45 protein-coding genes and 1 pseudogene (1 of these 46 only partly in view) are annotated in these 41,833 nt (G+C 32.3%); 28 read left to right on the top strand and 18 right to left on the bottom strand.

Features of this window, described 5'->3' with window-relative positions:
• Positions 1-384 precede the first annotated feature (384 nt).
• The 4 genes from ACNQF6_RS13920 (at position 385) to ACNQF6_RS13905 (ending at position 3,257) form a co-directional block, all read left to right on the top strand.
• Positions 385-1,365: an aldo/keto reductase gene (locus ACNQF6_RS13920; protein ID WP_417966514.1), complete on the top strand. Its 981-nt coding sequence runs from the start codon at positions 385-387 to the stop codon at positions 1,363-1,365.
• Between the two features lie 22 nt (positions 1,366-1,387).
• Positions 1,388-1,831, top strand: coding sequence for a DUF4440 domain-containing protein (locus ACNQF6_RS13915; RefSeq protein WP_417966513.1), 444 nt, complete (start codon positions 1,388-1,390; stop codon positions 1,829-1,831).
• Positions 1,832-1,918: 87 nt separating this feature from the next.
• Positions 1,919-2,311 carry a nuclear transport factor 2 family protein gene (locus ACNQF6_RS13910; RefSeq protein WP_417966512.1) on the top strand — a complete coding sequence of 131 codons (393 nt, stop codon included), beginning with the start codon at positions 1,919-1,921 and terminating at the stop codon, positions 2,309-2,311.
• Between the two features lie 34 nt (positions 2,312-2,345).
• Positions 2,346-3,257 (top strand): helix-turn-helix domain-containing protein, encoded by a 912-nt coding sequence (locus ACNQF6_RS13905; RefSeq protein WP_417966511.1) that lies wholly within the window; start codon positions 2,346-2,348, stop codon positions 3,255-3,257.
• Between the two features lie 250 nt (positions 3,258-3,507).
• Here the strand turns inward: ACNQF6_RS13905 and ACNQF6_RS13900 are convergent.
• Positions 3,508-3,948 (bottom strand): annotated as a pseudogene (locus ACNQF6_RS13900) (IS91 family transposase); the annotation flags it as partial.
• A gap of 356 nt (positions 3,949-4,304) precedes the next feature.
• Between ACNQF6_RS13900 and ACNQF6_RS13895 the strand changes: the two are divergent.
• From ACNQF6_RS13895 to ACNQF6_RS13880, 4 genes are all read left to right on the top strand, one after another.
• A complete protein-coding gene (locus tag ACNQF6_RS13895; protein ID WP_417966510.1) occupies positions 4,305-4,565 on the top strand; it encodes a hypothetical protein in 261 nt (86 codons plus the stop codon).
• A 1-nt stretch (position 4,566) separates the two neighbouring features.
• Positions 4,567-5,301, top strand: a complete 735-nt coding sequence (locus ACNQF6_RS13890) for a DUF3667 domain-containing protein (RefSeq protein WP_417966509.1) — start codon at positions 4,567-4,569, stop codon at positions 5,299-5,301.
• A gap of 136 nt (positions 5,302-5,437) precedes the next feature.
• Positions 5,438-6,511, top strand: coding sequence for a serine hydrolase domain-containing protein (locus tag ACNQF6_RS13885; RefSeq protein WP_417966508.1), 1,074 nt, complete (start codon positions 5,438-5,440; stop codon positions 6,509-6,511).
• Positions 6,512-6,617: 106 nt separating this feature from the next.
• Positions 6,618-7,022: a putative quinol monooxygenase gene (locus ACNQF6_RS13880; protein WP_417966507.1), complete on the top strand. Its 405-nt coding sequence runs from the start codon at positions 6,618-6,620 to the stop codon at positions 7,020-7,022.
• Between the two features lie 74 nt (positions 7,023-7,096).
• On the opposite strand, the gene ACNQF6_RS13875 is transcribed toward ACNQF6_RS13880, so the two are convergent.
• Entirely contained in the window at positions 7,097-7,330 is a 234-nt protein-coding gene (locus ACNQF6_RS13875; RefSeq protein WP_417966506.1) for a hypothetical protein, read from the bottom strand.
• A 308-nt stretch (positions 7,331-7,638) separates the two neighbouring features.
• Here ACNQF6_RS13875 and ACNQF6_RS13870 point away from each other — a divergent pair, with 308 nt between their 5' ends.
• Positions 7,639-8,526, top strand: coding sequence for a carbon-nitrogen hydrolase (locus ACNQF6_RS13870; RefSeq protein WP_039110633.1), 888 nt, complete (start codon positions 7,639-7,641; stop codon positions 8,524-8,526).
• Between the two features lie 81 nt (positions 8,527-8,607).
• Here the strand turns inward: ACNQF6_RS13870 and ACNQF6_RS13865 are convergent, their stop codons facing one another.
• Positions 8,608-10,134, bottom strand: a complete 1,527-nt coding sequence (locus tag ACNQF6_RS13865) for a choice-of-anchor I family protein (protein WP_417966505.1) — start codon at positions 10,132-10,134, stop codon at positions 8,608-8,610.
• A gap of 185 nt (positions 10,135-10,319) precedes the next feature.
• On the opposite strand from ACNQF6_RS13865, the gene ACNQF6_RS13860 reads away from it, so the two are divergent.
• Positions 10,320-11,360 carry an agmatine deiminase family protein gene (locus tag ACNQF6_RS13860; RefSeq protein WP_417966504.1) on the top strand — a complete coding sequence of 347 codons (1,041 nt, stop codon included), beginning with the start codon at positions 10,320-10,322 and terminating at the stop codon, positions 11,358-11,360.
• An 86-nt stretch (positions 11,361-11,446) separates the two neighbouring features.
• Here the strand turns inward: ACNQF6_RS13860 and ACNQF6_RS13855 are convergent, their stop codons facing one another.
• The gene (locus ACNQF6_RS13855) at positions 11,447-13,714 is read right to left on the bottom strand and encodes a M1 family metallopeptidase (protein WP_417966503.1); all 2,268 of its coding nucleotides are present in this window, start codon (positions 13,712-13,714) and stop codon (positions 11,447-11,449) included.
• A 172-nt stretch (positions 13,715-13,886) separates the two neighbouring features.
• On the opposite strand from ACNQF6_RS13855, the gene ACNQF6_RS13850 reads away from it, so the two are divergent.
• From ACNQF6_RS13850 to ACNQF6_RS13840, 3 genes are all read left to right on the top strand, one after another.
• On the top strand, positions 13,887-14,738 hold the full coding sequence (locus ACNQF6_RS13850) for an aldose 1-epimerase family protein (protein ID WP_417966501.1): 852 nt from the start codon (positions 13,887-13,889) through the stop codon (positions 14,736-14,738).
• Between the two features lie 15 nt (positions 14,739-14,753).
• Complete coding sequence (locus tag ACNQF6_RS13845; protein WP_417966500.1) at positions 14,754-15,302, top strand: GNAT family N-acetyltransferase; 549 nt, start codon at positions 14,754-14,756, stop codon at positions 15,300-15,302.
• A 148-nt stretch (positions 15,303-15,450) separates the two neighbouring features.
• Entirely contained in the window at positions 15,451-16,002 is a 552-nt protein-coding gene (locus ACNQF6_RS13840) for a DUF3575 domain-containing protein (protein WP_417966499.1), read from the top strand.
• 2 nt (positions 16,003-16,004) lie between these two features.
• Here the strand turns inward: ACNQF6_RS13840 and ACNQF6_RS13835 are convergent, their stop codons facing one another.
• The gene (locus tag ACNQF6_RS13835) at positions 16,005-16,235 is read right to left on the bottom strand and encodes a VF530 family protein (protein WP_417966498.1); all 231 of its coding nucleotides are present in this window, start codon (positions 16,233-16,235) and stop codon (positions 16,005-16,007) included.
• A gap of 48 nt (positions 16,236-16,283) precedes the next feature.
• Between ACNQF6_RS13835 and ACNQF6_RS13830 the strand changes: the two genes are divergently transcribed.
• The 3 genes from ACNQF6_RS13830 (at position 16,284) to ACNQF6_RS13820 (ending at position 18,392) form a co-directional block, all read left to right on the top strand.
• Positions 16,284-16,769 (top strand): phosphoglycerate mutase family protein, encoded by a 486-nt coding sequence (locus ACNQF6_RS13830; protein WP_417966497.1) that lies wholly within the window; start codon positions 16,284-16,286, stop codon positions 16,767-16,769.
• Between the two features lie 38 nt (positions 16,770-16,807).
• Complete coding sequence (gene smpB / locus ACNQF6_RS13825; RefSeq protein ID WP_417966496.1) at positions 16,808-17,260, top strand: SsrA-binding protein SmpB; 453 nt, start codon at positions 16,808-16,810, stop codon at positions 17,258-17,260.
• An 82-nt stretch (positions 17,261-17,342) separates the two neighbouring features.
• On the top strand, positions 17,343-18,392 hold the full coding sequence (locus tag ACNQF6_RS13820; protein ID WP_417966494.1) for a Fic family protein: 1,050 nt from the start codon (positions 17,343-17,345) through the stop codon (positions 18,390-18,392).
• A gap of 48 nt (positions 18,393-18,440) precedes the next feature.
• Here the strand turns inward: ACNQF6_RS13820 and ACNQF6_RS13815 are convergent, their stop codons facing one another.
• Entirely contained in the window at positions 18,441-19,082 is a 642-nt protein-coding gene (locus ACNQF6_RS13815; protein WP_417966493.1) for a protein-L-isoaspartate(D-aspartate) O-methyltransferase, read from the bottom strand.
• A gap of 144 nt (positions 19,083-19,226) precedes the next feature.
• Between ACNQF6_RS13815 and ACNQF6_RS13810 the strand changes: the two genes are divergently transcribed.
• From ACNQF6_RS13810 to ACNQF6_RS13770, 9 genes are all read left to right on the top strand, one after another.
• Positions 19,227-20,192, top strand: coding sequence for a Gfo/Idh/MocA family protein (locus ACNQF6_RS13810; RefSeq protein ID WP_282717068.1), 966 nt, complete (start codon positions 19,227-19,229; stop codon positions 20,190-20,192).
• Between the two features lie 43 nt (positions 20,193-20,235).
• The gene (locus tag ACNQF6_RS13805; protein ID WP_417966492.1) at positions 20,236-21,123 is read left to right on the top strand and encodes a 3-hydroxyacyl-CoA dehydrogenase family protein; all 888 of its coding nucleotides are present in this window, start codon (positions 20,236-20,238) and stop codon (positions 21,121-21,123) included.
• A 79-nt stretch (positions 21,124-21,202) separates the two neighbouring features.
• Positions 21,203-22,423, top strand: a complete 1,221-nt coding sequence (locus ACNQF6_RS13800; RefSeq protein WP_417966491.1) for a DUF1015 domain-containing protein — start codon at positions 21,203-21,205, stop codon at positions 22,421-22,423.
• 33 nt (positions 22,424-22,456) lie between these two features.
• Entirely contained in the window at positions 22,457-23,116 is a 660-nt protein-coding gene (locus ACNQF6_RS13795; protein WP_417966490.1) for a YggS family pyridoxal phosphate-dependent enzyme, read from the top strand.
• A 31-nt stretch (positions 23,117-23,147) separates the two neighbouring features.
• A complete protein-coding gene (locus ACNQF6_RS13790; protein ID WP_417966489.1) occupies positions 23,148-23,516 on the top strand; it encodes a four helix bundle protein in 369 nt (122 codons plus the stop codon).
• Positions 23,517-23,692: 176 nt separating this feature from the next.
• Positions 23,693-25,054 carry an exonuclease domain-containing protein gene (locus tag ACNQF6_RS13785; protein WP_417966488.1) on the top strand — a complete coding sequence of 454 codons (1,362 nt, stop codon included), beginning with the start codon at positions 23,693-23,695 and terminating at the stop codon, positions 25,052-25,054.
• Between the two features lie 27 nt (positions 25,055-25,081).
• Positions 25,082-25,909, top strand: coding sequence for an ion transporter (locus ACNQF6_RS13780; RefSeq protein ID WP_417966487.1), 828 nt, complete (start codon positions 25,082-25,084; stop codon positions 25,907-25,909).
• A 158-nt stretch (positions 25,910-26,067) separates the two neighbouring features.
• A complete protein-coding gene (gene miaA, locus ACNQF6_RS13775) occupies positions 26,068-26,985 on the top strand; it encodes a tRNA (adenosine(37)-N6)-dimethylallyltransferase MiaA (protein WP_417966486.1) in 918 nt (305 codons plus the stop codon).
• 45 nt (positions 26,986-27,030) lie between these two features.
• Positions 27,031-27,771, top strand: a complete 741-nt coding sequence (locus tag ACNQF6_RS13770) for an acyl-[acyl-carrier-protein] thioesterase (protein ID WP_417966485.1) — start codon at positions 27,031-27,033, stop codon at positions 27,769-27,771.
• A 52-nt stretch (positions 27,772-27,823) separates the two neighbouring features.
• Here the strand turns inward: ACNQF6_RS13770 and ACNQF6_RS13765 are convergent, their stop codons facing one another.
• The 12 genes from ACNQF6_RS13765 to ACNQF6_RS13710 all read right to left on the bottom strand — a co-directional run bounded on the left by ACNQF6_RS13765 (position 27,824) and on the right by ACNQF6_RS13710 (position 39,748).
• Positions 27,824-28,540: a response regulator transcription factor gene (locus ACNQF6_RS13765; RefSeq protein WP_099715105.1), complete on the bottom strand. Its 717-nt coding sequence runs from the start codon at positions 28,538-28,540 to the stop codon at positions 27,824-27,826.
• A 3-nt stretch (positions 28,541-28,543) separates the two neighbouring features.
• Positions 28,544-30,127: a sensor histidine kinase gene (locus ACNQF6_RS13760; RefSeq protein ID WP_417966484.1), complete on the bottom strand. Its 1,584-nt coding sequence runs from the start codon at positions 30,125-30,127 to the stop codon at positions 28,544-28,546.
• Between the two features lie 59 nt (positions 30,128-30,186).
• Entirely contained in the window at positions 30,187-30,783 is a 597-nt protein-coding gene (coaE, locus tag ACNQF6_RS13755; protein WP_417966483.1) for a dephospho-CoA kinase, read from the bottom strand.
• A gap of 2 nt (positions 30,784-30,785) precedes the next feature.
• Entirely contained in the window at positions 30,786-31,787 is a 1,002-nt protein-coding gene (locus ACNQF6_RS13750; protein ID WP_417966482.1) for a glycosyltransferase family 2 protein, read from the bottom strand.
• Positions 31,788-31,915: 128 nt separating this feature from the next.
• The gene (gene fabV / locus ACNQF6_RS13745) at positions 31,916-33,106 is read right to left on the bottom strand and encodes an enoyl-ACP reductase FabV (protein WP_417966481.1); all 1,191 of its coding nucleotides are present in this window, start codon (positions 33,104-33,106) and stop codon (positions 31,916-31,918) included.
• A gap of 96 nt (positions 33,107-33,202) precedes the next feature.
• Positions 33,203-34,855 (bottom strand): DNA repair protein RecN, encoded by a 1,653-nt coding sequence (recN, locus tag ACNQF6_RS13740; RefSeq protein ID WP_417966480.1) that lies wholly within the window; start codon positions 34,853-34,855, stop codon positions 33,203-33,205.
• Positions 34,856-34,909: 54 nt separating this feature from the next.
• On the bottom strand, positions 34,910-35,794 hold the full coding sequence (porD, locus tag ACNQF6_RS13735; RefSeq protein WP_417966479.1) for a type IX secretion system protein PorD: 885 nt from the start codon (positions 35,792-35,794) through the stop codon (positions 34,910-34,912).
• Between the two features lie 75 nt (positions 35,795-35,869).
• Positions 35,870-37,081, bottom strand: coding sequence for a bifunctional phosphopantothenoylcysteine decarboxylase/phosphopantothenate--cysteine ligase CoaBC (gene coaBC / locus ACNQF6_RS13730; RefSeq protein ID WP_417966478.1), 1,212 nt, complete (start codon positions 37,079-37,081; stop codon positions 35,870-35,872).
• 8 nt (positions 37,082-37,089) lie between these two features.
• Entirely contained in the window at positions 37,090-37,407 is a 318-nt protein-coding gene (locus ACNQF6_RS13725) for a DNA-directed RNA polymerase subunit omega (RefSeq protein WP_026709525.1), read from the bottom strand.
• A gap of 4 nt (positions 37,408-37,411) precedes the next feature.
• Complete coding sequence (locus ACNQF6_RS13720; RefSeq protein ID WP_417966477.1) at positions 37,412-38,206, bottom strand: outer membrane protein assembly factor BamD; 795 nt, start codon at positions 38,204-38,206, stop codon at positions 37,412-37,414.
• Between the two features lie 128 nt (positions 38,207-38,334).
• Positions 38,335-39,222, bottom strand: a complete 888-nt coding sequence (gene dapA / locus ACNQF6_RS13715) for a 4-hydroxy-tetrahydrodipicolinate synthase (protein WP_417966476.1) — start codon at positions 39,220-39,222, stop codon at positions 38,335-38,337.
• 7 nt (positions 39,223-39,229) lie between these two features.
• Positions 39,230-39,748, bottom strand: a complete 519-nt coding sequence (locus ACNQF6_RS13710) for a DUF6913 domain-containing protein (protein WP_417966475.1) — start codon at positions 39,746-39,748, stop codon at positions 39,230-39,232.
• Between the two features lie 47 nt (positions 39,749-39,795).
• On the opposite strand from ACNQF6_RS13710, the gene ACNQF6_RS13705 reads away from it, so the two are divergent.
• From ACNQF6_RS13705 to ACNQF6_RS13695, 3 genes are all read left to right on the top strand, one after another.
• Positions 39,796-40,575: a 5'-nucleotidase C-terminal domain-containing protein gene (locus ACNQF6_RS13705; RefSeq protein WP_417966474.1), complete on the top strand. Its 780-nt coding sequence runs from the start codon at positions 39,796-39,798 to the stop codon at positions 40,573-40,575.
• A gap of 220 nt (positions 40,576-40,795) precedes the next feature.
• Positions 40,796-41,707, top strand: coding sequence for a bifunctional metallophosphatase/5'-nucleotidase (locus ACNQF6_RS13700; protein ID WP_417966473.1), 912 nt, complete (start codon positions 40,796-40,798; stop codon positions 41,705-41,707).
• Positions 41,708-41,778: 71 nt separating this feature from the next.
• Positions 41,779-41,833, top strand: partial view of a hypothetical protein gene (locus tag ACNQF6_RS13695; protein ID WP_417966472.1) — the start only. It continues 98 nt past the right edge of the window; the window shows 55 of its 153 coding nt (coding positions 1-55); its start codon is at positions 41,779-41,781; its stop codon lies beyond the right edge, outside the window.

The following is a 41,833-nucleotide window of genomic DNA, read 5'->3' as shown; positions in this document are numbered from 1 at the left end:
TTTTTATAGCAAAATCGAGCTTAGAGAGGTCTATAGACTCGACAAAGGCATCAATAAAACGTACTTGATTATCGGGACTTATAGTGTCTTCTAAACTTGAAAAACGCATTTGTTGACAGGAAATACCTGTGATGTGTTGCATTCTTAAAAATAAGAATAATCTTCTTTTTACACAAGTATTTTGTTATATTTGTTTGTAATAAAACGGAGGTTTTTTCTCAGACTGACGTTGGCGGTAATGCAACCAACGACATCACTAACTTCAACGAACTAGGAGCAAAATTCCTAAATAATTTTTGGATACAACTTCCCCTATTTTGGACACTTTCCCACAAATAAATTATTTGACCTTTGCAACATCACATAAAAATTAAAAAATTGACAATGCAAAAAAGAAAATTGGGTAGTTGCGGATTAGAAGTTTCTGAAATAGGAATGGGAGCAATGAATTTGAGTTTTGGTACAGGAAAAGCGGTTGAGTCAAGTGTAGGGATAAATGTAATTCGAAATGCCTTTGAAAAAGGTATAACATTTTTTGATACAGCCGAAGCTTATGGCCCGTTCACTAATGAAGAATTGGTTGGCGAAGCAATAAAACCATTTCGTAAAAACGCCATTATTGCTACAAAATTTGGAATGATTTCGGACACAGGTTTGAACAGCCAACCAGCTCATATTCGTAAAGTAGTTGAGGCTTCACTTAAAAGATTACAAACAGATTATATTGATTTATTGTATCAACATCGAGTTGACCCAAATGTCCCAATCGAAGACGTGGCAGGTACTGTAAAAGATTTGATTGCGGAAGGAAAAGTAAAATACTTTGGACTTTCAGAAGCTAACGCTGATACGATACGAAGAGCAAATGCAGTGCAGAATGTTTCTGCTGTTCAAAATCAATATTCTATTTGGACAAGAGAACCAGAAGCAAAAGTATTACCACTTTGTCAAGAATTAGGCATTGGCTTTGTCCCTTGGGGACCATTGGGAGCAGGATTTCTGACAGGAAAAATTAGTATTGACACTACATTTGATGCAACTACAGATTTGAGAGCAAATTTTCCACGATTTACAAAAGAAGCAATGACAGCAAATATGCCTTTGGTAGAAATGCTAAATGCTATAGCAAAAAGAAAAGGAACGACCACTGTACAAATCGCTTTGGCTTGGTTGTTGGCTCAAAAACCATTTATTGTGCCTATTCCAGGAATGGATAAAATAGAATATTTGGATGACAATATCAAAGCGGTTGATGTAATTATCACAGAAAGCGACTTGAATGAAATTGAACTCAATCTTTCAAAAATTGAAATTCAAGGCGACAGATTGAATAAAGAAATTTTAGATTGGTCAGAAATAGACTAATTCACCCATAAATTATTAAATAATGAAACATAAAATTAAAATCATTCTTCTAATTACCTTTTTGGTAAATATCAAAGCAATGGCACAATCAAAATCCGAAATCGAAATATTAACGCTATCCTCAACCATTTTTAAATGGGAGGTAGAAAACAAAATTGATTTACTTGAAAATATTTTTGATGAAAAATTTGTAGTTGTTGGTGGCGATGGGAGTAGCCAAAATAAGACCCAATACATTACATTATTAAGAAGTGGGAATTTTGAACACAATAGTATTGATATAACAGAACAAACAGCCACAGTGGTCAATAATACGGCAACGGTTGTAGGAAAAGGAAGATTTACAGTAACCATTTCAGGCAATAAAATAACATTGCTACTTTCATACATTGAAGTATTTACAAGACCAAACGCTAAGAAACCTTGGAAAATATTAGCAATGCACGCCACTGTCTTAGAAAAATAGAACCGTATGAAAATGAACTTTATATGTTTTATAATTTTGATATTCTCTAATTTAGAGATAGCCTGTTCACAATCAAAAAACACTAAAATGCAAGAAATGGAAGTAAGTGAAAATAAAGAAGAAGAAAGCCGAATTTTAGAAAAAAGCCGTCAACTCACTCAATTGATGATTGAAGCAAATACAGCCGAAATGAATAAAATTGTTGATATAGATTTTACGCTTACCCATATTACGGGCTATGTTCAGTCAAAAGCAGAGTGGTTTGCAGAAATTGATACTGAACGAATGAAATATTATTCCTATAAAGAAGTGAAGACTTTTGTCAAAATTGATGGAGATGATGCTACATTTGTAGGTCAAAACCTGTTAGATGCCCAAATTTGGGGTTCAAGAAATACTTGGCGTTTGCAACAAAAAATGGAATTAGAAAAACGAAATGGAGAATGGATTATACTAAAATCAGTAGCGACTACTTTCTAAATAAATGTAAATTAGCATTCTAAATATAATTTATATGAATCTACATAAAAACGAAATTGCGGAAATAAGATCTATTGCGGAATTTCATCGTTTATTTGGACTACCAAAACCATTACATCCATTAATTAGCGTAATAAATTTTGAAGAGGTCGATTTTATGTTGAGTAATGTTTGGAAGCATTTTGTAAACGATATGTATTCTGTTTCTATCAAAAAAGGAGAAACAGGTAAAATCAAATACGGTCAAACCGTTTATGATTTCGATGAAGGTATTATGACTTTAACAGCCCCAAAACAAGTTATTGCCATCGAAAAAGTGGAAGCTATAAAATTGACAGGTTTCAAATTACTTATTCATCCTGACTTCATTTATGGGTTTCCATTAGCAAAGACGATTAAAACGTATGGTTTTTTCTCATACACGAACAATAAAGCATTGTTTCTATCAGACAGAGAAGAAAAAATAATTTTAAATCTTTTCAAGTCTATTGAGCAGGAATATCAAAACAATATTGACCAATATAGTCAAGAAGTAATAATTGCCAATATTGAGTTGTTACTAAAACATATTGACCGATATTACAATCGACAATTTCTTACCCGAAAGAACATCAGCAACGACACTTTATCGCAAGTTGACAACCTATTGACAGATTCTTTTAATAACGAACTTACCGAATTACCCACGGTTCAGTATTTGGCAAATCAATTAAACATAACTACAACCTATTTAAGTGACTTGCTAAAAAATATTACAGGGCAAACAGCACAACAACACATTCACGAAAAACTAATAGAGAAAGCCAAAGAATTACTCTCAACCACAAATCTATCAGTTAGTGAAATTGCCTATCAATTAGGCTTTGAATTTCCACAGTCATTTAATAAACTGTTCAAAAACAAAACCAACGTTTCGCCTTTGGAATTTAGACAATCCTTTAACTGAACAACGGAAGAAAAATACACTACCGCTAAAACAGATAAGGTTTCGTTGCGTGCGCAGCACGAACAATGAAACCTATGTTGAACGGAACCGATTACATACCGTCAACACTTATGGAGTTATCGTAAAGTTTAGAGAGAGAATTTCAAGAGGCAAGTGAGCCTCTTTTTTTGTGCGGTAATATCAAGATGGTTTTTACGTGTTTTCCTTTGCCGAAGTTTCGGGATTAGGCACACGTGCCCTTACCCATAATTTAGCTTTTACAGAGAAAGGAGTTTTGGCTACCGCCAAGATACCATGCAGGCGGACCACGCTGGTCAAAAACTGCTATTCGATGCAGATTACCTGTTTTGCAACACGTACATTTAGGCAAAAAAGGCTTTTTCTCTGCTTTTTCCAAAACTTTTACCTTGAGTTTTTCCTGCAAAAGCTTTAGCTTTTGCCGTTTCCAGTTACTGCTCAAAAAACCATAATGTCGTATTTTTACAAAACGTTTGGGCAAAATATGCAACGAAAATCTCCTAATAAATTCCTGATGCGTCAGTGTCATCTTCTTTTTTGCACCTGCTACTCGGTAATCTTTGTAATCAAAAGTCACATTTTGAGCATCAATACTTTCAATTCTGTTGTTGCTAATGGCGATTTTATGAGTGTAACGTCCTAGATATTCCACCACCGACTTTGTACTTCCAAAAATGACTAAGAAAGCAATCAAACACGCTTCAGCTGATGTTGGTTTAATCTTCTCGGCCAATAATCTGCACCGGATTTTTAACTTGATTCACCAGAAACTACTAAAACAGTATCTAAAAGTATTGGCGTTGTATTTTGGGACTCTAAGAACGTTTTTTGAAGCTTTTTATGGACTGTTTTTTTTTACTAATCGTAAAGCGACTTTTAAACGAAAGAATTTTAATTGTAGTTTAAATCACATATATTTACTCACTGATTAAACAAATGAAGTTCGCGTAAAGGTTTTTAGACGAACTGACGTTGGCAGAAATTTTTCTCAGAACCCCTCAAAATAAACGATGATAAGAAATTTAACAAATGGAACAAATAAAATTAAGAGAGTTAAATAACCTAGAATTACTTCAAGAACTGAAGAAATTGAAAACAAATAAAATAATTAATGCTACGCTTATAGGTTTACTTTTAGGAGTTTTTGCTTATGGTGCTGTGAAAAATGGATTTTCATTTTTTACTTTTTTCCCTTTGTTTTTTGTGCCTATTTTAGTGAATAGTGGAAAGAAAAAAAGCGAATTCGAAAAAGAACTAAAAAATGAAATAAACTATAGAAAAATAAGGTAAAATGACTAAAGCTTGTTTAAACTGCGGAAATCCAGTGATAGAAAAATTTTGTGAAAATTGTGGACATAATCAAGAATTAAAAAGAATTGACAAAAGTTATGCATTTCAGGAACTTTTAAACTTAATAGGTATTGAGAAAGGTTTTTTATTTTCTTGTAAAGAATTGCTAATTAAATCTGGAATAACAATTCAAGAATACATAAATAAAAACAGGCAAAAAGTAACTAAACCTGTAACTTTTCTTATTATTTCATCAATAATTTACACCTTGATTTCTCATTATTTCAAAACAGAAAACCCCTATTCTGAATTGTCTAAAAAAATATATGGAGACTCAAGTATAAATAACATAATGAATTGGATACAAGAAAATTATGGCTATGCCAATCTAATAATGATTCTACCTATTACTTTATGGTCTATGTTGTTATTCAGAAAGTACAAATACAATTTTTATGAAACATTTGTCTTGATCTGCTTCGTAATGGGTATGGGAATGCTTATTTTTTCATTAGAACCTATATTGAATTGGTTTTCAATAAAAACCTTTATTATCAACGAAAGTATTGTGCTAATAATAGCATTTTTATATATGGGTTGGGCAATTGGTCAATCTTACGAAAAGAAAATAAAAAATTATATCAAAGGAATTTTTACTTATTCTTTCGGTTTTATTACTTTCCAAATTGTAACTTTTGGAATTGGATTAGCCTATGATATAATTACAAATAAGTAAAGAAACTTCTACTAACCGCATATTTATGAAAGACGTTAACTCTCCAAATTTTACCGACTTAGGAGTGTTCATGAGAAAATTCAAATAACAAATATCTGCAGACTATTTAAAACCAACCAAAAAAACAGAATAATATATGAAAAAAATAATGCTACTCCTTGCCTATTTTACTGTTTGTAATTCTACCTATTCTCAAGCTGACAAAGTGGATAATGCAATTAAAGACTTGATGCAAAAAAATAGAATTGTTGGTTTGCAATTAGCCATAATTAAAGATAATGCAATTGTTAAAACAAGTCATTACGGATTATCATCTATTGAAGATTCAATTGCGGTTGATAGCCAGACTGTTTTTAGCATTAATTCCATTACTAAGGCATTTACAGGTGTTGCGATTATGCAATTAGTCGAAAATGGTACATTAAATCTTGACGAACCTATTTCAAAATATTTGGATAAGCTGCCTAAAAATTGGCAAAATATTACCGTAAAACAAATAGTAACTCATCAATCAGGGCTTCCTGAAATTTGGGATTCACAGGGAAATATGTTGTCTGAAAATAGTGAAACTTTATTCCAAAAAATAAAAGAATTGCCGCTTATTTTTAAACCTGGTAAAGAATTCAGAGACAGTCAAGCGAATTACCTGCTGCTTGGAATGCTAATTGAAAAAATAAGTGGACAGACATTTGAAAAATTCATTACAGAAAACCAGTATAAAAAAGCGGGAATGAAGAATTCTATCAAAGCTGGGATAGGCGATTTTTACAACATAATTAAGCACTCCGCAAAGCCGTATTCTTATTTTAGAAATAATGTTCTAACCAATGTGTATCAACCAATACCTTCAAATTTGTTTCCAGCCGGTGGAATCTATTCAACGGCAACTGAAATGGCGCAATGGATAATCGCATTACAAAGTAATCAATTAATTAATGCTGAAAATCTAAATACGCTTTGGACTCCAATTCGATTAGAAAATGGAGAAATATATCAAGAAGACGGTTTTCTGAATCAAAGTTCGATTGGTTTTTATTCCTCTTCAAGAGTCAAAAACCCTGTAATTGCTTCGCTCGGTGGTAATAGAAATGCTTTATACATTTATCCAAAAGATAATGTTTCAGTAGTGATTTTGACAAATTTAGTAGGTTCTCGTCCAGAAAATTTCATCGAAGAAATAGCAAATTTATACCTAACAGAAAATAAATAACACTAATGTCAAAAGTGCGCTCATGAACGAACATAAGCAAGCAACTTATTGACAAATATCAAAAAGGATTCTAGACTATTATAATGTAAACTTCAACACAATAGATATGAAAATATTTAAACCAACCCATAAATTACTGACTGTTATAGTCACTTTATTTATACTTTCCTTTAGCACAAATACTCTGGCTCAGGAAAAAATTCAAATGGTTAGATTGGCAAAAATTAAAGTTGATCCGTTGCAATTGGACAAGTATAATATTGCGTTAAAAGAACAAATGACTACTGCAGTTCGTCTTGAACCGGGAGTGTTAACGTATTACGCCGTTGCTGACAAAACCGAACCATCACACATCACAATACTTGAAATATATGCTGATACAACGGCATACAAATCTCATATAGAAACAACTCATTTTAAGAAATATAAGGAGACTGTTAAAGATATGGTTAAATCTTTGGAACTTGTAGATGTAACTCTAATTGGCTCGGCTAATAAGATGAAAAAATGACCTTCCCAAATAATTAAAGAATATACACTAAAACAACTTGTATATTCTTTGAATTGGAATCATCACTCCTTGTTTTAACATCGCATTTTGTCTGTAACACCCCAAACGGTAGTATCTACTATTTTTTTGGATTCATCATCTTCAAAGAAAATTTTAATTTTTGAATGTTCTAAATTTCCCAATAATAAAGCCCTATTGATATCACTTATTCTGGTTTTTATTTCGTCAACATCGTTAAGAACATCTGTTGTCGGAATTTTAAGAAGAGCGATATCTTCTTTATCGATGATTGTGAATTCTTCTGTCATAATGGTGAAAATTTAACGAATACTAAACTACTTGTATTGTAGTAAAACTTAACCCGTTTTATCAGCTATAAAAGTTTATAAGAAATAAAACCTCTTGTTTTGTTAATGCTAATTTTATATTAATTTTTCTCCAGCACAAAGTATTGCTAGTATTGGCAATTATCTATCCTCTTAGATAACTCCTACATACTTCATTGAAGTTCTTAAAACATAATAGGTCCAAAGATTATTTAAAACCTAAAAAACACGTTACCCCTATTTTCTACTGTTTATAAAATTCACTATTTTTGTAATCTAAAATTTTAGTCATGCCAAACAAGAAATACAAAATAGCGGTCATTCAATTGAATCTTAATGATATTGCCGAAAACAATTTGAAAAAATGTATCAGTTGGGTTCGTGATGCCGCCAACCTTGGTGCCGAAGTTATTTCGTTGCCGGAATTATACAGCAGTCATTATTTTTGTCAGAGCGAAGATGTAGATAATTTTGCTTTGGCAGAACCATTGTATAGTACTTCGTTTATTGCTTTTAGCGCTTTGGCAAAAGAGTTAGGCGTGGTGATTATTGTTCCTTTCTTCGAAAAAAGAATGGCAGGAATTTACCACAATAGTGCGTATATAATTGATACAGACGGTTCAGAGGCAGGATTGTATCGCAAAATGCATATTCCGGACGATCCTCATTTTTATGAAAAATTCTATTTCACGCCTGGTGATTTAGGTTTCAAAACAATTCCAACCAAAAAAGGAAAAGTAGGAACTTTAATCTGTTGGGATCAATGGTATCCAGAAGCAGCACGTTTGACGGCTTTACAAGGTGCTGAAGTGTTGTTTTACCCAACAGCCATTGGTTGGCATCCACAAGAAAAAGAGCAATACGGTGAAAACCAACATGGTGCTTGGATGAGTGTTATGAAAGGCCACGCAGTTGCAAATGGTGTTTATGTTGCAGCAGCAAATAGAATAGGTTTAGAACAATACTTGCCTGATACGGCGGGAATTCAGTTTTGGGGATCTTCGTTTATAGCGGGACCACAAGGCGAAATTTTGGCGCAAGCCTCACACGACAAAGAGGAAATCCTTATTGCTGAAGTGGATTTAGACTTACAAGAAAATGTGCGTCAGAACTGGCCATTTTTTAGAGACAGAAGAATAGACGCTTTTGGTGATATAACAAAAAGAGCAATCGACTAAATCATCTTATATAACAAAAAAAATCCCTGCTGAGAGAAATAATTCTAAGCAGGGATTTATATTTTAAATAAACTTCTAAATCTAATTCAAATCCGGTTGGAATATTTTAACGACACCATCGCCTTCGCTACTTACCACCACTAAACTTCTTTTAGTCGGACTTTTCGAAGCTGGAATAAAAAGTAAACCTTCAGGCGCATCACCCGTTTTAAAAGTCTGTAAAAATTTTGGAGCAGCAGGATTCGAAACATCATACACCATAACAGCATCCACTCTTTCCAATCCAACAAAAAGAATCGTTTTATCGCCCATTTTAGTAACCACAACTGATTCTGGTTCTACTGATTTATCATCACTTCTGGCATCATCATAAACACCAAATTCTTGTGCTTTCTTGTCCAATTCATTTTTACTGTCGAATACTATTTCTCCTGTGTTTCCATTCCAAATTGAGAAAGAACGGGCTCCAAAAGAAACTAATTCATCAAAATCACCATCGCCGTCCGTATCACCCATTTTAGTATTGATATTCAATCTTCCCATGCTAGCTTCTGCTTTTAAAGATGCAGCATTAGGAAATACAATTGGATCCAAAATAACAGACGAACTGCTGATTCTTTTTACATCTACAAAAGCAGAATATTCTCTGGCATCTCCTTCATTTGCAGTGACAAAATAAGGGGTTTTATTGATTTCAAAATTAGTTATAGCATCCGGTTGAAACATTCCTTTTAGTTTCCATGTAGTAGCCAAAACGCCACCATCTTTATCACTGATATCGATAGCATTTTCGGCAAGATTGTAATCTTTGTAGCCTAAAGGAAATACATTCGTGATTGTTTTAGTAGCCAAATCAATTTTAGCCACTCCGTTATTTTCCTGTAAAGTCACCCAAGCCGTTTTTGAATCAGCAGAAATCGTGATGTATTCCGGTTCTATATCAGAGGCAAAATTATTTGTTGGACTTGCAATTCTGAATCCTTTAGTTTTCAGTGTACTCAATTGAGTGCTAAAACTTCCGAAATTTAAAGTCGTTACCGCATAATTAGCATTAACGGCAATAATAGATACAGAACCGTCCGGATCTATCGAATACGTATCATTTGGTTCTCCTTCATTAGCAGTCATGATGAAATTCCCGTCAGGAGAAAATGTAATCATGTCCGGTAAAGCACCAACTGTAATTTCTTTGATGACACTGTAATTCGCAGTATCAAAAACGACCACTTTTCCAGCATCTTGCTTGTTTGGTTTTGCTTCTAAAGCTACTGCTAGCTTTCCATTATAGGTAGCAACACTGTTTGAAGCTCCATTAAACGGTGTTAAATCGATACTTGTTAGAAAAACCGGACTGGATGGATTAGACAAATCAATAACATCAATCCTATTCGTATTACTATTGTTTACAGTAAATAATTTTTTAGAAACTTCATCATAAGCACTTATTTCAGCAGCTCCGGCGCCTCCAATAGTTATCGAACCAATTTCTTTGAAAGTTGCTGCATTTTCATTTACAACCAACTCAGGAGATTCCTCCTTGTTCGAGTCATTTTCGCAACTTGACAAAACTATAATTGCCGCGAGTAGTGTAATACCATATTTTTTCATAACTGTATTTTTAATTTTTTTCAAAAATAACTAGCTGAAACCCGACTAGAATTAACTCAATATTATATAATCATTACCAAAACTATTCTTATAAATTTATGAGTTGGCAAAAATGAATGGTTGCTAACTATTTTAAAATCCTACTGAATGTTTATATTTGCAGTCTTTAAAATTAGAAACGCTGTATGACTACAAATAATAGAAAATTTCCTGCCGAATGGGAAAAACAACAAGGGATTTTACTGTGTTTTCCTCACAACGGTAAGGATTGGCCAGGGAAATACGAAGCAGTTCAATGGGCTTTTGTGGAGTTCATTAAAAAAGTGGCTACTTTCGAACAAGTCTTTTTAGTAGTTGCCGATGATAACCAAAAAGATAAAGTTAATATGATGCTAGAAACAGCACATGTTACGCTAACAAATGTTTCCTACATCATTCATAAAACCAATAGAAGTTGGATGCGTGATTCAGGTCCGATAATCGTTAAAAACGGAACCGAAAGAGAAGCGTTAAACTTTAATTTTAATGGTTGGGCAAAATATAAAAACATTCAGTTGGACAAGTTTGTTCCTGCGAAAGTGGGCGAATTTCTAAATATTCCTGTGACTCAGGTCATGTACAAAGGAAAACCGGTAATTGTAGAAGGTGGTGCCATTGACACCAATGGACGCGGTACTTTATTGACTTCAGAAGAATGTTTGATGCATCCTGATATTCAGGTTCGGAATCCAAATTTCACCAAAGCGGATTACGAAGCGGTTTTCAAGGAATACCTTGGAATTACGAATGTGATTTGGTTAGGCGATGGAATTGAAGGTGACGATACACACGGACATATTGATGATTTATGCCGATTTGTAAACGAAGATACGATTGTGACTATTGTAGAAACAGACCCAACGGATAATAACTACAAACCATTGCAAGACAATTTAAAGCGCTTGCAAAATGCCAAACTGGAAAATAGTAAATCTCCAGTAATTGTAGTTCTACCAATGCCAAAACGCTTGGAATTTGACGGCTTGCGATTGCCAGCGAGTTATGCCAATTTCTTGATTTTAAACAATTGTGTTTTGGTCCCTACTTTTAACGACAGTAATGACCGAAAAGCGTTGAACATCCTTGCAGAATGTTTTCCTGACAGAGAAATCATCGGGATTAGTGCTACTGATTTTATTTGGGGTTTTGGAACATTACATTGCCTAAGTCAGCAAATTCCAGAGTAAATTTAGAATAGAAAAATAGAGTAAATAAAAAAAGACTTGTAGCAATTAAGGCTACAAGTCTTTTTTATTTTATCAAAACCAAAATACTATTTGTCTTTGGTAAATGGTATTTTTTGTCCTTCAGGTATAATCATATCAAATCCGTTTAGGCTGTCATTAAATTCAAATTTAAGCCCAGCTTGTTTCGATTCAAAACTGTTTTTTCCAGTTGGTTCTACTGTAAAACTCGGATAATTTGTTATCAAAACATTTAACGCACCATTTTTCTCTGAAAAAGTAATTTTAAGTGGCGCCATTTTAGTTGAATACGTTCCTAAATAGCCATCCAGAATTACATCTTTTTCAATCAAACCTTTATCTGCAGTCCAAGTGTTATTTGCTGTATTGGTATCCGGTAAAACATGATCAGGATCTATTGTGATACTTTCAATTTCTTCAGTCGAATTGTGTTTAAATGACCAAGCTTTGTTTCTTTGCCAAACTTCAACTGGTAATTTAACACGTGTTAGTTGCCCGCTTTTCGTTTTTACGTCTAAACTTACTGGCATTGCCATTTTTTCTAAGTTTTCAATCGAAATTACAACTCCTTGTTTTGGATCATTTTTAACGTATTTTATCGAATTAATTCCTTGGTCTAAACGCCAATTGTATTGAAACCAACCTCTCCAAAACCAACTCAAATCTTCTCCTGCAACATTTTCAATTGTTCTAAAGAAATCTTCCGGTTGTGGATGTTTGTAAGCCCAACGCTCGATATAAGTTTTCAACGCTAAATCAAAACGTTCCGGTCCAAGAACTTGTTCACGCAAAATCACTAATCCAGAACTTGGTTTAGAATACGCCAAAAGACCTATGTTTTTTTCTTTCATATTATCTGGCGAACTCATTATAGTTTCAAGATTCGGACTTGTATACACTTCCGCTCTTTGATGCATATCCACTGGCTTTTCTTTGTATTCTCCATTATTAAAATCTACTGAGCTCAATGAATTAATAAAAGTATTAAAACCTTCATCCATCCAAGCAAACATTCTTTCGTTTGAACCAACAATCATAGGGAACCAAATGTGTCCAAATTCATGATCTGTAACGCCCCATAAATCCTCACCTTTAGATTCCCAGCTACAAAAAACAATTCCAGGATATTCCATCCCACCTTCGTTTCCGGCAACATTTGTAGCTGCTGGATACGGATATTCTAACCATCTTTTAGAATAATTTTCTATAGAGGCTTTTGTATATTCTGTGGAACGTCCCCAAGCTGCATCACCTGCACTTTCTACAGGATAAACTGAAATCGCTAAAGATTTCTTTCCGCTTGGCAAATTGATTTTTGCTGCGTCTAAAATAAATGCCGCAGAAGAAGACCAAGAAAAATCTCGGGCATTTTTGATTTTATAATTCCAAGTTTTAGTAGCTGTAGTAACTGTTTTTGATGAATTTTCAACTTCGGCAGCAGTGCGGATAAAAACAGTTTTATCACTTTGTTTTGCTTGTGCCAATCTACTTTGCTCTACAGTAGAATAAACTGCTGTAGAATTTAGTAATTCGCCTGATGCAACCACAATATGATTGGATGGCGCTGTAATGCTCACATCAAATTCACCATATTCTAAGTAAAATTCCGAAGCTCCTAAATACGGATTTGTATTCCAACCACGTACATCATCATACACACACATACGTGGATACCATTGCGCAATGGTGAAAATCTTACCGTTTTTAGTTTCTAAAACTCCCATTCTATCTGATCCTTCAAATGGTGCTATAAAAGAAAAGTCGATTTTTATTTTAACAGAACCACCTTTTGCATTTAATCCCTGCGGAAGAAAAACCTGCATTCTAGTATCCGTAATAACATACTTAGCTTCCTTTTCGGTAGAAATACCTTTTACAGTAGTAATTACTTTTACCGATTTTATTTCATGACCACCATCAAAAACTTGGCCTTGAGCCCCATTTCTACTTCCTGTCAAAGGCACAACTGCATTTCCACGGGAATCCGCTTTAAATAAATTTTGGTCTAAGTTCATCCATACAAAAGCCAATTTATCAGGGCTGTTATTCGTATAGGTGATGATTCCTGTTCCAGAAATTTCGTTGTTTTTTTCATCCAATTTTGCCGTTAATTTATAATCAGCATTGTTTTGCCAATATTCAGCTCCAGGTTGCCCACTTGCTGAACGTGTACTTGTTCCATTTTTAGAGTAAAAATGTGGAGCAAAAGCATCATGATAATCGTATTTTGAAACTGCAATACCGGATGCATTTGTTTGGGTTTGTTGCGCCGAGACGGACGTAACTCCTAATAATAAAGCCAAATGTAGCATGACTCTGAAGCGACTGTTTTTCATTTTCTTATGATTTATATCACAAATTAATGAAAAAAAAGAGAATTTTAAACTATTAAGAAAGAATTGATTCCATTTTAAATAAATAAAATCAAGCTTAAACCTAATTAGAATTAAAAATTATGAAATATATTTACGATACAAAATCAATTTTTTAAATTAACGAAGACCAATTTTGACAACTACAATAAAAAACGCAATACTAACCGCTGAAATCAAACATTTTGGCGCTGAATTAATTTCCTTAAAAACTAATCAGAATAAAGAATACATATGGGAAGGAAATCCAGAATTTTGGGGCAAACACTCTCCTATTTTATTTCCAATTGTTGGGACTTTAAAAGATAATTCCTTTCATCATAATGAAATCGAATATCATTTGTCTCGACATGGATTTGCCAGAGACATGGAGTTTGAATTAACTGATGTAACAGATAATAGTGCTACTTTCTCCATACAATCTTCTGAAGAAACATTAAAAGTATATCCTTTTGAATTTGAATTACAGCTGATTTACACATTAGACAAAAACAATTTATCTATTGCATATAAAGTAATTAACAAAGGAAAATGTACGATGCCATTTGCTATTGGAGCGCATCCCGCTTTTGCTTTACCAAATCAATTCGAAAATTATGCTATTGCTTTTGAAAAAGAAGAACCGCTGGAATATTATCTTTTGGAGAATGATTTAATTTCAAATAATACGAAGCAATTAGAAGTTCATAATAAACATATTCCGCTAACGTATGACTTATTCGAAAACGACGCTTTAATTTTCAAAATATTACAATCTGATACATTGACGATTTTAGAAAATGAAAATCCAATTTTGAGAATACATTTTAAAGATTTTCCAAGTTTAGGAATTTGGACCAAAATGAATGCGCCTTTTCTTTGTATTGAGCCTTGGTTTGGTTATTCGGATACTAATGAAAATTCTGGAAATCTATTGGAGAAAGAAGGCATTCAAATTTTAGAATCAAATGAAACTTTTTATTCAAAATTCAGTATCGAAGTCCTTTAATTAAAAAAATAAAATATGTTAACTATAAATTTCAGTCCATTTCCCAATTTAGAAACTGAACGTTTGCTTTTAAGAAGAGTAGATTTTAATGATACAAAGGAGATTTTCGCATTGCGATCTAATCCCGAAACGATGAAATATATTCCAAGACCTTTAGTAAAAACGGATGAAGATGCCCTGGAACATATCGCAATGATTGATAGTAAAATTGATAGTAATGAAGGGATCAATTGGGCAATTACGTTGAAAGACAATTCCAAACTGATTGGAATCATTGGTCATTACAGAATAAAACCCGAACATTATCGCGCCGAAATTGGCTATATGCTATTACCTGAATATCATGGAAAAGGAATTGTTTCTGAAGCAGTGAGAGAAGCTGTAAAATATGGATTCAATAATATGAATTTGCATTCTATAGAAGCAATTATTGCTCCTGAAAATTATGCGTCAGCGAAAGTTTTAGAAAAAAATGGATTTGTTAAAGAGGCTCATTTAAAAGAAAATGAATTTTATGAAGGGCGATTTTTAGACACAGTAATTTATTCTATTTTAAACAAATAGTGTTAATTCCTGTATTCCTTCATGGTGTTAAAATACGTTTAAACTGACAATTTTGACTTTGAACATAAAAAAAAATCAAACATTAATAGCTATATTTGTGGCTGTTTTTAGTTAATATTTCATCCAAAAAAAGTAAAAACCAACGTTTATGAAAAAATTATTTATCGCCGCATTTTTATTCTTTTCCTTTTTATCACAGAGTCAAACATATATAAAAGCAAATGCTTTTACTACTTTATTGACAATTCCAAATATTGGTATTGAAACCAGTATTGGAGAAAAATCAACTTTACAATTTGATGTTTTAGCTTCCTTTTGGCAATCAATAAATGGAAATCCTAGAGAATTTTACTCTTTTACACCTGAGTATAGATACCATTTTAAAGAAAAATACAATGGTTTTTATGCAGGTGCGCATATTGGTGCTAGTGCCTTTAATTTTCAAAAATGGAACTACATAAATAGTGATAAATATGAAAAAGGTTTTGGATATTTCATAGGTTCAACAATTGGATATCAAGTAAAAATCAATAACAAATTTATGTTGGATTGTTTCTTAGGTGGCGGTTGGCATCAAGGTTTTTATAAAGGCTATTTAGTTAGTACAGGAGAACGTTATGACGGAGCTAAAGACTATAATAAAAGTGGCGAATGGATTCCTTACAGAGGCGGTCTAATGATTTCCTATAAATTAAACTAGATTTATTTGGGTAATTTAGTTGCTGATTTTATATATAAATCTTCCACTTGCTTTCTAGCCCAATCCGTTTTTCTTAAAAAAGTTAAACTTGATTTTATGCTTGGATTATCTGTAAAACATTTAATTTTTATCAATTCTCCTAGAGTATCAAAACCATAATAAGCAACTAATTGTTCAACGATTCTTTGAAGCGTAATTCCGTGAAGCGGATCTTTAGATTTTGAGTTTTCCATTTTGCAAATATATTAAAATCGTAAATACTAATTTTTAAAATTATTAAAATGAAAACGTATCTAATAATAATCGCTTTATTTGTTTTACAAATTAGTTTTGGGCAACAAAGTACAACCACATATTACTTTATACGTCACGCTGAAAAAGTAGATAATTCCCAAAATCCTGATTTATCAGAAATTGGTCTTGAAAGAGCTAATCTTTGGAATAAAACATTCTCTGAAATTAGTTTTGATGAAATATACTCAACGGATTATAAAAGGACAATACAAACTGCAACTCCTACTGCTACAGCTAAGAAGATTCAAATTAAACTATATAATCCTAAAACATTAGCAATTGAATCTTTCAAAAAAGAAACGCTTGGTAAAAATATTTTGATCATAGGTCATAGTAACACCACACCTAATTTTGTTAATCAAATTATTAATCAAAAGATATATGCAGATATTGAAGATACTACTTTTGGTAATCTATATATAGTAACAGTAAATAGTGATACTATCACTCACCAACTTCTGAAATTGCCATAAGTTATTGCTAAACCTTTAATTTTTGCTACATTTGCACTATGCTAAAAACAATAAACATATTAAACAAAAGAGCTCGATTTGACTATGAAATAATCGAGACTTTCACTGCTGGAATTGTTTTAGCCGGAACCGAAATTAAATCTATTCGATTAGGGAAAGCAAATATTACAGAAAGTTTTTGTGAATTCAGTAATAATGAACTTTTTGCAATAAATACTTACATTGAAGAATACACTTTTGGTAATCAATTTAATCACAAGGCTAGAAGTGAACGTAAATTACTTTTAAATAAAAGAGAGCTAAAAAGCTTAGCAAGAAGCGTTCAAGCGAAAGGATTGACAATAGTTCCTTTGAAATTGTTAACCAATGAAAAAGGAATGGCTAAACTTCAGATTGGCCTTTGTAAAGGAAAAAAAACCTATGATAAGCGCGAATCTCTTAAAGAACAGGATACCAAACGCGATCTAGACAGAATCAAAAAATCATTTTAAATTAAAAGAAAATTGAAATAAGTTACTTTTTAATTTAAAAAAATGACTAAATTTGTCAAGACAATTACAAACATTTTTAAAAATGAAAACACTACTCAAAAATGCAAGAGAACAAAAAGGACTCAAAACTAGAGAAGTGGCACAACTTTTAGGGATTGACCAAGCCTTGATCAGTAAGTTTGAAAGTGGAACCAGAAAACCTACCAGAGAACAAGTTATAAAACTAGCATCTTTGTTGGAGATTGATTTAGAAACAATAATGGTTATTTGGCTTAAAGAAAAAATTCTTTATGAAATTGGCGAAGATGAATTTGCACTAAAAGCATTGTTAGTTGCAGAAGAAGAAATAAGATATCAAAGCAAACCTTCCAAGAAAAAACTATCTACTACACTTCAGAAAATTTTAGATGAAATAGATAATTTGAAGACTAAACTAGATGGATTTCGTCAGTTTGACAGTTATCGCATTGCACAAGCTTTAGAGCTAGAATATACGTTTGAAAGTAACCGTATCGAAGGCAATACTATGACCTTGCGTGAAACTGATTTGGTTATCAACGAGGGTTTAACGATTTCCGGAAAAAGCATGCGGGAACATCTTGAAGTGATTAATCATCAGGAGGCAATTGCTTACATTAAAGATTTAATGCAAAGAAATAGTTCCATAAATGAACGCGAAGTACTGTCTATTCATAATCTTATTTTGAGAGGAATTCAACCTGAAGATGCCGGACGCTACAGAAAAGTTCAAGTGATGATTCAAGGCAGCAGTCACATGCCACCACAACCCTTTCTGGTTGCCAAAGAAATGGAAGATTTTTTTATTTGGTACGAAACTAATAAATCAACCCTTCACCCGATAGCTTTAGCAGCAGAAATGCACGAACGACTAGTCACTATTCATCCATTTATTGATGGAAACGGCAGAACTTCACGTTTAGTAATGAACTTAGTTTTGTTGCAACATGGCTACATTATAGCAAATATAAAAGGAGATTATGAAAATAGAATGCGCTATTATCAAACGCTGGAAACAGCTCAAACTAAAAATAATAAAGAAGATTTTTTGTTATTCATTGCTCAAATAGAAAAAGAAAGCTTTGAGCGATATCTAAACATTATCGGTCAATAAAATTCATCTTCTGCTCCTTTCCCCTTGGGAAGAGTTGAGGATGGCATTTTAATTTTTATCTTCTAATAAAGGAACGAATCGAAATTCGCCAAACTCGTGTTTTTCAAATTGAGTTTCATTTTTCCTTATTAACAAAGTCATAATTTGTACCTCTTCACCTAATGGAATAACAAGCCTTCCTCCTATTTTTAGCTGTGCCATCAAAGGTTGTGGAATAAATGGAGCGCCCGCAGTAACAATGATACTATCAAAAGGAGCGTAACTTGGTAATCCTTTATAACCATCTCCAAAAGAAAGATGTTTGGGACGAATGTTCAGCTTTGGAAATAAATTAGAAGTTTGTTTAAACAATTCTTTTTGTCTTTCAATACTAAATACTTTGGCTCCTAACAAACATAAAACGGCTGTTTGATACCCTGAACCTGTTCCTATTTCTAAAATTTTATGCTCTTTTTTTACTTCTAATAATTGAGATTGAAAAGCTACAGTGTATGGTTGCGATATCGTTTGACCAGCTCCAATAGGAAATGCTTTATCTTGATAAGCATAATCTTCAAAACTGGAATTCAAAAATAAATGTCTTGGAATCTTTTTTATCGCCTCCAAAACACTTTTATCAGTAATCCCTTTTTGCTCTAAAACGCTTACTAATTGATTCCGAAGTCCTTGATGCTTGGCTGTGTCTTTCAAAATTTATTATTTTATTTTGGTAAAAATAGAAAAGAATTTCTGAATTCAAATGTTGGATTTTAAATTTTAAATTAACTGAATAATTGTCTCATATCAATAATAGATTAATCATTTTATTGCTATTTTTGTAAAAATTATATCGTTATGTTGAAAATTGGAGTATTAGGTGCTGGTCATCTAGGAAAAATACATTTGCGTTTATTACAACAATCTGATAAATATGAATTAGTTGGTTTTTATGACCCAAATCAAGAGAATGCCGAGAAGGTTTCTAAAGAATTTGGTTATAAACATTTTAGCACAATTGCAACTCTTATTCATGCAGTTGATGTAATTGATATTGTAACACCAACTCTTTCTCACTACAAATGTGCCAAAGTAGCCATCAAATCCGGCAAGCATGTTTTTATTGAAAAACCCATTTCAAATACGGTTGAAGAAGCCGAAGAAATTATCGCTTTGGCAAAAGAATATAATGTAAAAGGTCAAGTTGGGCATGTAGAACGTTTCAATCCGGCATTCATCGCTACCAAAAACATGATTGAAAATCCCATGTTTATAGAAACCCATCGTCTTGCTGAATTTAATCCTCGTGGAACCGATGTTCCCGTAGTCTTGGATTTGATGATTCATGATATTGATGCTATTTTGAGCGTTGTAAAATCTAAAGTAAAAAATATAAATGCCAGTGGCGTTTCGGTTATCAGTGATACACCGGATATTGCCAATGCAAGAATAGAGTTCGAAAACGGTTGTGTTGCCAATTTAACGGCGAGCCGAATTTCTATGAAAAATATGCGTAAATCTCGTTTTTTCCAGAAAGACGCTTACATTTCAGTAGATTTCTTAGAAAAGAAATGTGAAGTGGTAAAAATGAAAGATGCTCCGGAAGTTCCTGGTGACTTTGATATGATTTTACAAAATGCCGAAGGTGTAAAAAAACAAATTTACTTCTCCAATCCAGATGTAGAACAAAATAACGCAATTCTTGACGAACTGGAATCTTTTGCAGATGCCATAATCAATGATACAGAACCTGTTGTTACATTGGAACAAGCAACTGAAGCACTTAGAGTGGCGTATCAAATTATTGATTGCTTTAAAAAGTAATCTTTAAATCCTAAAAATCAAAATATTTTAATCCAAAATAAGAATGAAAACAATAGCCGTAATCGGAGCAGGAACAATGGGAAATGGAATCGCCCATACTTTTGCACAAAGTGGTTTCACCGTAAAATTAATAGATGTTTCAGAGAAATCATTAGATAAAGGAATGGCAACAATCGCCGCTAATTTAGACCGAATGATTGCAAAAGGGAGCATCACACAAGAAGACAAAGCTAAAACGATCACCAATATTATCACTTATACAGATATTAAAGATGGTGTTGTAGGAGTTGATTTAGTAGTTGAAGCCGCAACTGAAAATGTTGAATTAAAACTAAATATCTTCAAGCAATTAAACGATGCTTGTTCACACAATACGATATTGGCTACCAACACTTCTTCCATTTCGATTACTCAAATTGGAGCTGTTGTGGCACATCCAGAACGTGTTATCGGTATGCATTTTATGAATCCGGTGCCAATTATGAAGTTGGTGGAGATCATCCGCGGTTATAATACTTCTGACGAAGTAACAAAAATCATCATGACTCTTTCTGAGAAATTAGGAAAAACTCCTGTTGAAGTAAACGATTATCCTGGTTTTGTTGCTAATAGAATTTTGATGCCAATGATTAACGAAGCTATCGAAACCTTATACAATAAAGTGGCGGGCGTTTATGAAATTGACACTGTTATGAAACTTGGAATGGGTCACCCAATGGGACCTTTGCAATTAGCAGATTTTATTGGTCTTGATGTATGTTTAGCCATTTTAAATGTAATGTACGACGGTTTCAAAAATCCAAAATATGCTCCTTGCCCGTTATTGGTAAATATGGTTCGTGCAGGAAAAATGGGGGTTAAATCCGGTGAAGGTTTCTATGATTATTCTGAAAGCAAAAAAGCAGAGAAGATTTCTAAACAATTTATATAGTTATAATATTCAAAAGTCGAGAGTCTAAAGTCACTTACTTTAAACTCTCGACTTTTGGCTTTTAACTTTTGACATAATTATGGCTAAAATAGTTCCTTTCAAAGCAGTTCGTCCTACTCGTGATAAGGTTTGTCTCGTCACTTGTCGTTCTTATGAAGAATATGTAAATGCTGAATTAGCAGCACAATTGGATTTCAATCCGTTGTCATTTTTACACATTCTAAAACCTGCTTACACCAATCAGGAAACTGTGTCTTTCGAAAAAAGATACCGACAGGTACATCAAAAATATGAGGATTTCAAGAATGAAATAATTCTTGTAAAAGATAAAAAAGCCGCAATTTATATTCATAAAATTGTTACCAAAACACATTCATTCACAGGGATTATTGCGGGAACAAGTGTGGCAGATTATTGTAATGATATTATCAAAAAACACGAAGATATTATTGCTTTTAGAGTCCGATTACTCAAAGACTACATGAAATATTCAGAGTTCAATACGGAACCTGTTTTAATGACATATCCAGATAATAAAACCATAGAAAACTGGATTTTTAATTGTACCCAAAAATTAGCTGATTTTGAATTTTCAACCACAAAAAAAGAGATTCATTATCTATGGAAAATTGAAGATGGATTAGAAATCAATTGGCTTCAAAATATATTTGAAAAAACAAACAATCTTTATATCGCTGACGGTCATCATCGTACCGAAGCACTAAGATTATTATCTGAGGAAAATGATGATCCAGAAAACACTGCAAAAAATCATATTCTGAGCTATTTAATTTCTGAAAATAACGTCAAAATATATGAATTCAATCGTTTAGTAAAAGATTTAAACGGTTTATCAAAAGAAGATTTCATCAAAGAATTAGAAAAGGATTTTATTCTTGAAAACAAATTCCAACAACCTTTTCAGCCTTCTCAAAAGCATCAGTTCGGAATGTATCTTGACAATGCCTTTTATAGCTTAATTTTACGAAAAGAAAATGAAGTTTTCAAAACTGCTTTGGATAGTCTTGACACACAAATTTTATACAAAAAAGTACTACTGCCTATTCTTGCCATTAAGGATTTACGCAATGATGAGCGAATAGAATACCTTTCAGGAAAACAATCCGTATTGGAAGTAAAAAACAAAATTGATCAAGGAGAATTTGAAATTGGTTTTATTCTATTTCCATCAAATATTGGAGAAATAAAAGCTTTGGCTGATGCCAATTTGATAATGCCTCCAAAAAGTACGTATATTGAACCAAAGTTTAGAAGCGGATTAGTCGTTTATGAACTTTAGGTATCCATAACGATTTAAAATCAAAACATTAAAATGTCAATAAAAAATAATTTACTCCATATAAAAGCTACATTACCGGAACATGTAACCCTAGTTGCGGTTTCTAAAACTAAACCTGTTTCAGATTTAATGGAAGCTTATGAAGCTGGTCAACGCATTTTTGGAGAAAACAAAATCCAGGAAATGGCGGAGAAATGGGAACAAATGCCCAAAGACATTCAATGGCACATGATAGGTCACGTTCAAACAAATAAAGTTAAATTTATGGCACCTTTTGTGAGCTTGATTCATGGTGTTGATAGTTTGAAATTACTACAGGAAATAAACAAACAAGCACTCAAAAACAATAGAATTATAGATTGCTTACTACAAATTTATATTGCGGAAGAGGAAACTAAATTTGGTCTTGACGAGGAAGAACTTGCTTCACTCCTATCCTCGAGTGAATTTCATGAAATAAAAAACATTAGAATCGTTGGATTAATGGGAATGGCTACTTTCACAGACAATAAAGATCAAATCAAGAAAGAATTTTTGCATTTGAAAACAATTTTCGACACGACAAAAGAACTGAAAACTGAAAACTGCCAGCTAGAAACTATCTCAATGGGAATGTCAGGAGATTATCAACTTGCAATTGAATGCGGAAGCACTATGGTTCGGATTGGAAGTAGTATCTTTGGAGGAAGATAATTTGTATTAACAAAATTCAATTTCAATAAAAATGCAAGCAAACGAACCTAATTTTGACAAAATCTACAATTTTGAAGACCGTTTAGTTAGATTTGCAGGTGAATGCATTTTCTTTGTTAGAAAATTAGAAAAATCTTATGAAATTGATTATTACAAAAACCAACTGATACGATCATCCGGAAGTTCTTCACTAAATTATGGAGAGGCTCAAGGAACGATAACAAATAAAGATTTTATATTTAAGGTTTCTCTTTCCGTCAAGGAGCTTAAAGAGTCCAGAAATTCATTAAAAGTTCTGGATTATATAAAAACAGGAGATTTAGAAGAAAGAAAGTGGCTTTTGACAGAAGTTGAAGAACTAATAGCTATCGCTTCAAAAATGATAAACAATAAAAAATAATTCAATTACAATTACAATGGCAATTACAATATTTTTTCAATAGCAATTACAATAGCAATTACAATATTCAATTTTTTAGTTTTTTAAAATTGATATTTGCTTTTAATATTGACTTTGTTATTGAAATTGATTTTTGAAATTGACATTGCTATTGATTTTTGAAATTGACATTGAAAATGTACGCAATACTAGACATAGAAACCACTGGAGGACAATTCAACGAAGAAGGAATAACTGAAATCGCCATCTATAAATTTGATGGACATGAAGTTGTAGATCAATTCATCAGTTTAGTAAATCCAGAAATTCCAATACAACCCTTTGTAGTAAAACTTACTGGAATTAATAATGCCATGTTAAGTTCTGCTCCAAAGTTTTTTGAAGTTGCAAAACGCATCATCGAAATGACAAATGACTGTGTTATCGTAGCTCATAATGCCTCATTTGATTACAGGATATTAAGAACTGAATTCCGCCGATTAGGATATGATTTTGAAGCCAGAACACTTTGTACGGTCGAATTATCAAAAAAATTATTACCAGAGCAACCTTCCCATAGTTTAGGGAAACTCGTTCGTGCCCTTGGAATCCCAATGGCTGATAGACACCGAGCCAGTGGTGATGCTTTGGCAACTGTCAAATTATTCAAAATTCTTTTAGAAAAAGATTTAGAGAAAGAAATTGTAAAAGATTTTATAAAGCTGGAAATCGAAAAAGGAATTGCCCCAAAATTACTGGATATTGTGGCTAGCTTACCTGCAAAAACTGGTGTTTATTATATCCACAATGAAAAAGGGAATTTGGTTTACATTGGCAAAAGCCGAAACATAAAAAAACGTATCAACCAGCATTTTACTGGGACTTCCACAAAATGCAAAAAAATACAAGCCGAAGTTTTCACAGTTACGTATGATGAAACTGGAAGTGAATTGATTGCATTATTGAAAGAAAGTGAAGAAATAAAAATCAACAAACCCATTTATAACAGAGCGCAACGAAAAAGCATTTTTCAACTGGCTTTGTATGCTGAAAAAGATAAAAATGGGTATCTCAACCTAAAACTTCAAAAAGCTGATGGTCGAAAAAAAGAAATCACCTCCTTTACTTCCCTGCAAGAAGGCAAAAATGCGTTGTTCAGAATCACTTCCCATTATAACTTGTGCCAAAAACTTACCGGTTTATATGTTTCTAAAACAAACTGTTTTCAATACAATATAAAAGAATGTGATGGAGCTTGTGTTGGTGAGATTTCACCTGAAGAATATAACGCAAGAGTTAAAGGATTTATAGATAAAAATAGTTTCGAAAATCAAAATATGGTATTGGTTGACCGAGGTAGAACCATCAATGAGCGAAGCGCCGTTTTGATTGAAAACGGAATTTATAAGGGCTATGCTTTCTATGACTTAAACTATCAAATCAACAATATCGAAATTCTTAAAAATATTATCATCCCCATGCAAAATAATAGGGATACTCGTAATATTATTCAAAGTCATGTTCGAAAAAGTAAAACATTGAAGATTGTTAAATTCTAATCGTATGCTAATAATTACAAAATAATTATGCAAAAGTCAAAATTTGACGCTTTTAGACACAGAACTAATGTCGTAATTTACGGAACCAACACAGCTTCCGGACGATTATTTGATCTTATTCTTTTAGGCGTCATTCTAGTTAGTGTCGTTATAGTTATGCTCGAAACGGTCAAAGGTTTTGATACAAAGTACCATTATGATCTCATTGTATTGGAATGGATTATTACAATTTTCTTTACTTTAGAATACATTCTTAGAATAATTTCTATAAAAAAACCCTTAAAATACATTTTCAGTTTCTATGGTATAATTGATTTGATAGCGACATTACCCATGTATTTCTCCCTATTTTTTGTTGGAACCAGTGTTTTAACAGTTGTTAGAGCTTTACGATTGTTGAGATTATTCAAAATTTTGAAACACCCACAATTCTCCAGCCAATCCACGCATCTAAAAGAAGCGTTGATTGCCAGCAGAGGAAAAATACTTATTTTCATTTACTTCATGTTAATCAGCAGTGTAATCATTGGCTCAGTAATGTACGTCGTTGAAGGAGAAGAAGGTGGTTTTACCAGCATTCCCATCAGTATTTATTGGACAATCGTAACACTTACAACAGTTGGCTATGGAGATATTTCTCCTATAACTCCGCTAGGACAAGCCATCGCCTCGGTAGTTATGATAATGGGTTACGGAATTATTGCTGTTCCTACAGGAATTGTTTCAGCTGAATTTGCAAACAGTAACCGTAAAAAACTAACAGAAAATAAAATTGATCCCTGTGCTAATTGTGGTACTGAAGGACATGAACATAATGCAAAATACTGCTATCATTGTGGTAAAGATTTAAAATAATATTAATTTGAAGCAATTCCAGCTGTACACTACAACTCCTCGTTATTCCAGTTGTTTTTCTAAGGCATAAAAGGAGCTTCCTCCAGTCGCTCTTTTATACCAAGAAAAACTAACTTCCATAACTCCGGGGTTTCCGTTTCCATCTGGGCTAAAAAAATATGAAATACTTAATCACTATCGTCGGACCTACAGCTATCGGGAAAACTTCCCTAAGCATTGTTTTAGCTAATTATTTCAAATGTGATATTGTTTCCTGCGATAGCCGGCAGTTTTTCAAGGAAATGACCATTGGAACTGCTGTACCAAACAAAGCCGAGTTAGCAGCAGCTACCCATCATTTTATCCAAAACAAATCCATATTCGAGAATTATACCGTTGGTGATTTCGAGAAAGAAGCGATTGCAAAACTTGATGAATTATTTTTAAGCAATGATTACGTGATTCTCGTTGGCGGTTCCGGATTGTATGTTGATGCAATTCTAAAAGGTTTTGATGAATTTCCCGAAATAGATGCTTCAGTTCGTATTGAAATAAATACGAACTATGAAAAACTGGGAATTGGATATTTACAGCAAAAACTCGAAGTTTTAGATCCAGATTATTATAAAAGCTTGACTACCGAAAATCCACAAACTTTGCAAAACCCGCAACGAATGATGCGTTTCGTCGAAGTTTGTATAGGTGCTGAAAAACCGTACTCTTCTTTTTTAAACCAGAAAAAAAACAGCCGAAACTTCACTCCTATCTTAATCGGTCTGGAAGCTGACAGAAAAATCATTTACAACCGAATCAATCTACGCGTTGATATAATGATGAATGAAGGACTTCTTGCTGAAGCAAAAACGTTATTCCCAAATAAAGAATTGAATGCACTTCAAACTGTGGGTTACAGAGAGTTATTCAGTTATTTTGACAGAGAAATTTCACTAGAATTTGCCATCGATGAAATAAAGAAAAATACCAGACGATTTTCTAAACGCCAATTGACCTGGTTCAAAAGAAATGAAAACACCAAATGGTTTGATTTTGAAACTCCATATGAAACTATTGTGGAGTACATCAATTCAAAAAAATAATTCAATAAATCTTATATTTAAAAATACAAATTCATAATTATTTATATGCCTATCTCTCCAAATTTCACTTCAGTATTAAACAAAGACTGGGAAATCAATTTTACACAATGCGCACCAAACGGTTTTTTAAAATACACTGATTTATGTAATATTTTACAATTAACGGCTGCTGCACATTCAGAGATTGGCGGAATCAGTTTTACGGACATGCAGGAATTTGACCAAGCATGGGTTTTAAGCAGAATGCGTGTTGAAATCTCTAAATTACCTAAATGGGGTGATACGGTAACTGTAAAAACATGGATCAATTCCCTAGAAAACTCCCGTTCCGTTCGGGCGCTCGAAATGCACGTAAATGGAGAAAAAATTGTGGGTTCAGAGACATTTTGGGCAGTTTTTAATACTAAAAAGCGTCGACCGGAAGGATTGGCTTTACCGTTTCAACATTTTGAATTATATCCCGAAAAAAGAGCTACTCTTGAAGGTTTTTCTAAAATAAATTTCAATCATGAGAAAGAAATAGTTTTTGAAAAAAGTGTGTTTTTATCCGATTTAGACATTGTAAATCATGTTAATAATGTCAAATATCTAGAATGGTGTATGGATCTTATTGATGAGAAATTAATTCTAAATCAAAAAATTAAAAGTTTTGAGATGAATTTTTTAAAGGAGCTATCACTAAAGGATAAAGTGATTATTCACGAAAGTATCTCCGAAAAAGAAACTGTTTTTAGTATTACAAAAGACGACAAAACAAGTTTTGCTTTACAATTGAACTGGAAATAAACATCTTTTTAATCCATAAAAAAAGCCTCAATTTCTTGAGGCTTATATCCATTTATTCTGCTACTTTATTCTTAACAACTAATCTGAATCCTTCTCCATGGATATTTAAAATTTCCACATCTTCATCAAGTTTTAAATACTTTCTCAATTTAGCGATGTATACATCCATACTTCTTGAAGTAAAATAGTTATCATCTCTCCAGATTTTTGTCAATGCTAATTCTCTTGGCATTAAATCATTTTCGTGAAGAATCAACATTTTCAATAATTCATTCTCTTTTGGAGATAGTTTTATTGGTTCATCATTATTAAAAGTTAAAAAACGAAGTTTTGAATTCAAATGAAATTTACCAATATTAAATTCAAATTGTACTTGCTCTGCTTTAGTATCAGATGATTTTCTTTGGATTATTGCTTTGATTTTCATCAACAATACTTCAGAATCAAAAGGTTTATTCAAGTAATCGTCAGCGCCTGCTTTATATCCTTTCAACACATCTTCTTTCATAGATTTTGCTGTTAAAAATATAATTGGCACTTCATTATTTTTTTCTCTGATTTCTTTAGCCAAAGTATAACCATCTTTGTAAGGCATCATTACATCCAGAATACATAAATCATAAGTATCCTTTTTGAATTTTTCGAATCCTTCCATTCCATTTTTGGCCAAAGTAACATCAAAATCATTTAGCATTAAATAATCTTTCAAAACTGCACCAAAATTAAGGTCATCTTCGACTAGAAGTATTTTTTTATTTACATTTTCCATATTCTAATTTATTAATGGTAATTTTATTATGAAGGTACTCCCTTTTCCCTTTTCACTTTCTACATATACTTGACCGTTATGGTCGTCAACAATTCTTTTTACGTAAGCTAATCCTAACCCGTGACCTTTAACATTATGAATGTCTCCAGTATGCTCTCTGTAGAATTTTTCAAAAATTCTTTTTTGAGCTATTTTACTCATTCCAAGACCACTATCTTTAACTTTGATAATGACCATATCTTTGATATTTTCAGTGAAAATTTCAATTTCTGGAACATTAGGTGAGTATTTTATTGCGTTTTCTAAAATATTTACAATGACATTGGTAAAATGAACATCATTGATTAAAACTGTGGTTCTAATAGCTTTAAAATGACAGGTAATTGTTCCTTGTCTATCTTCTAAAATCAAATTCACATGATCTATTGCATCTTCAATAATCTCATGAATATTATTTGATTCTTTAGTAATATCTAATTCTTTCTTTTCTAATTTAGAAATTCGAAGTACATTTTCTACCTGCGCATGCATGCGTTTATTCTCATCTTTAATCATTTGAAGGTATCGCAAAACCTTCTCTTTATCATCTATTATTTTTGGATTTCTAATCGCATCCAAAGCTAAATTTATAGTTGCAATTGGAGTTTTAAACTCGTGCGTCATATTATTAATGAAATCGTTTTTGATTTCAGAAATTTGACGTTGACGAATTAATTGATTCAATGCACTCGTGTAAGCAATTAAAATAATCAGTGTAAAAACAATAGAAAGAACTGTTATACTAACGAGTTCTGACAATAAAAATTTCTTCTTTAGAGGAAATGTTACTAACAATTGATATTTACTATTCCCTTCATTATCAGTAAAAATAGGAATTGAATAGGTAGCATCTTTATCATATTTAAAATCATTTGATTTAATTTTGGTAGCTAAATTATTGCTGTAAATACCAAATTCAAATCTTGTTTCAATACCATATTCTCCTAATTCTTTTTTAATCAGTTTTTGTAAAACATCACTGGAAACACGTTCTTCAAGTGGCATTGCAGACAAAACATCCTTAGAGGAAATTTCAAAAAGAGCATTGTCTAAAATATCCAGATTGCCTGATTTTTCAATTCTTACATCAGGTATCAAACTTTGACTCACTCCTGATTTATCCATCGAATTATTGTTATAAACTTCAGTTACCCGTTTGGAACTAAAACTCTTAAATTTTTCACTATCAAATTTTTTATCAAAGAACGTTGGTGAAATATTATAATCTTCAGAAATTATACTGTTTGAATATATAATCGTTTTATTTGTTCTTGGATTTTTTTGAACATAATAAAACTCTAATATATCATCCTTTTCAGGTACTTTTCCTGTACTGTCTTTATAATGATTTATTTTATCATAAAAACTGTATGTTTCTTGCTTCTGTATCTTATCTGCAACATTACCAATAACTTGTTTAACATGAAATTTAAACTGCTCATCATTGTTTTTGAATGAAGTATTAAACCAATACACTTGAACAAGAATTATCCCTATTAAGGACAGACTCATCAATAAAACAAGTAATCTAAAAAAAAGTTTATTCATCGAAACAAATTTAGTATTTTAACAATATATTAAATAATAGATTAACCAAACATTAACACCTATAGCACATTTTGTTTAATCTTTAAAATTTTAAGAATTTTAACAACTTCTAATTTTGTAGTTTCTATAGAAGTATTTTCTATGATGAAATCGCTTTTTGAGATGCGTTGTTCATCAGTCCATTGTGCATTTATTCTTTTTAAAACAAGTTCTCGTGTCGTTTTATCACGTTCAATAACTCTCTGAATCCTTGATTCTACTGGTGCTGTGACAGTTATAATCAAATCGCAATTTTTATAACTACCACTTTCAAATAAAATAGCAGCTTCATAAATAACATAAGGAGCTTCAGTATGTTGCAAAAGCCATAGTTCAAAATGTTTTTTTACTGCAGGATGAACAATTTTATTAAGTTTTTCTAATTTTTCAGGGTTATTAAAAACAATTTTGGCTAATTCTTCTCTGTTTAACTTCTCATTTTCAAAAACTGTATCACCAAATACATTTTTAATAGCTTCAGTAATTTCTGCAGATTGCATGATTTTTCTGGCTTCATCATCAGCAATGTACAATGGAATGCCAAATGATTTAAAATAATTTGCAATGGTGGTTTTCCCACTTCCAATACCGCCAGTTAAACCAATTATTTTTGTCATAATTAAACTTTAAAAAATAATTCAGGGAAAGCTTCTTGAGGATTTTGTTTCAAAATGATAATTTTATAAAAGGATTTTATAAAACCGGTTCCGTAACCATAAAATTGTTTCCAAACGGCTATCAATGATAAACACCCAATTTTCAAGCTTTTATTTTGATAAGAAGACACCAAAAACAGTACCAAAAAGTAAACAAAATACAATTGAAGAAGCAAATCAAAATTAAAAAATAGCATCAATAAAAATGAAGTGAAAAACCCAACTATGAATACCGAAGGAAAGAAAAAAGTTAGTTTATTGTATTTTGGATACCAACTATTCAAAATTGGTCGTGCTTTCCCAAATTTATTTACCTGAATTGAAAACTTATCCCAATCAATTCTTCTTTTGTGATATACGAATGCATTAGGAAAAAGTTTAGTCTCAAAACCTAAATTCCACAAACGAATTGATAAATCCGGATCTTCACCAGGATGAATATTTCCAAAACCTTTCGATGCTTCAAAAGCTTTTCTGGACAATCCCATATTAAAACTTCTAGGCTGAAATTTATCTATTTTTTCTGAACCACCTCTAATTCCACCAGTGGTTAAAAAGGAGGTCATTGCAAAATTAATTGCTTTCTGAATATCTGAAAAACTATCCAAAGCTTTATCAGGTCCTCCAAAACAATCTACATAATTCTGTTTTAAAGCTTTATCAACTTCTAATAAATACTCCTTTGGAATAATACAATCCGAATCAAAAATGATAAAATAATCTCCTCTGGCTTTTTTCATACCGTAATTTCGGGAATCCCCAGGTCCTGAATTTTCCTTGTAATAGTAAGATATATCAAGTCTGTCCCCATATTTCTGAGCTACATCTTTACAAGCTATGGAGGAACCATCTTCAATAATAACAATTTCAAAAATTTCGTTATACGTTGAATGAGATAAACTCTCTAAAAGTTCATCAACTTCATCCGGACGATTGTAAACTGGTATAATTAGGGAAAATAACATAAATTGTGAATGTGGTATTAAAGATGTTTTTTAGGCTCAAAAAATTTTAACAAAGATAATCTTTATCCATAAAAAAACCATCAACTATTAATTGATGGTTTTATAAATAATTAATTTAGTAATTGGGATTAAGCAATACTTTCGATCTTTACCAGTTCGTTAGCATCTGTTTTATAATCTACTCCTACAACGTCAAAGCCAAAAAGATTGTAAAAATCTTTTCTGTACCCTTCTAAATCACCTATTTCAGATAAATTTTCAGTTACAGCTTCAATCCACAATTTAGCTACTTTTTCTTGAATATCAGGACGCATTTCTAAATCGTCAATACGGATTCTTCCTTTTTCATCAACCGGAACTTCATTTCCAGTATATAATCTTTCTTGATACAAACGTTGAATTTGTTCGATACAACCTTCGTGAATTCCTTCTTCTTTCATTATTTTATACAACAAAGAAATATACAATGGAATAACCGGAATGGCCGAACTTGCTTGTGTAACCAATGCTTTATTTACCGAAACAAATGCTTTTCCATCAATGTCAGCTAAACTGTCAGTAATGGCAAATGCAGTCGCTTCAAGATGATCTTTCGCACGACCTATTGTTCCTTTTCTATAAACCGCTTCGGTCAATGATGGTCCAATATACGAATAAGCAACAGTTGTAGCCCCTGGAGCCAGTAGATTTTGAGCTTTTAAAGCATCAATCCACATAGCCCAATCTTCACCGCCCATTACAGCAACTGTATTTTCAATATCCTCACCACTACAAGGCTCAATTGAAATCTCTGAAACTTTACCAGAATGAAAATCAACCGTTTTATTGGTAAAAGTACTTCCGATAGGTTTCAAAACAGAACGATGCAAAACGCCTGTAACCGGATGCATACGAACAGGAGAAGCTAAACTATAGATTACTAAGTCCACTTGCCCTAAATCAGCTTTTATAAGATCTAATGTTTGTTGCTTTACTTCATTTGAAAACGCATCTCCATTGATACTTTTTGCATATAAACCCACTTTATGAGCTTCAGTTTCAAAAGCTGCAGAATTATACCAACCTGGAGAAGCTGTTTTACCTTCTGTTGGAGGTTTTTCAAAAAATACACCAATAGTTCCTGCTGCAGATCCAAAAGCACTTGTAATTCTTGAAGCCAAACCAAATCCCGTTGAAGCTCCAATTACCAAAACTTTTTTAGCCCCGTTTATAGGTCCTTTTGATTTAATATATTCTATTTGATTTTTAACATTTTGTTCGCATCCTTTTGGGTGAGATGTCGTACAAATAAATCCTCTCATTCTAGGTTCTATAATCATACTCGTGGTTGTTCGTTTTTTTATTTATTCGTGTAATAGTTTTATCGCTGATGCAAAAATCTTGCTTTTATAAGGAAACAAATATAAAGTAAAAAATTAGTTCAGCAAGGCTTTAGCGTGATTTAAGGCCGAATCAGAAACTACAGTTCCAGATAACATTTGAGCAATTTCTACGACTCTTTCTTCTCCATTTAATAACTTCAATTCAGAGAGAGTATCTTCACCAACAGTTGATTTAAATACTTTGAAATGTGCATTTCCTTTGGCAGCGATTTGTGGTAAATGGGTAATGGCAAAAATTTGCATTTCCTGACTCATTTCCTTCATGATTTCTCCCATTCTAATAGCAATCTCTCCAGAAACACCGGTATCGATTTCATCAAAAATCAAAGTTGGCAATTTGGAATATTGTGCTAATATCGCTTTAACAGCAAGCATAATCCTTGACATTTCTCCACCAGAAGCCACTTTTTTCAATAAACCGAAATCAGTTCCTTTATTAGCCGAGAATAAAAACTGAAGCTCATCTTTTCCATTTTGGAAATATGTTTCAGTAGTCTCAATATCAATATTAAAACGAACATTTGGCATTCCAAGAGTTTCTAAAATAGTAATCAATTTTTGAGATAAAACCGGAATCGAATCCAATCTATTGTTATGAATTGTGGTCGAAAAAGCATCTAATTCAATTGTTTTTTGTTCAATAGAAACAATCAGCGCCGCAATTTCTTCTTCCATATTGCCTAATTTTAAAACTGAATTTTCCAGATTAGCCTGAATTTCTAATAATTCATCTACAGAGGAAACCTGATGTTTCTTTTGTAAATTAAAAATCACCTGAAGCTTTTGACTAATTAAATCCAATTGTTCGGGATCATTAATAAGTTTTTCAGAGCAACGATTCATTTCATTAGAAATATCATCAAACTCAATTGTTACACTTGTAATTCTTTCTAATAAAGAATGATATTCATTCGAAAAAGAGGCGATTTTTTGTAATGAAACCTTGATTTCATTCAAATTATGCATCACACCTATTTGTTCTTCATTGGCAATAGCCAAAGATTTATCAATAGATTCTTTTATAATCTCAACATTATTTAATTTTTCAAAATCAGCCTCAAGAGTTTCTTGCTCGCCAGATTTTAATTGAGTAGCAACTAATTCATCCAGTAAAAAAGTATTGTATTCCTGCTCTTTCTTAGATTCGCTTTGTCTTTTCAGTAGCGAATTCAACTTGGATTTATCTGATTTATAGCTTTTTAAAAGCGACTGATATTCCAAAATTGTTTCTTTATTATTTGCAATTGCATCAATAATTTCGAACTGTACATTTTCATCTGAAAGTTCTTGGGTTTGCTGCTGTGAATGAATATCAATCAAGAACAAGCTTAATTCCTGTAATTCCTGAAGATTTACAGGACTATCATTGATAAAAGCTCTAGATTTTCCCGAAGGCAGAATTTCACGTCTAATTATGGTATCATTTTCATAGTCCAAATCATTTGCTTCAAAAAAAGAAAGCAAATTATACTTAGAAATTTCAAAATGAGCCTCAATGATACACTTTTCTTCTTTGTTTTTTAAAGAAGTCAAGTCGGCTCTTTTCCCTAAAACCAGTCCTAATGCTCCTAAAATTATTGATTTTCCTGCACCCGTTTCTCCTGTGATTGTTGAGAAACCTTTTGAAAAATCGATAGACAATTTTTCTATTAAGGCATAGTTTTTTATCGAAAGTGACGTTATCATTTACTGTATTGTTTTGTGATGTGAAGCTGGAATAGTCTAAAAATTGGAAATCAATTAATATTTCATCAGCATCCATTTACTTGAATTCAAAGGAGAAATTTTATTCAGATTATCGACTAAATCTGAGATTGTAATACTGGGTCCACCAGAAAATATAGAAACTATTTCATCAGATTTAGCATCGAAAAAAACACGTGTTAAAAATGCGTTTGGTCTGGAAGTATTTAGTTTAGCCAAATCGATTAGTGATCCTTTTACTTTTTCTTTGGACGCTTTTAAATCCTGATTCATTACATCCAAACCTACATGATAATCGAGCATGGTTTGACGTATTTGTTTGAATGCCGGGGATAAAATATCATTTATCAAAAAGTAGCGATTTTGGTTCCCATCAGCTTGACTCCATCCTTTAGAACCGCCTTGCTGAGCGACATTCGAGATGTTTTGAGCTATTTCAAAATAAGAATTTCCCGACTCAGAAACAAAAGTATCTGCATCCATTCCTAAAATCATATAACTGTAAAAAGCCAAAACTGAAACTAAATTAGAATCGAATGTAGTAGGACTAAAAATTAGATTTTCAAACTCTATATACCTAAAATTAAAGTCTTTATCATTGTAATTTAATACCGGAGATGAATATGAGGAATTAAAAATAGGTCTTGAAGATTGCACTTGAATGGTTGCCGTAAATTGATCTGAGTTGTTCGAAGAAACAGTAATATACATCGAACAATTAATTTTCTCATTTTGCTTAACCGTTTGTCCCGTCCAATCCGTTTTATTTATAAACTCACTTATGGAAGTTTGCAAGGTTTTAAAAACTTGCTGATTTGTAACACTCAATTTTTGTGAATCAACCGTTACCGTACAGTTTAATTGTTGCGCTTGCGTAAGCCCAAAAGAAAAAAGCAGAAAAAAAATAATTATTTTATTCATCTGTTGATTTATATTATTTCTTAACGGTTAACAATAGTTCAAACACCAAAATTGCGTTTGTATTAATCCGACACCCTATTTGATAAAATGTACTTTCACCTTTTCTAGAATATCATCAGCAACAGCTTCTTTTGATTTTAATTCCATTGGCTCAATATTGAAATTTTTATCAATAAAGGTAACTTTATTGGTTGCTTTCCCAAAACCAGCACCTTGATCTTGAAGCGAATTTAAAACAATCAAATCTAAGTTTTTTTTCTGAATTTTCAAGATTGCATTTTCAATTTCATTTTCTGTTTCTAAAGCAAAACCTATCAAAAACTGATTTTTCTTTTGTTCCCCCAAAGAAGCTAAAATATCCTTCGTTTTTTCGAGTTCTATTGTAAAATCATCAGCCGCTTTTTTTATTTTTTGATGCGCAACATTCTTGGGTTTATAATCTGCAACGGCCGCAGCTGCAATCGCTACATCCACATCAGCATAAAACTGATGACAAGCCACATACATTTCTTCTGCAGACACAACATTAATCACATTTATCAATGGATTTGAAACTTTACAATTTGTAGGTCCCGAAACCAAAATCACCGAAGCACCTAGATTTGCAGCGCTAATCGCTATATCAAAACCCATTTTCCCCGAAGAATGATTTCCTATAAAACGCACAGGATCTATTGCTTCGTATGTGGGACCGGCAGTAATTAATATTTTTTTTCCTTTAAGAGGCAATTTACTGTTTAAATCTGCTTCCAGAAAAGCGATAATGTTTTCAGGTTCCGCCATTCTTCCTTCACCGGATAATCCGCTTGCCAATTCACCGCTTTCAGCAGGAATTATGACATTGCCAAACTGAGTCAGAGAAGAAAAATTAGCAATAGTAGAAGGATGTTTGTACATGTCTAAATCCATTGCAGGAGCAAAATAAACCGGACATTTTGCAGATAAATAAGCCGCAATCAGCAGATTATCACAAGTACCATTTGTCATTTTAGACAAAGTATTTGCAGTTGCTGGAGCAATAACCATCAAATCAGCCCAAAGCGCTAATTCAACATGATTATTCCATTTTTCATTCTCATCGTCTAGATTATAAAAACTGGAATGTACAGGATTTTTGGATAACGTAGATAAGGTAAGAGGAGTTACAAAATCCTTAGAGGCAGGTGTCATTATCACTTGGACATGTGCACCTGCTTTTATGAAAAGTCGTACTAATGTGGCTGTTTTATAGGCTGCAATTCCACCAGAAACTCCAAGTAGAATTTTCTTACCGCTTAAAACTGACATAGTAACTATTATTTATTTGAATCTCTGTGGTAGATTTTTCCGTCTAGCCATTCTTGAACTGCTAAAGCGTGTGGCTTAGGTAGTTTTTCGTAAAATTTTGAAACCTCAATTTGTTCTTTGTTTTCAAAAACTTCTTCAAGACTGTCATTATATGTAGCAAATTCTTCCAATTTCTCAGTCAATTCTTTTTTAATTTCAGAATTGATTTGGTTTGCTCTTTTAGCCATAATGGTTATCGCTTCATACACATTACCAGTAGGTTCTTCAATAACAGTTTTGTTGTATGTTATTGTATTTACTGGAGCATTCGTCTTCTTTAAATCCATGACTTTATTTATTAAATTGTTGTAAATCTTTGTCTATTCGAGCTAACATTTCGTTTGCTACTTGCTTGTATTTAGTATCTGCTTTAAATTTAATCAAGTTCAATTGAGCTCCTTTTGCAACATTTAATCGGTCTTCCATTTTTGATGGAATACTATTAATCGCTAATTGATAGGCTGAATCTAACTTGTAATATAAAGCATCTTCTTTGAATGGAGTTCCCGGATAATCCGCTACAAAATTGTCTAAAGCTACAATTGCTGATTTATAATCCGAAATCGTATTGTATCCTTTAGCATTCTCGTAAACTTTTTGTTCTATTTTCTCACTCAAAACTTTCACAGTTGCATTTGCTTCAGCCAAGAACTGAGAATTAGGATTATTATCAATAAATGTTTGCAATTTATCTAATGCTTTAGTAGTATCTGTTTGATCTAAACTGTAAACTGGAGATAACATAGAATAGCTTTTTGCTCCTAAATAAGTTGCTTCTTCAAGTTTTTCACTTTTAGGATATCCAGAAACAAAGCTTTCAAATTGATATCCTGCCAGGTAATACTGTTTTGTTTTATAATACGATTGAGCAAACATGTAAAACAATTTTTCAGCTTGAGGCTTCCCCCTGTATGCTGGAGCAATTTGTTCAAAAATACGAATCGCTTTGGAATATTTTCCTCCGTCATATAATTTAGTAGCCATTTCAAATTTAATAGCGACATCTTCGGTTTTTAATGCTTTTTGGTATTCACTACAAGAACTGAATAAAGCTACAAGAAGCAATAGAGATATTATTTTTTTCATTTTTTTACTTTTTTTATGATTTATTGGTTGAAACAACCCATAAAATCATACCGAAGTTTCGGTGGCAAATTTAGTTATTAATTTAGCGACTTCAAAATATATTTTTTGTTTAAAAAAAGACTCTTTTTTTATCCTTGTTTATTGACTTTTTTGACAAATTGATCAATTCTTTCTGCTAGCGAATCGTCTACCTTTACTAATGGTAAACGTACTGTGTTTTCTGAAATCCCCATTGATAGAAACACTTGTTTGATTCCCGCTGGATTTCCTTGTTCAAAAATCATATCAATACAATCTGCTAAAAGGTATTGTGATTTGAATGCTTCGTCCACTTTACGATTCAATCCTAATCGAATCATTTCAGAAAATTCTTTAGGAAAACCTTGTCCAATTACAGATATAACGCCTGACCCACCTGCCAAAACCATTGGCAAAGCAATCATATCATCCCCTGAAATTACCAGAAAATCTTTTGGTTTATCTTTTAACAATTGCATCGCTTGAACAATATCACCGGCAGCTTCTTTTATCGCCACGACATTTTCAAAATCATTAGCCAAGCGGATAACAGTTGAAGGCAACATATTGCTGGCCGTTCTTCCTGGAACATTATATAAAATAACCGGAATTGGAGATGCTTCGGATACAGCTTTAAAATGCTGGTAAATACCTTCTTGTGTAGGTTTATTATAATACGGAGAAACCGATAATATTGCTGTAAATGCAGACAAGTCTCTTGTTTTCAACTCTTCTACCACTTTTAAAGTATTGTTTCCTCCTACTCCAAGCACTAATGGCAAACTTCCATTATTAGCTTCGATTATGGTACTAATAACTAATTCTTTTTCGTCTGGAGACAATGTTGCATTTTCGGCAGTTGTACCCAAGACTACAAGATATTCAATTCCTCCGTCGATTGAAAAATTCACAATTCTTTTTAATGCTTCGGTGTCAATTGAAAAATCTTCTTTAAACGGGGTTACAAGAGCAACACCAGTACCTATTAATGATTGCATATTAGATTTATATTTTGTTTAATATTTTTAAATATTTGAATAGCTCACTTACAAAAAGTGTATAATTATCGACATCTGTTTTAATCATAAAATGATTTAATCTTTTGTCTATCGATGAAAAACCAACTTTAAATTGCGCTTTTGAAATATGAGTGATTTTTAATAAAATTGCTTTTTCTATATCGTAATAACTGATTAACAAATCAAATTTTTCAATAATAAAATCAGTTACTTCCGAAGAAGAAATTTCTCCATTCCAATTTAGATGTCCTGAATTAAACTCAGGATATGTTCTCTCTATTGTTTTTTTAACTTTATCTCTGTATACAATTGTTACTATATTTTCCGGTGCAATTCCGTTTGCTATGAGCTGATGAATTAATAATTCCGTTTCAGCAAAACGAGTTGCATCAACAAGTAAACCAATTTTTTTTACAGCATTAACTGACTCAATATTTTTTAAATTTTGAAAGCTTTTTTTTAATGTTTTTTTTACAAAAAAATCCTTTATATAATTCAAAAACATATTACTTTTACTTGATTACAAAATTAATTAATTAAGTCGCATTTAAAATGGTAAATCTAGAAAAGTATAACGATGTTTCTAAACTTTTTGTTATATTCTTAACATTTTTTTTTATTGCTTCCTGCAGCAAACAAAATTACTACGTTACTAAGATAGAAGGCAAACGAATTCCCATCACCGAAAAGGAAATCCAAGTCCCTCAAATTGAAAATTTTATCAAACCTTACAGAGAACACATCAATAAAGATTTAGACAGCGTTCTAGCGTATTGTCCGGAAACATTAGACAAAAGCACTGGCAAATGGCAAACTACAATTGGTAATTTGATGGCTGATGTTACTTTAATGAGAGGAAACACTGTGTTTCAAGCGAGAGAAAAAAAGAACATTGATATTTGCTTACTCAATAGCGGGGGAATTCGTTCCATACTTCCAAAAGGAAATGTAACAGCACGAACGGCTTTTGAAATTATGCCTTTTGAAAATAGTTTGGTCGTAATAGCTTTAAAAGGAGAGCAAATTCTTGAAATGGTCGATTATTTTATCGCCGAAAAAAAACCACATCCGCTGGCTGGAGTAACTTTTACAATTGACAAAAATAATCTTCCAAAAAACATATTAGTACAAGGGAAACCTGTTCAAAAAGAGACTATTTATTATGTAGGAACCAATGATTATTTATCTAATGGTGGTGACAACATGAATTTCTTTAAAAAAGGAACTCAGAAATTTGATTTAGACTATAAACTACGAAATATTCTTATTGATTATTTTAAAGCAGTAGATACAATTCCTGTAATAAATGATATTAGAATTACTGTTGAATAAGTAATTCGAATTTAGAGAACAAAATAGTTTTAGAAAACATAAAGCCATAGCCCCGATTACTTCATATAACTTTTATTCTCATAGGAATTCAGTGAATTTAATTTGAAGTGAAAATTATTTTTCATCGTTTTTCACGATAAAAAATAATACATCGAAAAGCGGTAAATCGCTCCTGATTGCTTCGTTCATCGTAATGACAATTGGATTAAAATAAATAAAAATGAAAAGAAGAGAATTTATAGAAAAAACAGCTGCCGGTTCAGCTTTACTAAGTTTAGGTTTATCATTAAGCAGCTTTGAATCTTCACAGAAAAAACATCTTACTATTTTACATACAAATGATGTACACAGTTACATTGATCCTTTTCCTGCAGATCATCCCAGAAATGCAAATATGGGTGGCGTGGCGCGAAGAGCAGCCTTAATTGAAACAATTCGAAAAGAGAATCCAAATGTATTATTACTGGATGCGGGCGATATTTTTCAGGGAACACCTTATTTTAATTATTATGGTGGAGAACTAGAATTCAAGTTAATGAGCATGATGCAATATGATGCTTCTACGATAGGAAATCACGATTTTGATAACGGTGTTGAAGGTTTGCATGCGCAAATACCACATGCTAAATTTGAGTTCCTATCTGCCAACTACGATTTTAAAAACACCGTGATGGATGGTTTTGTAAAACCGTATAAAATATTCAACAAAAATGGCATCAAAGTGGGTGTTTTTGGACTTGGAATAGAGCTTGAAGGATTAGTTGATAAAGGAATGTACAAAGAAACCCTTTACAACAATCCAGTTGAAACGGCTCACGATATGGTTCGAATTTTAAAGAAAGAACAAAAGTGTGATTTAGTGATTTGTTTGTCTCATTTAGGCTATAAATACAGAGATGAACCTAATAAAATATGCGATTTGAAGTTAGCGGAACTAACGCAAGACATCGATTTGATTATTGGCGGACATACACACACTTTTCTTGAGAAACCTACTGTTGTAATGAACCTTGCAGGTAAAGAAGTTCTAGTAAATCAAGTGGGGTGTTATGGTATAAATCTAGGAAGAATTGATTTTTATCTGGATAACGAGAAAGCTAGGGCATTTGAAGGGAAATCGATTATTGTATAACAGTAATCTATTCTTTTTTTGCATTTATCGTTTCTGCATCAATCACAAATCTATAAAAACAATAATAACTTGTGACATACAAAATCATTGCCAGTGGTCTGAAATATGTGGGTGGCAGATTAGACA

This window comes from Flavobacterium pasteuri, assembly GCF_048286615.1.
Taxonomy (GTDB): domain Bacteria; phylum Bacteroidota; class Bacteroidia; order Flavobacteriales; family Flavobacteriaceae; genus Flavobacterium.
The sequence above is the reverse complement of the archived record's forward strand: the minus strand, read 5'-3'. Positions and strand labels throughout refer to the sequence as shown.

What these genes read in the sequence shown, in the direction of transcription:
- ACNQF6_RS13910 (WP_417966512.1), top strand. Translation starts at nt 1,919, where the DNA reads ATGCAAGAAATGGAAGTAAGTGAAAATAAAGAAGAAGAAAGCCGAATT.
- ACNQF6_RS13700 (WP_417966473.1), top strand. Translation starts at nt 40,796, where the DNA reads ATGAAAAGAAGAGAATTTATAGAAAAAACAGCTGCCGGTTCAGCTTTA.
- ACNQF6_RS13780 (WP_417966487.1), top strand. Translation starts at nt 25,082, where the DNA reads ATGCAAAAGTCAAAATTTGACGCTTTTAGACACAGAACTAATGTCGTA.
- ACNQF6_RS13790 (WP_417966489.1), top strand. Translation starts at nt 23,148, where the DNA reads ATGCAAGCAAACGAACCTAATTTTGACAAAATCTACAATTTTGAAGAC.
- ACNQF6_RS13725 (WP_026709525.1), bottom strand. Translation starts at nt 37,407, where the DNA reads ATGGATTTAAAGAAGACGAATGCTCCAGTAAATACAATAACATACAAC.
- ACNQF6_RS13805 (WP_417966492.1), top strand. Translation starts at nt 20,236, where the DNA reads ATGAAAACAATAGCCGTAATCGGAGCAGGAACAATGGGAAATGGAATC.
- ACNQF6_RS13890 (WP_417966509.1), top strand. Translation starts at nt 4,567, where the DNA reads ATGACTAAAGCTTGTTTAAACTGCGGAAATCCAGTGATAGAAAAATTT.
- fabV (WP_417966481.1), bottom strand. Translation starts at nt 33,106, where the DNA reads ATGATTATAGAACCTAGAATGAGAGGATTTATTTGTACGACATCTCAC.
- porD (WP_417966479.1), bottom strand. Translation starts at nt 35,794, where the DNA reads ATGAATAAAATAATTATTTTTTTTCTGCTTTTTTCTTTTGGGCTTACG.
- ACNQF6_RS13880 (WP_417966507.1), top strand. Translation starts at nt 6,618, where the DNA reads ATGAAAATATTTAAACCAACCCATAAATTACTGACTGTTATAGTCACT.
- ACNQF6_RS13795 (WP_417966490.1), top strand. Translation starts at nt 22,457, where the DNA reads ATGTCAATAAAAAATAATTTACTCCATATAAAAGCTACATTACCGGAA.
- ACNQF6_RS13855 (WP_417966503.1), bottom strand. Translation starts at nt 13,714, where the DNA reads ATGAAAAACAGTCGCTTCAGAGTCATGCTACATTTGGCTTTATTATTA.
- ACNQF6_RS13915 (WP_417966513.1), top strand. Translation starts at nt 1,388, where the DNA reads ATGAAACATAAAATTAAAATCATTCTTCTAATTACCTTTTTGGTAAAT.
- coaE (WP_417966483.1), bottom strand. Translation starts at nt 30,783, where the DNA reads ATGACAAAAATAATTGGTTTAACTGGCGGTATTGGAAGTGGGAAAACC.
- dapA (WP_417966476.1), bottom strand. Translation starts at nt 39,222, where the DNA reads ATGCAATCATTAATAGGTACTGGTGTTGCTCTTGTAACCCCGTTTAAA.
- ACNQF6_RS13895 (WP_417966510.1), top strand. Translation starts at nt 4,305, where the DNA reads ATGGAACAAATAAAATTAAGAGAGTTAAATAACCTAGAATTACTTCAA.
- ACNQF6_RS13860 (WP_417966504.1), top strand. Translation starts at nt 10,320, where the DNA reads ATGACTACAAATAATAGAAAATTTCCTGCCGAATGGGAAAAACAACAA.
- smpB (WP_417966496.1), top strand. Translation starts at nt 16,808, where the DNA reads ATGCTAAAAACAATAAACATATTAAACAAAAGAGCTCGATTTGACTAT.
- ACNQF6_RS13770 (WP_417966485.1), top strand. Translation starts at nt 27,031, where the DNA reads ATGCCTATCTCTCCAAATTTCACTTCAGTATTAAACAAAGACTGGGAA.
- ACNQF6_RS13920 (WP_417966514.1), top strand. Translation starts at nt 385, where the DNA reads ATGCAAAAAAGAAAATTGGGTAGTTGCGGATTAGAAGTTTCTGAAATA.
- ACNQF6_RS13750 (WP_417966482.1), bottom strand. Translation starts at nt 31,787, where the DNA reads ATGTTATTTTCCCTAATTATACCAGTTTACAATCGTCCGGATGAAGTT.
- recN (WP_417966480.1), bottom strand. Translation starts at nt 34,855, where the DNA reads ATGATAACGTCACTTTCGATAAAAAACTATGCCTTAATAGAAAAATTG.
- ACNQF6_RS13820 (WP_417966494.1), top strand. Translation starts at nt 17,343, where the DNA reads ATGAAAACACTACTCAAAAATGCAAGAGAACAAAAAGGACTCAAAACT.
- ACNQF6_RS13845 (WP_417966500.1), top strand. Translation starts at nt 14,754, where the DNA reads ATGTTAACTATAAATTTCAGTCCATTTCCCAATTTAGAAACTGAACGT.
- ACNQF6_RS13765 (WP_099715105.1), bottom strand. Translation starts at nt 28,540, where the DNA reads ATGGAAAATGTAAATAAAAAAATACTTCTAGTCGAAGATGACCTTAAT.
- ACNQF6_RS13810 (WP_282717068.1), top strand. Translation starts at nt 19,227, where the DNA reads ATGTTGAAAATTGGAGTATTAGGTGCTGGTCATCTAGGAAAAATACAT.
- ACNQF6_RS13875 (WP_417966506.1), bottom strand. Translation starts at nt 7,330, where the DNA reads ATGACAGAAGAATTCACAATCATCGATAAAGAAGATATCGCTCTTCTT.
- ACNQF6_RS13865 (WP_417966505.1), bottom strand. Translation starts at nt 10,134, where the DNA reads ATGAAAAAATATGGTATTACACTACTCGCGGCAATTATAGTTTTGTCA.
- ACNQF6_RS13830 (WP_417966497.1), top strand. Translation starts at nt 16,284, where the DNA reads ATGAAAACGTATCTAATAATAATCGCTTTATTTGTTTTACAAATTAGT.
- ACNQF6_RS13870 (WP_039110633.1), top strand. Translation starts at nt 7,639, where the DNA reads ATGCCAAACAAGAAATACAAAATAGCGGTCATTCAATTGAATCTTAAT.
- coaBC (WP_417966478.1), bottom strand. Translation starts at nt 37,081, where the DNA reads ATGTCAGTTTTAAGCGGTAAGAAAATTCTACTTGGAGTTTCTGGTGGA.
- ACNQF6_RS13840 (WP_417966499.1), top strand. Translation starts at nt 15,451, where the DNA reads ATGAAAAAATTATTTATCGCCGCATTTTTATTCTTTTCCTTTTTATCA.
- ACNQF6_RS13785 (WP_417966488.1), top strand. Translation starts at nt 23,693, where the DNA reads ATGTACGCAATACTAGACATAGAAACCACTGGAGGACAATTCAACGAA.
- ACNQF6_RS13835 (WP_417966498.1), bottom strand. Translation starts at nt 16,235, where the DNA reads ATGGAAAACTCAAAATCTAAAGATCCGCTTCACGGAATTACGCTTCAA.
- ACNQF6_RS13705 (WP_417966474.1), top strand. Translation starts at nt 39,796, where the DNA reads ATGGTAAATCTAGAAAAGTATAACGATGTTTCTAAACTTTTTGTTATA.
- ACNQF6_RS13905 (WP_417966511.1), top strand. Translation starts at nt 2,346, where the DNA reads ATGAATCTACATAAAAACGAAATTGCGGAAATAAGATCTATTGCGGAA.
- miaA (WP_417966486.1), top strand. Translation starts at nt 26,068, where the DNA reads ATGAAATACTTAATCACTATCGTCGGACCTACAGCTATCGGGAAAACT.
- ACNQF6_RS13720 (WP_417966477.1), bottom strand. Translation starts at nt 38,206, where the DNA reads ATGAAAAAAATAATATCTCTATTGCTTCTTGTAGCTTTATTCAGTTCT.
- ACNQF6_RS13885 (WP_417966508.1), top strand. Translation starts at nt 5,438, where the DNA reads ATGAAAAAAATAATGCTACTCCTTGCCTATTTTACTGTTTGTAATTCT.
- ACNQF6_RS13800 (WP_417966491.1), top strand. Translation starts at nt 21,203, where the DNA reads ATGGCTAAAATAGTTCCTTTCAAAGCAGTTCGTCCTACTCGTGATAAG.
- ACNQF6_RS13760 (WP_417966484.1), bottom strand. Translation starts at nt 30,127, where the DNA reads ATGAATAAACTTTTTTTTAGATTACTTGTTTTATTGATGAGTCTGTCC.
- ACNQF6_RS13710 (WP_417966475.1), bottom strand. Translation starts at nt 39,748, where the DNA reads ATGTTTTTGAATTATATAAAGGATTTTTTTGTAAAAAAAACATTAAAA.